Origin of the sequence: Duganella aquatilis (assembly GCF_009674565.1) — a bacterium.
Classification (GTDB): Bacteria; Pseudomonadota; Gammaproteobacteria; order Burkholderiales; family Burkholderiaceae_D; genus Rugamonas; species Rugamonas aquatilis.
On sequence record NZ_WKJL01000018.1, the window covers coordinates 1 to 57,671 of the forward strand.

The following is a 57,671-nucleotide window of genomic DNA, read 5'->3' on the forward strand; positions in this document are numbered from 1 at the left end:
GGCGCGCCCGGCAGCCCAGCGTCCCGCAGCCCCGGCGCCCGCGCCGCAGGCCCGCTCGTCCGCGCGCGCCGCTGCCGCAGACGACGTTGCCGCGCCCGATGCTGAATCGACCGCCTGGTTCGACGACGCCCCGGCGCCATCGCGCCCCGCACCAGTCAGCGACGAAGCCATCGCCGCCATGGACTGGACCGCCCTAAAGGCCGCCGTTTCCACCTGCACCCGTTGCACGCTCTGCGAAACCCGCCGCGCCGCCGTCAACGGCCGTGGCGCCGACAACGCAAGCTGGATCGCCATCGGCACCGCCCCATCGCGCCTGGATGAAAAGGAAGCGCAGGCCATCGCCGTCGAAGCCGGCCAGCTGCTGGACAACATGCTGAAAGCCATCGAGCTCAAGCCGGAAGCCGACGTCTACGTTACCAACCTGATCAAATGCCGCCCAGCCAATCCGGACGGCACCGACCGCGCCCCAACCGCCGAAGAATTCCTGGCCTGCCGTCCCTACCTGGACCGCGAGCTGGCGCTGACCGGCGCCCAAATGGCCATGACCTTCGGCCAGCTGGCCGCCAAAGGCTTGATGATGGGCCCGGCGGCGCGCGGCAAGGTCATGCGCTACGGCGCCGGCAACCTGCCGGTGGTGGCGACTTACCACCCGGACGATCTGCTGCGCAAGCCGGAAGACAAGGCCAAAGCCTGGGGCGACCTGTGCCTGGCGAAAGCCAGCCATGGCTGACCAGCTGCCCGGCGCGCCAGCCACGCTGCCGCCGGGCGCTCCCTACCAGGCCATCTTCGAAAGCCGCTGGCCGCACCTGAGCAATCCGCACGTGCGCGCGCTGGCATGGCTGCTGGACGCGCCAGACCTGCTCGATCCCGCCGCGCCGCACTGGCAGGGCCGCATCGCCACGCTGGGTGCACTGTCGCCGGCCACCATCGCCTGGCTGGCCGCGCTGGAGCTCGATCCGTCGCCGCTGGAAACCGCACTCGGCGGCAAGCACTATTCACGCCTCGGCCTCTACGCCGAGAAGCTGATGGCTTTTTACTTCGCGGAGCACGGCCAGCTGGTCGCCCATGGCCTGCAAGTGCGCGCCGACCGCACCGACACCATCGGCGAATTCGATTTCCTGCTGCGCGAAGGCGAAGACCTCGTCCACATCGAATTCGCCACCAAGTTCTACCTGCTCGATGCCGGCAGCACCGGCGGCGATTTCAACGGCCTGATCGGCCCCAACCTGGCCGACACGCTGGGCGTCAAGATGCGCAAGATTTTCGACAAGCAGCTGTCGCTGTCGCAGCATCCGGCCGCACAGGCCTTGCTGCCGCAGCCGGTCACGCGCGCGCAGGCGCTGGTCAAAGGCTGGCTGTTCTATCCGGACGGCGCGCCGCCGATGCCGGGCATCTCGCAGCAGCACTGCCACGGTTTCTGGATGACGCAGGCGCAGGCGCAAGACCTGCCGGCGCAGCGCTACGCCATCATGCCGCGCCTGCAATGGCTGGCGCCGCTGAAAACCGCCGACAGCATCGGCAAGGACGAACTGCTGGCTGCATTGCAGGACGCCGCCGCGCCGGTCATGGTCGCGGCGCTGCGGGAATCAGGGGAGTGGCTGGTGGAAGAACGCCGGGGATTCATCGTCCCCGACAGCTGGCGCGCGCAAGCCGCGCAGCGCCGCCAGGACGGCGTGCTGCCGCCTTAGTGCTTGGCTTCGCCGATCAGCGCGACCGAGTCGAACTCGCGCTGATTGCGTTGGTGACGGCGCAGGATATACAGCATGGTGCCGGCCAGGAACAGGCCGAACAGCAGAATGATGATGTCCAGATTCAGGTGTGCGCGCAGCATCAGCGAGTACACCGCCAGCATCGTCAGGATCGACAGATTCTCATTGAAATTCTGCACCGCGATCGAATGGCCGGCGCTCATCAGCACGTGGCCGCGGTGTTGCAGCAGCGCGTTCATCGGCACCAGGAAGAAGCCGCCCAGCAGCCCCACCAGCACCAGCAGCGGATAGGCCAGCTTGACCGACGTCACCATCGTCATGCTCATCACAATCACGCCCATGGCGATGCCGACCGGGATCACCGTCAGCGACTTGCGCAGCGAAATGAAGCGCGCCGAAATCACCGCGCCCAGGGCGACGCCGATGGCGACCACGCCAACCAGGCTGGTCGATTGCTCATAGGTCAGGTGCAGCGTGCGGTTGGCCCATTCCAGCACGATGAATTGCAGGGTCTGCGCGGCGCCCCAGAACAGGGTGGTAACGCCCAGCGAGATCTGGCCCAGCTTGTCCTTCCACAGCATGCCGAAGCAGTTGGCGAAATCGGTGATCAGCTTGACCGGATTGCGCTCCTGGTGGCCGTAGACGCAGCCGGTGTCGGGAATGCGCGTATTGAACAGCGCCGCCAGCATATAAATGCCGACCACCACGCACAGCGCGGCCTGGGTTGGCGTCTCGATACCGGTATCGATCAACGGCAGGTCAAAGCCCAGCAGCACCGACGACACGCGGTCACCCACCAGCGCGCCGCCCATGACGGTGCCGAAGATGATCGAAATAACCGTCAGGCCTTCGACCCAGCCATTGGCGGCCACCAGTTTTTCAGCCGGCAGCAATTCCGTCAGGATGCCGTACTTGGCCGGCGAATACACCGCCGCGCCGAAACCGACGATGGCGTAAGCCAGCAATGGATGGACGTGGGCGAAAATCAGCAGGCAGCCGCCAACCTTGATCAGGTTGGAGATGAACATAACCTTGCCCTTGGGCATCGAATCGGCAAAAGCGCCGACAAATGCAGCCAACAGCACGTAAAAAAGGGTGAACGACAGCTTCAGGAGTGGCGTGATCCACCCTGGAGATTTCATGCTGATTAACAGGTCGATCGCAACAAAGAGCAGCGCATTATCCGCCAGAGACGAAAAGAACTGCGCTGCCATGATGGTATAGAAACCACGATTCATTCTGGGATATGCCTGGAAAACTTATCTGGCTTGCTTTATACCATGCTTTGATCATAACCCCCAAGAATTGAGCAGTGCGCCTACGGCCGCAGGCGTTAAAATAGCGGCTTCGTTTATTCCGCAGAAAAAGTCGTATGCCGAGGCCGATCTTAGCAACTATTCACGTTGATTCCATGAAGCAAAATTTGGCGCTCGCCAAGGCCAAATCACCGGGCGCCAGGGCGTGGGGCGTGCTGAAGGCAAATGGCTACGGTCACGGTCTGGAACGCGCGATGCGCGGTTTCGCCGACGCCGACGGCCTGGCGCTGATCGAATTCGACAACGCCGTCAAGCTGCGCGACCTGGGCTGGAAGAAGCCGATCCTCTTATTGGAAGGTTTCTTCGGTCCTGCCGACCTGCACACCATGGCGGGCTACGACCTGCAGGCGGCGGTGCACTGCAACGAGCAACTGGAATGGCTGGAAGCGGCGGCGCCGCAACTGGCCGAACGTGGCATCCGCTTCGACCTGCACCTGAAAATGAATACCGGCATGAACCGCCTCGGCTTTACGCCGGACGCGTTCGCGGCCGCGCATGCGCGCCTGAGCGCGATTGCCTGCGTCGGCAGCATCACGCTGATGACGCACTTCGCCAATGCCGACGATATCGACCATCCGCTGCTGCCGATCGCCGAGCAGATCCGCCGCTTCGAGCAGGGCGCGGCCGGCCTGCCGGGCCTGCGCAGCCTGTCCAATTCGGCCGGCGTGCTGCTGCACCAGGATCTGAAGAGCGACTGGGTGCGTCCCGGCATCATGCTGTACGGCGGCTCGCCGGGCGGCGGCACGGCCGATGCGTTCGGCCTGCAGCCGACCATGACCCTGACCAGCGAGATCATCGGCGTCCAGGACATCGCCGCCGGCGAGGCGGTCGGCTACGGCAGCCGTTTCCAGGCCGAGGGGCCGATGCGCGTCGGCGTGGTGGCGTGCGGCTATGCCGACGGCTATCCGCGCGTGGCGCCGGCCGGCACGCCGGTGCTGGTCGATGGCGTGCGCACGCGCCTGGTGGGCCGCGTGTCGATGGACATGCTGACCGTGGACCTGACCGGCATGCCGGAAGCGCGCCTTGGCAGCAAGGTCACGCTGTGGGGCCGGGGCTTGCCGATCGACGAGGTGGCCATTTCCGCCGGCACCATCGGCTACGAGCTGATGTGCGCGCTGGCGCCGCGCGTGCCCGTGGTCGAGGGCTGAACGCATGGCCAAGGCTAAAACCAATTACACCTGCACCGAGTGCGGCGCCATCGCCAATAAATGGACCGGCCAGTGCACCTCCTGCCAGCAGTGGAACACGATGGTGGAGACGCTGGCGGAAACCGCCAGCAACAACCGCTATTCGCAGCCGGCGCATCTGTCGCTGGCGCAGACCGCGCCGGTGCTGTCGCTGTCCGATATCGACGCCATCGATGTGCCGCGCTTCGGCACCGGCATCGAGGAGTTCGACCGCGTGCTGGGCGGCGGCCTGGTGGCCGGCGGCGTGGTGCTGATCGGCGGCGATCCGGGCATCGGCAAGTCGACGCTGCTGTTGCAGGCGTTGGCCAATGTGTCGCACCTGAAGAAGGTGCTGTACGTGTCCGGCGAGGAATCCGGCGCGCAGATCGCCTTGCGCGCCAAGCGGTTGCAAGTCGACGCCCGCGACCTGAAGTTGCAGGCCGAAATCCAGCTGGAAAAGATCCTCGGCACGCTGGCCGACCTGAAGCCGGAAGTGGCGGTGATCGATTCGATCCAGACCGTGTATTCGGACGCCCTGAGCTCGGCGCCCGGCTCGGTGGCGCAGGTGCGCGAGTGCGCGGCGCAGCTGACACGCGTGGCCAAGCAGACCGGCATCACCATCATCCTGGTCGGCCACGTGACCAAGGAAGGCGCGCTGGCCGGTCCGCGCGTGCTGGAGCACATCGTCGATACCGTGCTGTATTTCGAGGGCGACAACCATTCCAGCTTCCGCCTGGTGCGGGCGATCAAGAACCGTTTTGGCGCGGTCAACGAGCTGGGCGTGTTTGCCATGACCGAGAAGGGCTTGAAAGGCGTGTCGAATCCGTCGGCCTTATTCCTTTCGCAACATGACAACCAGGTGCCTGGTTCCTGCGTGATGGTGACGCAGGAGGGCACGCGGCCGCTGCTGGTGGAAATCCAGGCGCTGGTCGACGCCAGCCATCAGCCCAATGCGCGCCGGCTGTCGGTGGGCCTGGAGCAGAACCGGCTGGCGATGCTGCTGGCGGTGCTGCACCGGCACGCGGGCATCGCGGCGTTCGACCAGGACGTGTTCATCAACGCGGTGGGCGGGGTGAAGATTACCGAGCCGGCCGCCGACCTGGCGGTTTTGTTGGCGATTAATTCATCGATGCGCAACAAGCCGCTGCCGCGCGGCTTCGTGGTGTTCGGCGAGGTGGGCCTGGCGGGCGAGATCCGGCCGGCTCCGCGCGGGCAGGAGCGGCTGCGGGAGGCCGCCAAGCTGGGCTTTTCGACGGCGATGATACCGACCTCGAACGCGCCCAAGCAGCCAATCGAGGGCATGACCATCATCGGTGTTGACCGAATCGATGACGCGTTCAATAAGCTGCGCGAAATCCAATAACGTTGTATTGTTACGTGTTGTAATCGGTAATAGTATAAATTGTGTAACTAGAAGGAAGAGAAAGTGTTAGTCGATCAAAGGTCAGGAGCGCGCAAGATCGTGCGTTCGAAGGCAGTCGTGGTGATGGATGGTATGCCGCCCATGCAGGGGCGCACGCTCGACATCAACGGTAGTGGCCTGTCGCTCACGTTTGACCACAAACTGGCAACCGGGGACGTCGGCATGGTGTCGTTCGAGCTGTTCGTCGAGGGCAAGGCGCAGGTGTTGAGTTGCCGTTCGCGGGTGAATTACTGCATTTTCAGCGGTGACCACTTCAAGATCGGATTCCAGTTCATGAATCCAGACATGGCCACCATGGCCACCATCAATAAATTCCTGCGTTAAAAACCAAACCGGGGTCAGAGCCGACATTCGGACACGAACACAACCGTAGCGGTCGCTACGGTTGTGTTCGTGTCCGAATGTCGGCTCTGACCCCGGTTGCGGGCCCGGTGTAGCGGGCGCGTGGCCGGATCAGGCGGTTGGCTTGCACTTGCTCCAGGGCGTGTGCCAGCCAGCCGACGCAGCGACCTGTGGCAAACAATACAAACGGTGCATCGAAGGGCAGGCCGCAGGCGGTGGTCAGGACGGCCAGCGCGTAATCGATGCTGGGCAGTTCGCCGGCCTGTTGTTCTGCTGCGACAGCCAGTTGTTCATGTGGTTGAACTTTCGGTAGCAGCTTGAGCAGGGCTTGCGCGCGCGGATCGCCGTCCGGGTAGAGCGGATGGCCGAAGGCGGGCAGCGGGCGCTGGCTGATCAGCCAGTGGCGGACGGCGTCGTCGGCGTTGCCGGCCTGCGCCTGGGCGACCAGTTCGGCGAAGGCGTTGGCGGCGCCGCCGTGCAGGGGGCCGGTCAGCGTGGTGAAGCCGGCTAGCACGCCGGCCGCCAGCGAGGCGCCGGTGGAGATGGCGACGCGGGTGGCGAAGGTGGAGGCGTTCAGTTCGTGGTCGGCCATCAGGACCAGCGTGCGGCGGATCAGGTCTTCGTGCGTTTCAGCGTGCCAGGCACGGGCCAGGCGAGCGCTGATGCGTGTGTCGCCGCCGCCTGATCGCTTGCCGACCATGGCGTCCACCAATGTGGCAAGAACGCCCGCCGCCTCCGCCCGCAGCACAGCCGCAGGCCGGCCCAGCGACGGCGCATCAACAGCGCTGCGACGAGCAAGCGCAAACAGCCCAGCCGCCAGCGCGCCACCAACCACCTCGTCGTCGCTCACGGTGGCCGTATCGCTGCTGACGGGCCAGATGTCGGCGGCTTCGGCTGGCGTGCATTCCCACAGCAGGGCGGCGATGTCTTCGAGGCTGGCGCTGTCGGCCAGCGCGGTGGCGTCGTGGCCGCGATAGTACAGGCGGCCGTCGGCGGCGGTGGAGATGGCGGACGGCAGCACCGGATCGCCATACTGCATCGCCTCGCTGGAGACAATCTCCACCTTGCGCCGCCCATTCGTCCGGCGCGCCATGCGCAGCACATCGTCCCGATGATAGAGACTGCGCCGTACATCCGCCTCATCCGGCTTGGCGCGGATCTTTCCCCGGCTGACGTTGGCATACAGCGTCTGCGGGCGGACGTTGAGCACATCCAAAGCCTCTGCGGCGGTCATCCAGACCATCTGCGTTTCCTATGTTGACACTTCAAGTCAAGATTGACGCTGCCGGACCGGCAGTCCTAAGCTGGCGCCAAGGATAACTTACCCGGAGCCGATATGCCTGATTCCCTGCTGAACACCGTGTGGTCCGCACTGGACCTGCCCGCCGCATCGCTGGCGGCCGTGCAACGGGTGGGCGAGGGCGACCTGCCATCGTATTTCCCGGTGACGGACCTGGCCGCCGCCGCGGTCGGCGCCGCCGGCCTGGCGCTGCGCGAACTGATGGCGGCGCAGGGCGCCCCAGCGGGGCCGGTCACCGTGGACCGCCGGCTGGCGTCCATGTGGTTTAGCTGGTCGATCCATCCGATCGGCTGGGAGCGCCCGCCATTGTGGGATGCCGTGGCCGGCGACTACGCCACTGCCGACGGCTGGATACGCCTGCACACCAACGCGCCGCATCACCGCGCCGCCGCGCTGGCGGTGCTCGGCTGCGCCGACGAGCGCGACGCCGTCGCCCGCGCGGTCGCCGGCTGGCACGGCCTGGCGCTGGAAGAGGCCGTCGTCGCCCAGGGCGGCTGCGCGGCGATGATGCGCTCGATGGCCGAATGGCAGGCGCATCCGCAAGGCATCACCGTTGCCAATGAACCGCTGATGGCGTTCGCGCAAGCGGAAACGGCTGGCCGCCGCGAGTGGGCCTGGACCAGCGGCCGCCCGCTGGCCGGCCTCAAAGTGCTGGATCTCACGCGCGTGCTGGCCGGTCCGGTGGCGACGCGCTTCCTGGCCGGCTACGGCGCCGACGTGCTGCGCATCGACCCGCCGACCTGGAACGAGCCGGGCGTGATTCCCGAAGTCACGCCCGGCAAGCGCTGCGCGCGCCTGGACTTGAAGCAAGCGGCGGACCGCGCCATTTTCGAAAATCTGCTGGCCGAAGCGGACGTGCTGGTTCACGGCTACCGTCCGGAAGCTTTGGAACGGCTGGGCTTGGGCGAAGCAGTCCGCCGCCAGCTGAATCCGGGCCTGATCGACGTGGCGCTGGACGCCTACGGCTGGAGCGGCCCGCTCGCCGGCCGGCGCGGCTTCGACAGCCTGGTGCAGATGAGCTGCGGCATCGCCCAACATGGCATGCAGATGCAGGGCGCCAGCAAGCCGGTGCCGCTGCCGGTACAGGCGCTCGACCACGCCACCGGCTACCTGCTGGCCGCCGCCGTGGTGCGCGCGCTGATCGCCCGTCTGACGGAAGGCCGCACGCTGCGCGCCAGGCTGTCGTTGGCCCGCACCGCAAGGCTGCTGACCGAGGCCCCGGCCGCCGGCCTGGCGCCGCGCGCACTGACGCCGCCCAGCGACCGCGACCTTGCGCCGCAGCTGGAGCATACCGAATGGGGACCGGCGCGCCGCTACCTGCCGCCGGTGGCCATCGATGGCGCCGCCATGGCCTGGGACCGGCCGGCCAGCAGCCTCGGCTCGTCGGCTGCGCACTGGCGCCGGGATTAGGGGTAAAATCCCCGCTTATTCACTGCTTTGGTGCAAGCGCTCATGTTGCATACTATGTAACCACCAACATGGCGGACCCAACATGACTACTATCAGCAATACGACCAGCTCAACCAGCACCGGCGTAACCACCGACGTCTACAACCGCGTCGCACAAACCATGGCCCCGGCAACCACCGCGGCCAACAAACTCAACGCGTCCATCACCAAGGACCAGACCAAGCTGTCCGCGCTGGGGCAACTGCAAAGCGCGCTGGCCAACTTCCAGCAGATCGCCGCCGGCCTGACCGGCGCCGGCCTCAGCACCACGGCCTCCAGCTCGGCCAAGAATGTGCTGACCGCCACCTCGACCGGCGCCGCCAAGGCCGGCACTTATGCGCTGGACGTCAAGCAGCTGGCCCAGGGCCAGTTCCTGACCAGCGAAGAATTCGCCACCGGCACCGACGGCAAGGTCGGCAGCGGCGCCCCCACCACCGTCAAGATCGACTTCGGCACCACCGGCGGCGACAAGGGCTTCGTCACCGGCGCCGCCAGCGCCAGCGTCACCATCGACAGCAGCAACAACACGCCGGAAGGCATCGCCGCCGCGTTCAAGGCGGCTGGCGTCGATGTCAGCGTGGTCAAGGGCGACAACGGCAAGTATTCGCTGTCGATCGACGGCAAGGACGGCGCCGCCAACAGCATGCGCATCAGCGTCAGCGGCGACGCCGCGCTGAAAAACCTGCTGACCTACGATCCGACCGGCACGCAGAAAATGAAGCAGACCACCGCCGCGCAGGACGCCATCCTGACCGTCGACGGCAAGCAGATCACCAGCGCGAGCAACACCATCAAGGACACCGCGATCGGCGGCGCCACGCTGAACCTGGTGGGGGCGGGCAAGAGCGACGTCACCATCGCCGCCGGCGCCAGCCAGATCGGCGACAACCTGAAATCCTTCGTCGCCGCCTACAACGACCTCAACGCCAAGATGCTGAAGCTGCAAAAGGGCGACCTGAAGTCCGACACCGCGATGAACCAGGCCATCAGCCAGATGAGCATGCTGCTGAAGACCGGCGGCGGCACCGTTTCGGTGACCAAGCTGGCCGCAGCCGGCATCAGCCAGGACAAAGACGGCAACATGGTGCTGGACGACAAAAAGCTGCAAGCCGCGCTGACCACCGATTCCTCGGCCGTGGCCAGCCTGTTCACCACCACCGACGGCCGCGGCATTGCCGACCTGCTGTCGGCCAAGGCCAGCGCGCTGACCTCGTCGAGCAGCGTGCTGACCCGCGAAACCTCGCTGACCACCAACGAAATCACCAACCTGAACACCAAGAAGGCCAGCATGACCAAGGCCCTGACCGCCCAGGCCAACGCCCTGGCGGCGCTGTACACCGCCCAGGCCCAGACCGGCGCCGGCAGCGCCTTCAACGGCACCGGCAGCGGCACCCTGTTCGACATGCTGGGCTGATTTCTAACGAACTCCTTGCATCCGGACGGGCTATGCCCGATCATCACGGCTTGTGTATGAATCCCATTCGGAGGTGTTATGGCAGGGAAGTTCGTTGGTGCGGTGCTGGTCGCGGCTGGCTTGATGGCTGGCGCAGGGCAGGTGGCCGCGCAGGAGGAAAAAGTTCTCAATATTTATAACTGGTCGGATTACATCGCCGACGACACGGTAAAGAATTTTGAGAAAGAGACCGGCATCAAGGTCCGCTATGATCTTTTTGATAACAACGAAATCCTGAACTCCAAGCTCGTCGCCGGCAAGTCCGGCTACGACATCGTGGTGCCGACCGCGCAATGGGCGCGCCTGCAAATCGACGGCAAGCTGCTGCGCAAGCTGGACAAGTCCAAGCTGACCAACCTGAAAAACCTCGATCCGGCGATCCAGGCCAAGCTGGCCAACATCGATCCGGGCAACGATTACCTGGTCGACTGGCTGTGGGGCTATACCACCGTCGGCATCAACGTCAACAAGGTCAAGGCCGCGCTGGGCGGCATGCCGATGCCGGACAACGCCTGGGAACTGATCTTCAATCCGAAGTACGCAGCCAAGCTGAAATCGTGCGGCGTCTCCTTCCTTGATTCGCCATCCGAAGTGCTGCCGGCCGCGCTGATGTACGCCGGCAAGCCGGCCTACTCGAAAAACGCCGCCGACTACGCCGAAGCAGGCAAGGTGCTGCAGGCGATCCGTCCTTACGTTACGCTGTTCAGCTCATCCGGCTACATCAACGACATGGCCAACGGCGCCGTCTGCGTGGCGCTGGGCTGGTCGGGCGACATCAACATCGCCCGTCAGCGTGCGATCGACGCCAAGAACGGCAATGTGATCGAAGTGCTGGTGCCGAAGACCTCGGCCGCGCTGGTGTTCGACACCATGGCGATTCCGGCCGACGCGCCGCACCCGAACAACGCGCACCTGTGGATCAACTACATCATGCGCCCGGAAGTGCACGCCAGCCTGACCAACAAGGTGTTCTACGCCAACCCGAATGCGGCCAGCGTCAAGTTCGTGCGCAAGGATATTGCCGGCAACAAGACGGTGTTCCTGTCGGACGACGACAAGAAGCGCATGGCGGCGCCTGAAGCGGTGCCGGCGGACATCCGCCGCAACATCACCCGCATCTACACCAAGTTCAAAACCGGCGTGTAAACGATGAACGGCGCGAGGGGCGGTGTCCGGGTAGGGCACGCCGCTGGCGCCGTCGGCTTCCGTGAAGCGGATTGCTATTCGTGATAGCGGTCGATCAACCTGTCTTTGCTGCCGCGCATTTCCTGTACCAGTTCGTATACCACCAGGGCAATCATGCCCCCGAACATCCCCATGGTGAGCAAGGTGAACATCATGATGGCCTCCCCCGAGAGTTGATGCAATTAAACTTTAGCAGATGCCGGGGGCTTTGCAAGGCTATTTCACCACCAGGTCGGCCGCCATCACGGCCTTCAGATACACACTCATCGGGTCGCCCGGATCGCGTTGCGCGAACCACCAGGCGCTGGCCTTGCGGATGTCCCATTCCAGGTCATCGCCGGTCAGCAGCATCGAGGCCACCTGGCCCAAGGTCGGCTGATGGCCGACCACCAGCACCGAATCCTTGTTGCCCGGCCAGTTGACCGCCTTCAGGATGTCGGCCGGGTCGGCGCCCGGCGCCAGGTCGGTGTGGATCTTGAATTTGCGGCCCAGCGCTTCGACCGTCTGCAGCGTGCGTACTGCCGGGCTGGACAGGATGCGGCAGCTGTCCGGCAGCTGCGAGTTGAGCCACTGGCCCATGCGCCGCGCCTGCTTCTGGCCCTTGGCGGTCAATGCCCGTTCCAGATCGGTCATGCCCGGCCCCGCATCTTCGGCCTCGGCGTGCCGCCATAAAATGAGATCCATGCTTTTCTCCTGAGTCACATTTGAAAACACATTTGAAAACAGATCCCGGCCGCGCACCTCCCGGCGCGCGTAATGGTCATTCTCCCAGATGCGCGTTGGGCGTGCCCAGCGTCTCCATCAAATGCTGCTGGGCGCTGAAGCTGGTCTGCTTGCCGCGCGCCTTGCGGCGCTGGTAGTGGCCGTCCGGCTCCAGTTCCCAGGCGTTCATATTGTCCTTCAAGTACGGGTTCAGGCCTTCGGCCAGCACCCGGCGCTTGAGCGCCTTGTCCAGGATCGGGAAGGCGACTTCGATGCGGCGGAACAGATTGCGGCTCATCCAGTCGGCGCTGGCCAGATAGGTGTCATGCGCCAGGTCGTTGCGGAAGTAATAGATACGGCTGTGTTCAAGGAAGCGGCCGATGATCGACCGCACCTTGATGTTTTCCGACAGTCCCGGCACGCCCGGCTTCAGGGTGCAGGCGCCGCGCACGATCAGGTCGATCTTGACGCCGTCCTTGGAGGCCGCGTACAAGGCGCGGATCACCGATTCGTCCACCAGCGCATTGATTTTAACAATAATCCGGCCCGGTCGTCCGGCGCGCGCGATGCGTGCCTCGTTGCGAATGGCCTTGATGATTTCGTTCTGCAGCGCGAACGGCGCCAGCCACAAATGGTTGAGGCGGTGCGGCTTGGTCAGGCTGGTCAGGTGGATGAATACCTCGTTGACTTCCTGCGCCAGGCCGGCGTGGCAGGTCAGCAGGCCGAAATCGGTGTAGAACTTGGTGGTGGTCGGATGGTAGTTGCCGGTGCCGAGGTGGGCGTAGTAGCGCAGCTTGCCCTCTTCGCGGCGGATCACCAGCGCCACCTTGGCGTGGGTCTTCAGGCCGACCACGCCGTACACCACCTGCGCGCCGGCCTGTTCCAGCTTGTCGGCCCAGTTGATGTTGGCTTCCTCGTCGAAGCGCGCCTTCAGCTCGACGATGACGGTGACTTCCTTGCCGGCGCGGGCGGCGACGATCAGCGCTTCCATCAGGTCCGAGTTCATGCCGGTGCGGTAAATCGTCTGCTTGATGGCGACCACCGCCGGATCGAGCGCGGCGCTGCGGATGAAATCGATCACCGTCTGGAACGACTGGAACGGGTGGTGCAGCAGGATGTCGTTCTTGCGCAGCGCGCTGAAGATGTCCTGGCTGCCCGGTTTCTGCGCGAAGCCGGGGAAGAAGGGCGTGAAGCGCAGCGCCGGATTGTCGACGTGGTCCATGATCTCGTTCAGGCGCACCAGGTTGACCGGGCCGTTGACCGCGTACAGCCGGCTCTGGTGCAGGCCGAACTGGTCGAGCAGGAACTGCGACAGCTCCGGCGGGCAGTTCATCGCCACTTCCAGCCGCACCGAGGCGCCGAACTGGCGGCCCAGCAGTTCGCCCTTCAGGGCCTGGCGCAGGTTCTTGACCTCGTCCTCGTCGACCCACAGGTCGCTGTCGCGGGTGACGCGGAACTGCGAATAGCCGATCACTTCGCGGCCGGCAAACAGGTCCGAGATGTGCGCGTGGATCACCGACGACAGCAGGCAGAACGAAATGCCGCCGTTCTTCGACAGATGGTCCGGCAGCCGGATCACGCGCGGCAGCACGCGCGGCGCCTTGACGATGGCGATCGCCGTGCCGCGGCCGAAGGCGTCCTTGCCGGTCAGCGACACAATAAAATTGAGGCTCTTGTTAACCACCTGCGGGAACGGGTGGGCCGGATCGAGGCCGATCGGCGTCAGCAGCGGCCGCACTTCGTTGTCGAAGTATTCCTTGACCCAGGCGCGCTGCGCCTCGTTGCGCTCGTTGTGGCGCACCAGGTGGACGCCGTTGGCGGCCAGCTCGGGCAGGACTTCGTTGTTCAGGATTTCATATTGATGCGCGACCAACAGGTGGCATTCATTGCTGATGCGCGACAGCGTGGCCACCAGGGCAGGGTGGGCGGCCAGCGAGCCGTCGGCGGCGCCGGCCGCCAGCAGGCTGGCCACGCGCACCTCGAAGAACTCGTCCAGGTTGCTGCTGGCGATGCACAGGTAGCGCAGCCGCTCCAGCAGGGGAATGCTTTTGTTTTCCGCCTGCGCCAATACGCGGCGGTTGAACATCAGTTGCGACAGTTCCCTGTCGAGGAACGCCGAGTTCTTATTTACTTCCGCATGCAAGTCAGGCTTCATGTCTTTTTGATCACTTTGCAGGTTACCCCATTCTATCCTGTTTAAGGGGAGAATGATTGCAACAGTGTAAAGAAGAAATATGACAGGCCCGTGACAAATCATGTCATAAATGGCGGCCAATTATGACAAGCGGGCGTAACATAGAGCGTCAACATGGCCTGTTTACAGAGGGAAGCGGGGTCTGCGCGAATATTTTTGAAATATTTTGGACATGTCATAAACATGTCATATTCGACCGTTAGACTGCGCAGCATCCTAACCTGTCATAACAAAGGACTTGAAATGCGACTGAAACAATTGATCTCTTCCCTGGTGGTTGGCGCAGCAGCTGTAATGGCTTTCTCGTCGGCTGCTCACGCCGCCGATATGACCGGCGCCGGCGCTACCTTCCCATACCCAATCTACGCCAAGTGGGCCGAGTCGTACAAAGCCGCTACCGGCAATGGCCTGAACTACCAGTCCGTCGGTTCGGGCGCTGGCATCAAGCAGATCAAAGCCAAGACCGTCGATTTCGGCGCGTCCGACATGCCGCTGACCGCTGCTGAACTGGACGCCGAAGGCCTGATGCAGTTCCCGGCCATCATGGGCGGCGTTGTGACCGTGGTTAACCTGGACGGCGTCACCCCAGGCCAACTGAAACTGACCGGCCCGGTTGTGGCGGACATCTACCTGGGCAAGATCACCAAGTGGAACGATGCAGCGATCGCCGCACTGAACCCAGGCGTGAAACTGGCTGCCGAAGACATCACCGTGGTGCACCGCGCCGACGGTTCGGGCACCTCGTTCCTGTTCACCGACTTCCTGTCGAAAACCAGCCCTGAATTCAAAACCAAGATCGGCGCTTCGACCGCTGTGAAATGGATCGTCGGCGTGGGCGGCAAGGGCAACGAAGGCGTCGCCGCCAACGTGCAGCGCATCAAGGGTTCGATCGGCTACGTCGAGTGGGCCTATGCCAAGAAAAACAAAATGTCGCACACCCAGCTGAAAAACAAGGACGGCAACTTCCTGCAGCCTGACGACGAGTTCTTCAAAGCCGCTGCCGCTTCGGCCGAATGGACCAAGACCCCAGGCTTCGGCGTGGTGCTGACCGACCAGGCTGGCAAAAACTCGTGGCCGATCACCGGCGTGTCGTTCATCCTGATGCACAAAGCACAGGCTGACGCAGCCAAAGGCAAGGAAGTCGTCAAGTTCTTCGACTGGGCCTTCAAAAACGGCGGCGCCGCTGCTACCGAACTGGACTACGTTCCACTGCCGGCATCGGTGGTCAAGCTGGTCCAGGATTCCTGGAAAGCTAACCTGAAAGACGCTTCGGGCAAGGCAATCTACTAATCCCGACTGTCCCTTCGCCTCCCGCAGCAACGAGGCGAGGGGGTTAGCCTGCGCCGCCCAACCGGGCGCCGCAGGCTAGCTACCATCCACCGAGACAACAATATGAGCGCAGATATCACTTCCACGCCACTACCTAAACCGGAGCCGGCCATGCACATCAGCACCGCACAAGCGACTGCTGCCGAACAGGCCGCCATGCAAGCCATGCTGCGTACCATGCGCAAGCAGCGCATCCAGGATTTCTTCTTCCACAAGACCACCATGGTGTTCGCACTGTCCGTGCTGGCGGTGCTGCTGGGGATTATCATTTCGCTGATGGTCGGCGCCTGGCCGGCCTTCAAGGAGTTCGGTCCGGCCTTCATCACCACCGTCGAGTGGGATCCGGTCAATGACCAGTACGGCGCGGCGATCGCCATCGTCGGCACCCTGGCCACCTCCGGCATCGCGCTGCTGATCGCCTTCCCGGTGTCGTTCGGCATCGCGCTGTTCCTGACCGAGATCTGCCCGGCCTCGCTGCGCCGCCCGCTGGGCACGGCGGTCGAGCTGCTGGCCGGCATCCCGTCCATCATCTACGGCATGTGGGGCCTGTTCGTGTTCGCGCCGCTGTTCGGCGACTACGTGCAGCCGTTCCTGAAAAACACCATCGGCCACCTGCCGCTGATCGGCCAGTTCTTCAGCGGCCCGACCATGGGCATCGGCGTGCTGACCGCGGCGCTGATCCTGGCCGTGATGATCATCCCGTTCATCTCGTCGGTGATGCGCGACGTGTTCGAGATCGTGCCGGCCGTGCTGAAGGAATCCGCTTACGGCCTGGGCTGCACCCGCTGGGAAGTGGTGCGCAAGATCGTGCTGCCATACACCAAGACCGGCGTGGTCGGCGGCGTCATGCTGGGCCTCGGCCGCGCGCTGGGCGAAACCATGGCCGTGACCTTCGTCATCGGCAACGCCAACAAGCTGTCGTGGTCGCTGTTCGCGGCGGGTAACTCGATCGCCTCGACGCTGGCCAATGAATTCGCCGAATCGGATACGCCGCTGCACACCTCGTCGCTGTTCGCGCTGGCGCTGATCCTGTTCGTGATCACCTTTATCGTTCTGTCCGCCGCCAAGCTGATGCTGGCCGGCATGTCTCGCAAGGAAGGCGTCAAATAATGAGCGCAACTCTGGAAAAAGCCGCGATGAACCCGGTGTACCGCAAGCGGCTGCTGATGCACCGCGTCGGCATCGCCCTGTCGGTGGCGGCGATGTCGGTCGGCCTGCTGGTGCTGGCCTGGATTCTGATCACCCTGATCATCAAGGGCTTCGGCGCCTTGAGCATCAACCTGTTCACGCAGACCACGCCGGCGCCGGGCAGCGAAGGCGGCGGCCTGCTGAATGCGATCTTCGGCAGCGTGATGATCGTCGGCCTGTCGACCCTGATCTCGACCCCGATCGGCATCCTGGCCGGCATGTACCTGGCCGAATACGGCGAAGACAACAAGATCGCCAGCATCACCCGCTTCGTCACCGACATCATGCTGTCGGCGCCATCGATCGTGATCGGCATGTTCGTCTGGGCCATGTACGTGGCCACCGCCAAGCACTATTCGGGCTACGCCGGTTCCGTGGCGCTGGCGCTGATCGCCGTGCCGGTGGTGGTGCGCACCACCGACAACATGCTGCGCCTGGTGCCGAACAGCCTGCTGGAAGCCGCGTTCGCCCTCGGTGCGCCGCGCTGGAAAGTGGCGATGATGGTGCGCCTGCGCGCCGTCAAGGCCGGCGTCATCACCGGCGTGCTGCTGGCCGTGGCCCGCGTCTCCGGCGAAACCGCGCCGCTGCTGTTCACCGCGCTGAACAACCAGTTCTTCAGCTCCGACATGAACGCGCCGATGGCCAACCTGCCGGTGGTGATCTACGGCTACGCCATGAGCCCGTACGACAACTGGCGTGAACTGGCCTGGGGTGGCGCGCTGCTGGTCACCTTCAGCGTGCTGGCGCTGAACGTTGTCTCGCGCACCCTGTTTGCCCAAAAAGCCCCGAACTAATTAAATAAAGCGAATCCATACAATGAATACGCAACTGAACCAGGAAAACGTCATCGCCATGAACGGCAAACGCAAAACCATCGAGATTTCGGGCCTGAATTTCTTCTACGGTAAAACCCAGAGCCTGCACAACGTCAGCCTGGACATCCACGAGAAACAGGTGACGGCCTTCATCGGCCCGTCGGGCTGCGGCAAATCGACGCTGCTGCGCACGCTGAACCGCATGTACGACCTGTACCCGGGCCAGCGCGCCGAAGGCTCGATCATGTACCGCGGCCGCAACATCCTCGAAGGCGGCCAGGATCTGAACATGCTGCGCGCCAAGGTCGGCATGGTGTTCCAGAAGCCGACGCCGTTCCCGATGTCGATCTACGACAACATCGCCTTCGGCGTGCGCCTGTACGAAGACCTGTCGAAAGGCGAGATGGACGAGCGCGTCGAATGGGCGCTGAAAAAGGCCGCGCTGTGGACTGAAGTGAAGGACAAGCTGAGCAAGAGTGGCCTGTCGCTGTCGGGCGGCCAGCAACAGCGTCTGTGCATCGCGCGCGGCGTCGCCGTGAAACCGGACGTGCTGCTGCTGGATGAGCCGACCTCGGCGCTGGACCCGATCTCGACCTCGAAAGTGGAAGAACTGATCTCCGAGCTGAAGCAGGACTACACCATCGCCATCGTGACCCACAACATGCAGCAGGCCGCGCGTTGCTCGGACTACACCGCCTATATGTACCTGGGCGAGCTGGTGGAATTCGGCGAGACCGACCAGATCTTCATGAATCCGGCCCGCAAGGAAACCCAGGATTACATCACCGGCCGCTTCGGCTGATCACCTTTATAATATTAGAATTGAATTGGAGAGCAGCATGATCGGTGAGCATTCATCCAAACAGTACGACAACGAACTCGAAGCCATCCGCAGCAAGGTGCTGCTGATGGGCGGCATCGTCGAGACCCAGTTCCTCGACGCCATGACCTGCTTCCGCATCGGTAACTCCGAGCGCGCCGACCGCGTGATGCGCGAGGACGACGCCGTCAACCAGCTGGAAGTGTCGCTGGACGACGCTTGCAGCCACCTGATCGTGCGCCGCCAGCCGGCCGCCAACGACCTGCGCACCATCATGGCGACCATCAAGGTCATCACCGACCTCGAGCGCATCGGCGACGAAGCGACCAAGATCGCCCGCGTGGCCAAGGCGCTGCACGGCCGCGGCGCGGTCACCGTCAACCATTACGAAATGGTGCGCGGCATCGCCAACAACACCAGCGACATGCTGCACGACGCGCTGGACGCGTTTGCCCGCAACGACGGCAAGCAGGCGCTGCAGCTGATCGCTCAGGACGCCGTGATCGACCACGAATTCCGTTCGATCATGCGCAACCTGATCACCTTCATGATGGAAGATCCGCGCACCATCTCGGCTGCGCTGGACACGCTGTGGGTGGCCAAGGCCATCGAGCGCATCGGCGACCACGCCAAGAACATCGCCGAATACGTGATCTACGTGGTGGAAGGCAAGGACATCCGCCACACCAAAACCACCGCGCCGGTGCTGGAAGACGAGCCTGAGCAAGCAAAGTAACGATAAATTTACATGGCATCTGATAAAACGACTGTACTGATTGTTGAAGACGAACCGGCGATTGTCGAACTGGTGACGTTTTCGCTGCGCGAAGCGGGCTGGAACTGCTGCGCGGTGCAAAGCGCCGGCGAGGCCTGGGACTTCATCCAGACCAAGACCCCGCAGCTGATCCTGCTGGACTGGATGTTGCCGGATTCGACCGGCCTGCGCCTGCTGGCGCGCATCCGCTCCGACCGCCAGTTCAACGAAATCCCGGTCATCATGCTGACCGCGAAGAGCATGGAAGAAGACAAGCTGGCGGGCCTGAACAGCGGCGCCGACGACTATGTCACCAAGCCGTTCTCGCCGCGCGAACTGCTGGCCCGCGCCAAGGCGCTGCTGCGCCGCAAAGCGCCGGAGCACGCGCAGTCGACCATGCGCGCCGCCAACATCATGCTGGACCCGGTCAGCTGCACCGTCTCCATGGACGACCAGAAGATCGACATCGGCCATGCCGAATACAAGCTGTTGAAGTTCCTGCTGGCGCATCCGGAACGCGTGTTCTCGCGCAGCCAGCTGCTGGACAAGGTGTGGGGCGACCACGTGGTGATCGAAGAACGTACCGTCGACGTCCACGTCCTGCGCCTGCGCAAGGCCTTGAAAGAGGCCGAACACCTGATCAAAACCGTCCGTAGTGTAGGCTACATGCTGTCGGAAAAAAACTGAGTTTCAAATGAATCCAAAACTGGTGTTCTGGGTGCCTGCCGCGCTGCGCACCGCCATTATCCTGGCGGCCTGCGCGCTGGCCGGCTGGATGTTCGGCTGGAAGACCGGCCTGGTGCTGGCGCTGCTGGCGATGATCGCGCTGGTGTTCACGCAGCTGTCCTATCTGTACCAGTTGAGCAACTGGATGGACGATCCTCAGAGCGCCAAGCTGCCCGACGGCTGGGGCGAGTGGACCAACATCTTCGCGCGCCTGTACCGCATGCGCCGCGACGACGAAAAAAACCAGACCGAGCTGACCGAATGGCTGGCGCGCTTCCGCCAGGCCATGCACCTGCTGCCGGACGGCGTGGTGATCATGGACGACGTGCTGTTCCTGGAGTGGTGCAATCCGGCCGCCGAGCAGCATCTGGGCCTGAGTAACGACCGTGACAAGGGCATGCGCGTGACCAACCTGGTGCGCAACCCGGACTTCATGGATTACATCATCCTCGGCCGCTACGAGCAGCCGCTGACGATCAGCTTCCGCGAGCGCAAGCTGATCGTGCATATCATCCCGTTTGAAAACCGCCGCCAGATTCTGGTGACGCACGATGCGACCGAAACCGAGCGCATCGAGGAAATGCGCCGCGACTTCATCGCCAACGCCTCGCACGAGCTGCGCACGCCGCTGACGGTGATTGTCGGCTTCCTGGAAATCGCCGCGCAAGAGGGCCTGGATGCGGCCACCCGCGCATCGCACCTGAAGCTGATGACCGAGCAGGGGCACCGCATGCAGCACCTGATCGAGGACATGCTGACCCTGTCGCGCCTGGAATCGGTGGATTATCCGATGCGGCCGGAAGAGGTCGATGTGCACAAGCTGCTGGAGCAGGTGCAGCGCGACGCGCGCGCGCTGTCGGCCGGCAAGCATGAGGTCACCATGTCGGTGGATGGCCCGAATGTGCTGGGTTCGTATGAAGAACTGCACAGCGCGTTCGGCAACCTGGCATCGAATGCGGTGCGCTACACGCCGGCCGGTGGCAAGATCCACCTGGTGTGGAAAGAGTACGAGGGCGGCGTCAAGTTCGTGGTGGAAGATACCGGCATCGGCATCAGCCCGGAGCACATCTCGCGCCTGACCGAGCGCTTCTACCGCGTCGACAAGAGTCGCTCGCGCGAAACCCAGGGCACGGGCCTGGGCCTGGCCATCGTCAAGCACGTGCTGCTGCGCCATAGCAGCACGCTGCAGATCAAGTCGGAAGCGGGCAAGGGCAGCAGCTTCATCGTCTGCATTCCAAAAACCGCCGTCGTGGCGCAGCAGCCGGAGCTGCTGCCAGGTTAAGCGCGGGCCAATTCCGCGTTAAAAAACGCGGTGACCTTCTCGACCACGCCGGGCGTATGCTGCTCGGCGGTCGCAGCAATTTCTTCCATCTGCGCCGGGGTGATTTTTTCCGTTTGCTCGGGCGTGACGCGCGGATGCTGGTCGTCGCCAAAGTCGCCGATGCTGGCGGCCAGCGACGTCACCATGTCGTGGCTGACATTGCTGAGCAGGCGGTTGACGATGTCGGCCCGCTGCACGGCATTGCTGAGCAAGAACAGCTGGCTGATGGTGTGGTCGGCGGTGATGGTCATGTTGGCTCCTTGGATTCTATACAAGGAAATTAACTGTCGCGGCGGCATTGGTCTGTTCGCGGCCTAACGCAGGCCCATCATGGTAAATTAGCCATCCATCGTCCCGGAGCGCCAACCATGCCTGTTTTTACTCCTGATCAACTAGTCACCGAGGTCAGCCCGGTCCAGGGTTCCGCCGAACCGAACCAGACGCTGTGGATCAGCGAGGCTGGGGAGCTGACGCAGTTTGGCGCGTTCATTGAAGTGCTTCAGCCTGGTTGCAGATCGTCCATCAAGCACTGGCACAGTGCGGAGGACGAGATGGTCTATGTCCTGGCCGGCGAAATCACGGCAATCGAAGGCATGTCCGAGACCGTCATGCGCGCTGGTGACGCCGCAACCTTCCGCGCTGGCGTGCAGGTCGGGCACTACCTGGAGAATCGGAGCGCGGCGCCAACGCGTTGCCTGGTGGTGGGCACCCGCGCGCCGGTCGACCGCATTACCTATCCGGATCACGACCGCGTTTGCCTGCGCGACCGCTCGCTGCCGGACGACATCTGGACCGACCAGGCTGGCCAGCCGGCATCCAGCCCGTATTAGCAAGGAGGCGCACCATGAGCAAATACCTGATCTCCTTCCCCAGCGCGGCGATGGATGTTCCGGAAGGCGAGTTGGAAGCGGTGGGGCGCGCGGCGCATGCCGTGGTCGAGGAAGCCAAGGCAGCCGGCGTCTACGTGTTTGCCGGCGGCATCAACGAAAGCGTGCCGCCGATGCTGGTGGCGGCCGATGGTACGGTCACCGAAGGCGGCTATCCATGGGCGCCGGCGCTCAACGGCGGCTTCACCGTGCTGGAACTGCCATCGCGCGAGGATGCGGTCGCCTGGGCGGCGCGCATGGCGCGGGCTTGCCGCTGCGCGCAGGAACTGCGCGTCTTCCAGTTCGATCCGCAATCCTGACCGCGGCCGCGCCGATCAAGCGGTCGGCAGAATGCTGAAGGAGTCGGCGCTGGCCGCCGTGTTCTCGACGGCGACGCCATCCACGCGCGAAGCCGGCGGCCCCTTGCGCGCCCAGACAACGATCGCCTCGACCGCCGCCGCATCGCCGTCCACTTCGGCCTCCACCGAACCATCACGCCGATTGCGCACCCAGCCGCGCAAGCCCAACGCCACCGCCTGCCGCTCAAACGCAGCGCGATAGCCCACGCCTTGTACCAATCCAGTAATCACCAATCGTTTAGCCATGCAATCCAGTCCTTTATAAAGTACTGCGCCCCTTCATCGCCAACTGGCAGCTGTGCAAGACATCGTCATAGGAGCGGGAGACGTGGTCGGCGGCCGGGAAGACGCAGGTTTTCAGGTCGGGGTTCTCGAATGGGCTGGGCAGCAGCAGGGCGAACTGCTTGGCATGCGGCAGGCGCTCGTGCAGCGCCGCCAGCATGGTGGTCATCTGCTCGCAGTCGTTGAGCGGATCGACGCTGACCAGCACGACGATCGACACCAGTTCCGGCGAGGCGCCCGGCGGTGCCGGCTGGTTCAGTTCGTCAAGATTGCGGCTGCGGGCGTCGATCTTTTGCTCGCGCAGGATGCGCACCAGGATCTCGGTCGCCAGCTCGGCATACGAGGAACCCAGGCCGATGCTCAACACCACGCTGCCGGCCGGCACGTCGAACGATCCCTGCCACTCGCCGCTGTCGGAAATCCGCTGTTCGCGCAGTTCGCGGCCGATGCCGCCGCGCTTCAGCACGGTGTTGCGCTTGCGCTTCTTCCACCACTTGACGCTGCCGCTCAACGCTTCGATCACGGCAATGACCGAGTTGGACACTTTTTCCTCTTCCTGCGGCGTGATCGAACCATCCTTGAAATCGAAACTGGCCAGGTGCAGCGCCGGCAGCAGCACGCCGTCGCAATATTCGGCCAGCGATTTGTGCTGCATGTAGCGCTTGGCGCTGGTGACGATTTCATGCGCGTCGCCCGACAGCGCGCGCTGGTAGAAATTCTGCGGCATGGTCAGCGCCGGCAGTTCGCCGAACATGATTTCCAGCACCTTCAGCGCGCGGATGTAGCGGCCCGCCACCACCAGGCACAAGGTCAGCGGCGTCGACAACACCAGGCCGACCGGGCCCCAGATCCAGCTCCAGAAAATCGCCGACACCACCACCGACAGCGGCGACAGGCCGGTGGTGTGGCCATACAGCTTGGGCTCGATGGTCTGGGCGACGATGATTTCCACCGCCAGGAACAGGCCCAGCGTCATCAGCGCGGTGGACCAGCCCGGATCGATGGCGGCCGCCAGCAGCGTGGCGCAGAAAGCCGCCATCCACACGCCGACGTAAGGGATGAAGCGCAGCACGGCCGTCATGGTGCCCCACAGCAGCGCCTGGCCCAGGCCCAGCAGGCTCAGGCCCAGCCAGATCGCCAGCCCGGTCGCCAGGTTCACCAGGAATTGCGAGATGAAGAAGCGCGACAGGCGTTCGCCGGCGTCGTTGACGGCAATCGTGGTGGCGCGCAGGTCGCCGCCGCCGGCCAGGCGGATGAAGCGGTCGCGCAGCGATTCATGTTCCAGCAGCACGAAAATCAGCACCACGAACACGATGCCGGCGGTCTCCAGCGGCGGCCACACCGAGGCCGCCACCTTGCCCAGCAACTGGAACGGCTTCAGCGCCGGCTCGTGGATTTCCACCAGCACCGGCGTCTTGGCGCTGCCGTCCGCTTGCAGCACCGGCGCCGGGCCTTCGGCGTTCTCGCCGGTGAGATGGTCGATCAACTGGCCGGCCGGACCGCCCAGGCTGCCCAGCGTGCCGCGCGTCAGCTCGTCCAGCGTTTCGATCTTGCTGGCGATGGTGTCCTGGTACTGCGGCAGGCTGGCGCCCATCACGCCCACTTGCTGCACGATCACCGCGCCGATCGCCAGCAGCGTCACCGTCACCACCAGCACGCCGGTGCAGACCGACATGGTCTGGCCCAGTCCCAGGTGGCGCAGCGCCCGCACGAACGGCGCGATCAGGAAACTGAAGATGAAGGCCAGCGTGATGGGAATCAGCACGTCGCGGCCGAAATAGAGCAGGGCCAGCACTGTGGCGGTGCCGACCAGGCCGGCCACGGCGTTCGGTAAACTGCGGGAGGTAAGGGAATCAGACACCGTCAATCCTAGCCGGATAAGTAAAGCAGATAAAGTGCACCACGTTGAGCGTGATGTGGACCAGTATGGCAGCCTCGATGCGTTGCGTGCGCTGGTAAGCCCAGGCGTAGCCGAGACCTGCGATGGCAGCGAGTATGCCATATCGCAAGCCGCCGCCGAGGTGAACCGCACCGAACAGCAGCGCCGACACCGCCATCGCCAGCCACGGTCCCCAGCGGAAGCGGTTCAGCGCGTCCGCAAGGCAGGCCTGTAGCAGGCCGCGGAAGAAGGCTTCTTCGGCAATCACGGTGAACAGCAGGTTGACCGCGACAAAGGTCGGCGTTGGCCGGGGCAGCTTGACGTCGATGCCGACCACGCCGGCCGCCAGCGCGAAGCCCAGCGTGGCCGCCACCGTCAGCGCCAGGATCGGCAAGGTGCGGCGCAGCACCGCGCCCAGCTCGCTCCAGGACGTCACGCGCCGGCACAGCAGGGCCAGCAGGATCAGCCCGACCGCGCCCTTGTCGAAATTGGCGTACAGCGTGAACGGCAAGGCGCCGGCCGACAGCACCACGTGGTCCAGCAGCATCGGATTGTTAAAGCCGGGCAGCTTGTGCATGGCCAGCGCCAAGGCCAGCACGACCGCCAGCACGCCATAGGCCAGCCGCAGCCAGCCGCGCGGTGCGGCGCTGCTGCCCCAGGCGGCGCCCGTCAGCACCAGCAGCGCGCTGATCGCCACCGGGTCCAGCACGCCGCCGACCAGGCCCCAGGCCATGGCCATGACAAAAAACAGCAGCCACAGCGGAGCAGGGCGCCGGCCGATCGACAACGACGGCGCCCAGACCGAAGCCAGGGCCAGCGCCAACAGGAGAAATGCGGGGAATTGGAGTGTCATTGATTCAACGATTCGTTTTCAGCAATGATACTCCATGGCAGCTTAGAACTTGTAGATCAGCGCCGTCATTACCATCGGCGTCACGGTGCGCCTGGTCAGCGGGCTGTCGGCCGCGTCCGAGGTCAGACGGGTGGCGCCGACGCCGCTGCGCACCGACCAGTTGGCGTCCAGCACGTGGTTCCAGTGGAAGCCGGCGGTGATGCTCTCGACGCCGCCCTTGGCCGTGTATTCCCGGTAGCCGGAAGCGGCGCTTTGCTTGGCGGTGACGCCGAAGTACGTCTGCATGTGCTTGTTATCGCCGTAGACCACCGACGCGCCAAATCCAACCTGGTCGGTGGTGCTGGTGTACAGCGGCGCGTTGGCGCCCAGGATGTAGGTGGCGCCGTATTCGCGGTGGTTGATGTTCTGCTTGGTCGTCAGGCTCAGGCCGATCGTGCCGGCCTGGTAGCCGACGCTGAACACCGCCTGGGCCGAGCCGTTGATGTCGCCCATGCCCTTGAGCGCGTCCGAACCGGAGAAGTAATTCTTCTTGTGATCGTCGCGGCCGCCATCGTAGCCCAGCGCCGCGCTCAGCATGAAGTCGCCGACCTTGGCCTGGTAGCCGATGCCGCGCTGGGTGCTGAGGAACACGCCGTTGCTGTAGGTGCGTTCGAGGAAGGGCAAGGGGACGACACGGTGCTTGTCGCCGCCGGCGTATTCCGGCACGTAGGCCAGGCCGACGCCGGCCGAGAAGCTGTCGCCGGCGGCCGCGGGTGGAGCGTCTTCGGCAAAGCTTTTGCTGCTGAAGGCGCATAAGGCAAGGAGGGATAAGGCAAGGGCGTGGCGCATGAGGATTCCCGTTCAGTGGTCCGCCGGTGCAAGGGGCCGGCGCAGACGGGCGAAAGTTTCCCAGTAAATACGTCCCGCCGCTATCGGCGTAGCTGAAGTATCATCTGCTGGAATCTTTGGTATCGCGAGACGCACTTTGGAGCCGATTATGTCCCTGACCCTGTACTACCACCCGCTGGCCTCGTTCTGCCAGAAGGTGCTGATTGCGCTGTATGAAAACGGCACCGATTTTGAAAAGCGCATCATCAACCTCGGTGAGGAGGCCGACCGCGCCGAACTGGAAGCGATCTGGCCGCTGTGCAAATTCCCCGTGCTGCGCGACAACGCCCAGCACCGCGACGTGCCGGAAACCTCGATCATCATCGAATACCTGGACCGCCACTATCCCGGCGCGCAGCTGATGATACCGGCCGACTGGGACGATGCGCTGGACGTGCGCCTGTGGGACCGCTTCTTCGACAATTATGTGCAGGGGCCGGTGCAGACCATCGTCAGCGCCCACCTGACCGGCCTGAGCTGCGATCAGACCAAGGAGCGCACCAAGCTCAAGACGGCCTACAAGATGATCGAGAAGCGCATGGCCACCCGCAGCTGGCTGTGCGGCGAAGCCTTCAGCATGGCCGATTGCGCGGCGGCGCCGGCGCTGTTTTACGCTTGCACGCTGCTGCCGTTCCCGGAGGAATACTACAACCTGCAAAGCTATTTCGAGCGGCTGGTGGCGCGGCCGTCGGTCAAGCAGGTGCTGGACGAGTCCAAGCCGTATTTCTCGCTGTACCCGTTCGCCCAGGAAATACCCGAGCGCTTCCTGTAAGCGCAGTGCCGCACGGTAGCGTGCGGCGAATCCGTGAATCATGTCCTTTCGCCATCAAGAAAGGACATGCCATGGATAATCCCAATTCCTCGCGCCGGGCGCTGGTCGGCGCAGCCGCCACCGGCTTCCTTGGCGCTGCCGTGGGTCCGGCCAGTGCGCAGGGCAGCGCAGCCGCCGGCGCCGACATGCCGCCCAGGAATCCGCTCGACGCCTATCCGGCGCCGCCGTTCCCCAAGCAGCAGCAACCCTGGCCGGGCCTGGCCAGCAAGATGAGTCCGCGCCCGGACCATGGCGAAACCAGCTACAAGGGTTCCGGCCGCCTGAAGGGCCGCAAGGCGCTGCTGACCGGCGGCGACTCCGGCATCGGCCGCGCCGCCGCCATCGCCTTTGCGCGCGAGGGCGCCGATGTGGCGATCAACTATCTGCCGGCCGAAGAGGCCGATGCGCGCGAAGTGGTGGCGCTGATCCGTGCCGAGGGCCGCAAGGCGGTGGCGATTCCGGGCGATATCAAGGACGAGGCATTCTGCAAGCAACTGGTGGCGGATGCCGCGCGCCAGCTGGGCGGGCTGGATATTCTGGTCAACAACGCCGCGCGCCAGTTTTCGCGCGATTCGATTCTGGACATGAGCACGGCCGATTTCGACGAGACCTTCAAGACCAATGTGTATGCGATGTTCTGGATCACCAAGGCGGCTGTGCCGCTGCTCAAACCGGGATCCACCATCATCAATACCGCGTCGGTGAATGCCTACGATCCGGGCGAGAATATCATCGACTATGCCGCCACCAAGGGTGCGATCATGATTTTTACCAAGGGACTGGCCAAGCAACTGGCGTCCAAGGGGATACGCGTGAATGCGGTGGCTCCCGGGCCATTCTGGACGCCGTTGCAGGTGACCGGCGGGCAGCCGGCGGACAAGCTGCCGCAGTTCGGCGCGGATACGCCGTTGAAGCGGCCGGGGCAGCCGGCCGAGCTGGCCGGCGTGTATGTACTGCTGGCATCGAACGAATCCAGCTACGCCACCGGCCAGGTGTATGCCGCCGTCGGCGGCCACGGCGGACCGTAAGGCGCGCCGTCATTCCCGCGCAGGCGGGAACGACGGGCGGGCTTAGTTCTTGTTGCCCTCGTTAGCGCTCTGCACCGAGGCGGCTTGCGGGAAGGCCTGGTTTTGCGCCGCGACGTTGGCGAAGCGGCTGGCTTCGTCGACCTGCTTGCGTGCCGCCTGGCGGCCGGCGTCGGCCAGCTCGCTGGCGGTGCGCGCGGCCTCCGGCACATGCTGCTCGGCCACGCTTTTCAGCTCGGCCTGGAATTCGGTCGCCACCTGCGCCAGCTGCTGGTGGTAGCTCTGCAGTTTCTGCAGCAGCGCGCCGGCCTGCAGCGGCGGATTGTCCGCGCTGCGTTCGTTCAGCGGCGTCTGCACCGCGCGTTGCAGTGCTGCCGACGACTCCGCCAGCCATTCGCGGCCAAACTGCACGTTCACGTCGGACAGCTGGCGCAGCGAGCGCAGCACCGCCTGGTTCAGGTCGGCGTAATAATCGATACGGGCTTCCGCATGCTTGCGGGCTGCCGGGGTCAGCGTTTCAACAAACGAGTTCATGGGATTGCTCCTGGAGAGAGGGTGGCCAAAGCGGGGGAAGCGGACGTTTTGGCCTGGCGTCCGCTGCAATATGATCGCAAATGTCGCCGCTTTATGGCACTCCAGAGCTTGCTGGAACTATTTGTGTTCCCTATTCAACAGATAACGCGCGCCGTGGCAGGAGCAGCAGCTGGCGTTGCCGTCCATTGATGTAACGGACGCCGCTTGCATCGAAATAGGCATCCTCCTCCAGCATGATGCGCACCGGCTCGCGCCAGCCCGGCAAGTCGCTGGCCGCGTTGAGTTCGATCGAATAGGCGGTGCGCGGGCGCAGCACGTCGTCGCCGCTGCCCGGCACGCCGCCTTGCGCATCCCACATGCCGATCGCCGGACCGGCCGCGTGGCCGTGGTAGCCGATCGGATGGGTGTAGATGGTCGGTTGCAAGCCTTCGGCCCTGGCCAGCTGCAGCGACGCCGCCAGCACCGCATTGCCGCTGCGGCCTTCCTTGAAGTGGGACAGCAGGATGTCCTGCACGCGGTTGGCGCGGGCGAAGGCCTGGTTCAATGCGGCCGGCGCGGCGGTCTCGCCGGGCTTCAGCACATAGGCGTGCTGCTGGATGTCGGTGTTCAGGCGCAGGTAGGTGATGCCGATGTCGACGTGCAGCAGGTCGCCGGGCGTGATCACGTCCGGATTGGCGCGCTCCGCGTCTTGGCGCTGGATCTCCACCGACGGATGGAACCAGGTGTCGTAGCCCAGGTCGCGGATCTTCTGGCGAAACCACCACACTACATCCTCGCTGGTGGTGATGCCGGGCGTGATCACGCGTTCGGAAAAGCCTTCCTCGATAATCTTGTGCGTGGCGCTGATCAGTTGCGGATAGATCTGCATTTCGCGCCCGGTGCGCGTTTCCAGCCAGCGCACCGCCAGCGGCTCGGCCGACACCACGCGCGCTTTGAACGCCGCCGGCAGCGCCGCCAGCAGCTCGCTGTATTCGGTATGGTCGATGCCGTCGGCATGGCCGAAGTAGGCCGAGGTGTTCAGGCCGATCTTGTTCGGATTGCGGGTCTTGATGATGTCGATCAGCGCATCCCACTGGTTGGGGAACTTCTTCATGTCCCAGGCGGCCTTGATGCTGTTGCCGACGTTGTAGCGCGCCACCGCCAGCCGTTCCACCTTGCCGGTGGCGGCATCGCGGTAGAACACCAGGATGGTGCGGCGGCGGGCGTTCAGCCATTCGGCCGGCAGCATGGTTTTCAGCACCGGATCTTCGTTATACTCGCGCGACACCACCACCCACATATCGATGCCGGTTTGCGCCATGGCGGCCGGCAGCACCGTCTCGAAACGCTCGGCCAGCAGCTCGTTGACGACGCTGGCCTGCGCGCGCAGCGGCAGCACCTCGGCCTGGGCGGCTGCGGCCAGCAGCAGGGAGAAGGCAAGCAGGAATTTTTTCATTGGTCGATGGTGATACGGCTTTTTACCAATGTCAATCAACAATATTTATAATGCTCGTTGCATACGCAAAGGAGAGAACATGGCAGCACCTTCGGTTTTTTATCTGCACGGCGGTCCGGCGCTCGGCCCGGTGTTCGAGCGCGCCCGCTTCCCGGACGCGACGCACGTCCACTGGTGGCACCAGCCGCTGGCCAAGCCGTGCGCGGCGCGTCCCTACCTGGACCTGCTGGAAGCCACATTGACGGAATTCCGCCGCGTGGCGGCCGAAGCCGGCCAGCCGCTGACGGTGATGGCCAGTTCCTTCGGCGCCCACCTGGCGGTGCACCTGGCGCGCCAGGCGCCGGAGCTGATCAAGGACATCGTGCTGCTGGGCCCCACCTTCAATCCCGAGCAGGCCGCGCTGCGCCTGGCGCGCCGCGCCTTCCGCGTGCACACCGATCACCAGCACGCCGGCAAGCTGGCCACCGCGCTGGCGATGTATGAGGATGATCCGGGCCGGCCGCGTTTCTGGGACGTGTTCGGCGCGCTGTCGCTGCTGCCGGATGTGACGGAGCTGTACTTCGGCCCGAACGCCGGTCCGGACGCGGCGCGCTCGTTCTCGGAACTGATCCAGCAGCCGGGCGCCTTCGACGGCCCGACCTCGGTCGCCACCTCGGACGATTTCTCGGCGCTGGACCACACGCCGGTGCAAAGCCCGTTCACCGGTCCGGTGTCGGTGCTGTTCGGCGCCTACGATCCGATGATCGACGCCGAACAGGATCGCACCGTGTGGGAAGCGATCTTCCCGCAGGCCGCCTTCTTCAAGGTGGAGACGGGCCACTTCCCGCTGCTGGAACTGACCCTGGAGCAGTGCCTCTCGCCGGCCTAACGGGAGAAGTGCGCTTCGATTTCTTCCAGCGTCTTGCCCTTGGTTTCGGGCAGCAGGAAGGCGGCGGTCAGGAAGTACAGCAGCGTGCAGCCGGCGCCGTAGAAGAACATGGTCGCATAGCCGTACTGTCCCACGGTGGGCAGGAACACGGCGGCGATCATGGTCGACACGAACTGGTTGATCAGCAGCGCGATGCTCATGCCGTTGGAACGGATGCGGGTCGGCATCAGCTCGGACAGCGCCAGCCACACGCACACGCCGGGACCGACGGCGAAGCTGGCCACGAACACGCACATCGCCAGCATCACCTGCCAGCCGTGGGCGGATGACGGCACCGCCGCCATGTCGGCGCGCTCGATGTGCAGCGGCGCGTTCATGCCTTCGGCCGGATCGGCGAAGGGATTCAGATGCAGCTTGCGGAAGAACACGCCGATCACGCTGTCCGCCTGCACCGTGTCTTCGCGGTTCATGCGCAGCACCGGCAGGGCCGGATCGTCGCTGCGGCGGCTTTGCACGTTGGTGAACGGGCCGTAGGAGTAGGCCACCGTCAGCTGCACCGGCGCGCCGCCAGGGATGGCCGTCGCGCCGAATGATTGCAGCGTTTCGGCGTCGAGGCGCAGCGCCAGGCTGTCGGACTGCATGCGTGCTTGCAGCATCGGCCGCACGTCGCGCTGTTCGCCTTCGGCGCTGCGGAACAGCAGGCCGGCGGCCAGCAGGGCGATGACGATGCCGGCGGTGCCCAGCATCAGCAGGAACTTGCGGCCCTTGCGGTCCACCAGCACCACGGCGACGATGGTCATCAGCGCGTTCAGTACCTTCAGGGCGACGTCGGCGCTGTTGGCGGTGGCGCCGGACAGGCCGGCCTGGTTCAGGATATTCACCACGTAGGCCAGCACGGAATTGATGCCGGTGGCCTGGTTCAGCGCCAGGATCAGGCAGGCCAGCAGGAAGGGCAGCACATAGCGGCGGCTCAACAGCGGGCCGTCGGCAGCGCGGCCGGCGGCGGGCGCTACGCCGGTGGACGCCGCAGCGGCGGGCGACGGCGCGGCCAGCGCCTGCCGGATCTCCTGCAGCTCGGCCTCCGCCTCATCGGCAGGGCGGGTGCGCAGCAGCGCGGTGCGCGCTTCCTCGATGCGTCCCCGGCGCGCCAGCCAGCGTGGCGACTCGGCCAGCAGCAGCGCGCCCGCGCTGAAGACGATCCCCGGCGTCAAGCACCACCAGAAGATGCTGCGCCACGCATGATCCTTGGCCGCAAACACCGCCGCCGCGCGCGCCGTTTCATCCAGATGCTGCGCGGCCGCCGTGGCGCCTTCCACCGAATTCGCCTGCATCAAGCCAATCCCTGCGGCCGCCACCAGCCCGACCGTCAGCAGCAGCTGAAACAGCGCCGCGCCACGTCCACGCTGGCGCGCATGCAGGCACTCCGCCAGATACAGCGGCACCACCACGCCAATCAAACCGCCGCTGACGCCTTGCAGCAAACGCCCGAGCAGCAGCGGCACATAACCATCCGCCAGCGCAATCAGCGGAATACTCAGCGTGAACAGCACGCCGGACAGCACCATCGCCCAGCGCCGGCCGATCCAGTCCGCCAACGCGCCCGCAAACAGCGACGACAGCACGGACCCCAGCAACACCGCCGCCACGATAAAACTCAGCTGCTGCGCGCTCAATCGCCACGCCACCGACGCCGTGGATTCCAGGTACGGCAAGGCGCCGGCAATGATGCCGACATCGATCCCGTACAGCAGCCCACCCATCCCTGCAATGAACAACAAAAATCCCATGGCGCGAGCTTGCATCGAGTCTCCGGCTAGTTGGTGGATAGATCGATGGCTTCGCCTTCAACGAAGACGGCCACCGGTTGTAATTCTGCGTTCAGCACGACGATATCCGCCCAGCCGCCCGGCGCCAGGCGACCGCGTTCGGTCTCGCCCAGATAGTCGGCAGGGTAGAGCGACAGGCGATGCGAGGCGTCGGCCAGCTCCAGCCCGAGGCCGACGAAATTGCGCAGGGCCTGATCCATGGTCAGCACGCTGCCGGCCAGCGAACCGGTCGCCAGCCGCACGCAGCCCAGGCATTTGTACACGCGCTGGCTGCCGAGGCCATACTCGCCGTCCGGCATGCCGGTGGCCGAGGTGGCGTCGGTCACGCCATACAGGCGCGGAATGGCCCGCAGCGCGGCGCGGATCGCCCCCGGCGCCACGTGCTGAAGGTCGGGAATAATCTCCGCGTATTCGGCATGCGCCAGCGCCGCGCCGACGATGCCGGGCTTGTAGTGGTTCAGTCCCGTCATGCCGTTGAACAGGTGCGTAAAGCCCGCCGCGCCGGCTTCCAGCGCGGCCACGCCATCTTCGTAAGTGCCGTTGCTATGGCCGATCTGCACGCGGATGCCCAACTCATTCAGTTGCGGGATCAAGGCCAGATGGTCGGCCACTTCGGTGGCCAGCGTCATCGCGCGGATTGGCGCCAGTTGGTGATAGCTGCGCACCAGGTCCATGCTGCCGACCGCGATCGCATCCGCAGGCTGCGCGCCGAGGCGGTGAATGCTGAGGAACGGGCCTTCCAGGTGCACGCCCAGCATGCGCGCGCCGCCTGCCGGCCGCTCGGCGATCACCGGCCCCAGGCCGCGCAGCGCGCGGCGGATGGAGTTGTCGGTGGCGGTCATGGTGGTGCCCAGCATGGCGGTGGTGCCGTGCTTCGCATGCGCGCGCGCCACCGTGGCGCCGGCGTCGCCGCCCTGCATGATGTCGACGCCGGCCGCGCCATGCACGTGCAGGTCGATAAAGCCGGGCAGGATGGTCAGCGTCGCGTCCACGCCGTGGTCTTCGCGGATGTGCAGGATGCGGCCGCTGTCGGGATCGAAAGCGATGCTGCCGGTGATCCAGCCTTCAGGGGTAAGAATACGTCCACTCAGCACGGCGTCACTCCGCAATCACCAGCTCGATGCCCGCTTGCAGCAGGCCTTCGCGGTATTCGTCACTGATGGCGGCGTCGGTAATCACCGTATGCACGCGGTCCAGCTGCACGATGCGGTGCAGGCTCACGCGGCCGAACTTGGAGGCGTCGGCCAGCACGATGATCTTCTTGGCCCGCTCCACCATCTTGTGATTCAGGCTGGCTTCCGCCTCGTGGTGGGTGGTGACGCCGAACTGCAGGTCGAAACCGTCGACGCCGAGGAACAGCTTGTCGAAGCTGTAGGCCTGCAGGCAGGCTTCGGCCTGCGTGCCCTGGATCGACAGCGACTGCTTGCGCAGCAGGCCGCCGGTGAGGATCAGGTCCACGCCCGGCGCATCGGCCAGCTCCCAGGCGATATTCAGGCCGTTGGTCATCACCGTGATGTTCTGCGCCTCGCGCAGGTGGCGCGCCAGCGAGATGGTGGTGGTGCCGGAATCGATGATGATGTTGTCGCCGGCCTGCACCATGCGGGCCGCATAGGCGCCGATGCGGACCTTCTGTTCGTGGTTGATGGCGTCCTTCTGCGGCACCGTGTGTTCGGTGGGCGGCGTGCGCGCCAGCGTGGCGCCGCCGTGGCTGCGAGTCGCCAGGCCCTGGGTTTCCAGTGCACTGAGGTCGCTGCGGATCGTGACTGCGGAAACGCCCATCTGCTCCACCAGTTCGGTGACCTGCACCGAACCGCGTTGGGTGAGCGCCTGCAAAATCGCGGCGCGGCGTTGACTGGTATGTCGCATGTTTGTGCTGTTAATCTGTCAAAAATATCAGCTTAACAGATCGCGACCGTCGTGCCAGCAGGGGCCGTGGCGGCGTTGCGGTTGCAGGCGCGCGCATACTGCGCCAGCAGGCGGCCGATCTTATGCTCCAGCAGGGCCGGAGCGCTGGCCGGCAACTGGCCTTGCAGCACTTCCAGGTACTGCTCTGGCAGGTGTTGGCTCAGCAGCGACAGCGGAATCTCCAGCGGCGCCAGGTTGGCGAACAGCTGCTCGACCGCAGCCACCACCGGCGCCTCGCCCCAGTAATAGCGGCAACGGTCGCTCAGGCCATAGCGGCGCAGCAGGCGCTGTTCGGCGCTGCTGCCGGGATAGTGCTTGGCCCAGTGCTTGGGCTGCGCCAGCATGGTGTCGTCCAGCACCTGCATCAGGCGCGAGGTCTGGCCGGCCGGCACCAGTTCGTCCTCGATCTGGCACAGCGCGGCCAGGCCTTCGCGCAGCGCGAAGGTTGCGGCCGGACCGACCTTGAGGATGGCAAAGTGGTCGCGCACCATCTGGTGCAGCGCGGTCTCGCGCTGGTAGTCGGTGGAGTGGGCTTCGAACACGATGCCCGGCTGGTTGGCCACGAAGTCGGACAGCGCACTGGCCTGCGCCGCATCGTAGTGCTGGATGCGGCTATGGTCGAAGTCCACGCCCGGCTGCACCACCATGGCGATCACGCGGCGCCAGGCGCCGTGCAGGTTTTGCTCCAGGAAGGCTTTGCAATGGACATCCAGCGTGCGGCGCGCGGCCGCCGGTGCGGTCACCGCGCCGGCCTGCGCCAGATTGGCCTCGCCGCCCGGAATCGGCACTTCGGTGCCGATCACGTACACCGGCGGTGGCAGGCCGGCGCCGGCGGCGGCTTCCTCGGCCACCATGCACAGGCGCGCCGAGCGCGCGGCGATCACCTCGTCGCTCAGGTATTCGGGATCGTCGGCGCAGCGCATGCTGCAATCGAGATGGATCTTGTGGAAGCCGGCCGCCGCGTAGGCGGCGATCAGCACTTCCGCGTTGGCCATGGCGGTGGCGGCGTCCAGTCCCTGCCAGGCGTTGGGCCCGAGGTGGTCGCCGCCCAGTACCAGCTTCTCCAGGGGGAAACCCTGCTGGCGCGCCAGCTCGTGCACATAGGCGACGAACTGGATCGGCGTCATGCCGGTGTAGCCGCCGAACTGGTCGACCTGATTCGATGTCGCTTCCACCAGCAGCACGGTGTCGTAGCTGGCAGCCACCTTCATGGCGGCGCGCAGCACGCTCGGATGGCTGCAGCACACGCTGTACAAGCCGGTGGGCACGCCACGGCGGTGCGCGGCAATGATCTGCTGGACGGGGGACAGGGAATCGGTAGTGTTCATATTCAGTCGGTCAGTTGTTGACGGGCGAGGAGGGCGGCGCCGCGCGCGCCGCCGGCGTCGCCAAAGGCTGGCGGCAGCACGGGCGGCGTGCGCACGCCGGAAAACAGGTGGCGGCCTATGGCGGCCGGCAGTTTCTGATACAGGTGCGCCAGTTGCGACAGGCCGCCGCCCAGCACGATCGCGTGCGGATCGACGGTGATCACCAGCGTGGCCAGCGCGTGGCCGAGCAGGTCGAGGTGCACATCCAGCGCATGCTGGGCGGCGCCGGAGCCGTTCTGCGCGCGCGCCACGATGGACAGCGGCGTTTCGTCGGCCTGGTTGTAATGACGGTAGATCCGGCTCATGCCGGGACCGGAGACGTAGCGCTCCAGGCAGCCGCGCCGGCCGCACGGGCAGTCGTACATCGGCAACTGGTGCTGCGCCAGCAGCGAAGCGGCCAGCGGCCAGTGGCCCCATTCGCCGGCCACGCCGTTGGAGCCGCGCATCAGGCGGCCCTCGACACAGAAGCCGCCGCCGGCGCCGGTGCCGATGATGGCGCCGAACATGGTCGGCAAGCCATCGGCCGCGCCGCCCTGCGCTTCGGACAGGGCAAAGCACTGGCAGTCGTTGCCGATGGCGAGCGGGCGTTGCAGCGCTTCCTGCAGCGACTGCGCCACCAGCCGTCCGTTCAGGGCCGGCACGTTGGAACTGAGCTGGCGGCCGGTGTCGCTGTCGATCACGCCCGGCAGGCCGATGCCGACCGCCGCCCGCAGGCCCGACGCGGCGTCGCCGCGCGCGATCAAACCCTGCATGGCGGCGATGAATTCGGCGAAATCGGTGCCCGGCGTGGCGATGCGTTCGCGGTACACCTCGCGCAGCTCCGCATCATGCTGGACAAAGGTCACCAGCTCGATCTTGGTGCCGCCGATGTCGATGCCGTGATAGCCGTTTTTAGAATTCGTCATGGCGGTAAATGGTGACGCCTTGTACCACGCGGTTCACGATGCCGCCGGTGAACGGGTTATCGGGACGCAGCTGCAGCAGCGCCGACTGGTGCAGCGCGTACTGCTGCGCCATCAGCAGCCACAAAGGCGCCAGCCAGGCGTCCGGCCAGGCCGGCGTGTCGGCGCTGAAGTCGCCGCCGGCGCCCACCGTCAGTACATTGGCGGCCACGCCGTCGCGGCGCAATTCGTCCAGCAGGTCCTGCTCGTAGCGGCGCGCCAGCGGATCGGCGCTGCGGAACAGCAGCACCAGCGTTTCCTTGTTCACCGCCGCCTTCGGTCCGTGGCGGAAACCCAGCGCGCTGTTCGCCATCGTCATCACACTGCCGGCGGTGAGTTCCATGATCTTCAGCGCCGCTTCCTTGGCCAGCGCTTCCAGCGGACCGCTGCCCAGGTAGATCACGCGCGACACCCGTTGCGCCGCCAGCGCGGCGACCGGCGTCGCCCACTGCAGCTGCGCCTGGTCGGCCAGCGCCGCCAGCGTATGCAGACGCTCCGGCTGGAAATCGGGATCGAGCACCGCCAGCGCCGCCAGCAGCATGCAGGTGAAGCTGCTGGTCATGGCGAAGCCGCGGTCGCAACTGGCCGCCGGCATCAGCAGGTTGAAGCTGTTGTGGTCCGACTTGCTCTGCTGCGCCAGCGCGCCATCCGCATTACAGGTGATGTTGAGGAAGCGCGCGCCCGGCACCAGGTCGCGCACCAACTGCACCGCCGCCATGCTTTCCGGGCTGTTGCCGCTGCGGGCGAACGACACCAGCAGCGTTGGCGCGGCGGTTTCCAGATACAGCGCCGGGTGGGTCAGCAGGGTGGTGGTGGAAATGGCGCGCACCTGGCATGGCCAGGCGGCATTGATCTCGTCCGCGATGATCTCGCCGACATAGGCCGAGCTGCCGGCGCCGGTGAGGATCACGCGCAGCTGCGGATCGCCCAGGCTGTCGCCGAGGAAGGCGGCGAGGCGGCTTTGCTCGGCACCCAGATGCGCCGCCAGGGCGCGCCACATGGCGGGCTGGTGGGCGATTTCTTCTGCGGTATCGAGGCCGCCGATATCGCGCCAGTCGTTGGTGGCGCGCTGGAATAAGGTAGTCATTGAAAACTTTTTCGGTTGGAGGTCAGGGAAAGAGTAAGGTTTTATTTTCGATATGTCAAATACGAAAGCAAAAAGAAAGATATTTCACTGGGGTATCGTGAGACTTTGTGACCGTTTTGCTACGAAATCGAAAGTTATGCATGCTGGCGATGGCTTATTCGAAAGATTATTTCGATTATTTTTCGAATTGCTCTTTCTTTTTGTTGACCGGGTTTGCTTTTATTTCTAGAGTAAATGCAGAGTCTTTCGAAAGTAAAACCAAAATACGCCAACCGAGGGAGAGTTCAGCATGCAGCACAGCCGTTTTAAACCACGCAACAGCGCCATCCGCCAGGCGACGGCGATCTTGATCAGCCTGACCATGGCCGCAGCCGCCAATCAGGCGATGGCTCAGTCTAACGCCACCACCACCATCTATGGCGAAGTGGCGTCGCCGGCCGGCGCCACCGTGGTGCTGGAGAACCTGGACACCGGCGCGCAGCGCACGCTGACGCCGGATGCGTCGGGCCGCTACGTCGCCAACTCGATGCCGCCGGGCCGCTACGCGCTGCGCATGCTGCGTGGCGGCGCGGTGCAGGACACGCGTGAAATCGAAGCCGTGATCGGCAGCGGCGCGGAAGTGAACTTTGGCGTGAAGCAGGGCGACGGCCAGACCGTGGTGGTGCGCGCCGCGCGTACCTATATCGACGTCTCCAACACCAACAACGGCGTGGTGTTCACCGCCAAGGAGCTGAACAAACTGCCGGTGGCGAACGACGTCGCCTCGGTGGTGCAGCTGACGCCCGGCGTGGCGCGCGGCACCAACAGCCAGTATGGCAATGCGCCGTCGATCGGCGGCTCGGGCCAGTCGGAGAACGCCTTCTATATCAACGGCTTCCCGGTGACGAACATCCTGACCCAGGTTGGCGCGTCCGAACTGCCGTTCGGCGCCATCTCCAACATGCAGGTGCTGACCGGCGGCTACGGCTCGGAGTTCGGCCGCTCCACCGGCGGCGTGGTCAACATCACCACCAAAAGCGGCGGCAACGACTTCCACATCGGCGGCAAGCTGTCGACGATTCCGTCCGGCCTGCGCGGCAGCCAGCAGAATACCTACTACCCGAACACCGGCGCCAATCCGGACACCGACGGCAAACTGCTGTACTGGAACAAGGATAACAACAGCACCAGCAAGGTGGCCGGCGTGTACGCCAGCGGCCCCATCATCCAGAACAAGCTGTTCGCCTTTATCGGCCTGGAACGCACCCGGACCAATGGCGAGGGCATCGCCGCCACCAGCGACGCCTCGGCCGCCAGCCTGAAAGGCGGCTGGAGCACCAGCCAGTCCACCGTGGACCGCGGCTTGTTCAAGCTCGATTACAACCTGACCGCGGACCATCACTTCGAATACACCAAGCTGTATGACCGCACCAAGGTATTCAGCCAGGCCTTTGGCTTCGACTACGCCACGCTCAGCCACAACAACGTGGCCGCCAGCGCCGGCGAAACCACCGTCAACTGCTGCGGTTCGTCGTCGGCGCCCGGCTCCAACGTCGACATCTACAAATACACCGGCTACCTGACCGACAACCTGACGGTGACCGCCCTGTATGGCAAATCGCGCACCAGCCATAGCCGCACGCCGGTGGGCTACGATCCGTCGCTGCCGCAGATTTCGACCGGCGCCACCGTGCAGGTGCCCGGCATCAGCTATCCGGTGCCGCAGACCGTGACCGGCAATCTGGTCGACACGGCCTCGCGCGACAGCCAGAAGGCCAAGCGCCTGGATCTGGAATACCGTCTCGGCGACCACTCGCTGCGCGGCGGTATCGACCGCATCGATGTGGACTCGATGGTCGGCTTCTCGCTGGCCGGCGGCTACCGCTGGACCTACCGCAAGGCCGCCGATCCGACCCGCACCATCAACGGGGCGAATGAAACGCCGGCGCAGGGCGGCGGCTACGGCACCCAGGGCTACTACGTCAGCCGCGATGTGTACAGCAACCTGGCCAATCCAACCAGCGAGCAGTCGGCGCAGTACATCCAGGATCACTGGCAGGTCACGCCGCGCGTGCTGCTGGACCTGGGCCTGCGCCGCGAGCAGTTCACCAACTACACCAGCACCGGCGAGGCGTTCATCTCGCAACGGAACATGATCGCGCCGCGCCTGGGCGCGACCTGGGACTACAACGGCGACGGCTCGCTGAAGCTGTTCGCCAACGCCGGCCGCTATCACTTGCCGGTGCCGTCCAACCTGTCCAGCAATATGGCGGCGCCGTTCACCTCCACCAGCCAGTTCTTCACCTACACCGGTGTCGATCCGACGACCGGCGCGCCGACCGGCCTGCACGCCATCGGCAATCCCTACTCGGCCAACAACGCCTATGGCCAGAGCCGCGATGCGCGAGAAGTCACGGCCATCGGCCTCAAGCCGCTATCGCAGGACGAGCTGTCGCTGGGCTTTGAAAAAGCCTTCAATAAAAACCTGGTGGCAGGCGCCAGCCTGCTGTATCGCCGTATGAACGACACCAACGACGATACCTGCGACCAGCGTCCGATCGACGCCTGGGCTGCGCGCAACAATGTCGATACCAGCAAGTGGGGCGGCTTCCAGTGCGCCATCATCAATCCGGGCCGCGACAATTCGCTGTGGATCAATTTTGCCGACGGCGCTGGCCTGCGCCGTGTCGACATCACGGCGGCGGAATGGGGCGATCCGAAACCAGAGCGTACCTACAAGGCGCTGAACTTCTTCGTCGAGCACCCGTTCAGCAACGGCTGGTACGGCAAGGTCACCTACACGCTGTCCGCATTGAAGGGCAATATGGAAGGCCAGACCGATACCATCGGCGGCGGCGACGTCGGCCTGACCGTCAGCGACGACCACAAGGAGTTGATGTACAACGCCTATGGCTACCTGCCGGGCGACCATCGCCACGCCATCAAGGCCTACGGCTACATGCAGATTACGCCGGAGTGGATGGTGGGCGGCAACCTGGCCCTGACCTCCGGCGCGCCGCGCAACTGCATTGGCGAACTGCCGGCGGACCTGAAGTTCGACAACGACTACGGTGCGGCCTACTTCTATTGCAACGGCGTGGCCACGCCGCGCGGCAGCCAGGGGCGTTTGCCGTGGCAGGCGCAGGTTGACCTGAACATGGCGTATCTGCCGCGCTTCGCCAAGGGCCTGAGCCTGAAGGTGGACGTGTTCAATCTGCTGAACCGCACCACCATCCAGCGCTACAACGAAACGCGTGAAGATGGCGGCGCCATCTCGCGCACCTATCTGCAGGTGACCAGCCGCACCGCGCCGCGCTCCGTGCGCCTGACCGCCGAATACGAATTCTAAGAGGAGGGTAATGATGAAACAACAACGCATGTTCTTGTATTCAGCAGCACTGTTCCTGGCCGGTTGCGGCGGCGACAGCACCAGCAATGCGACCGCGCCGGCGGCGCAATCGCTGGCCGCCGCGCCGGTGGTCAGCACGCCCAGCGCCACCGCGGCCACGTCGACCGTGGCGCTGGCCGGTAACGCCTTTGTCACCACCTTGCCGTCCGGCGCCGAAGAGATCATCACCGACAGCGGCCTGGCCAACTGGAGCAACGCCGGCGTCGTCACCAGCGCCTACTTCCGCGTTGCCGCCGCCGGTCCGGTCACGGTGGCGATGGACGCGCGCCTTGCCGGCAGCAATGCCAGCACGGTGAAGGTGACGGTCAACGGCACGCCGTTCACGGTGGCGCTGGCCGGCACCGCCAGCAAGACCTATGCGGTCGGCACGGTCAACGTGGCGGCGGCGGGCTATGTGAAGGTCGATCTGCAAGGCGTGAGCAAGGACGGCGGCTACTTCGGCGACGTGTCGGCGCTGAAGGTCACGGCCGACGCCACCGTAAACTATGCCAACGACGCCGCCAATTACTACTGGTCGCGCCGCGGCCCATCGGTCCACATGGGCTACACCACGCCGGCTAACACCGAGTACTTCTACAACGAGGTGACCATTCCGGCCGGGCAGGACCCGGTGGGTTCCTACTTCATGGCCAACGGCTTTGGCCAGGGTTACTTCGGCATCCAGGTCAAGTCCGATACCGAACGCTGGATTCTGTTCTCGGTGTGGGACGCCGACAGCGGCGCCAAGACCACGCTGGTGAGCAAGGGCGCGGGCGTGGTGGATAACGGCTTCGGCGGCGAAGGCACCGGCGGCCAGAGCTACCTGGTGTACAACTGGAAGGCGGGGAACACCTACCGCTTCATCACCCGCGCGACGCCGGACGGCGCCGGCGCCACCAGGTACTCGGCCTGGTTTTACGCGCCCGAGACCGGGGCGTGGCGCTACATCGCGACCTGGAAGCGGCCGGAAACCACGACTTACCTGACCGGCAGCTACTCGTTCGTGGAAAACTTCGTCGATACCAACGGCTATACTGGCCGCCGCGCCCTGTACGGCAATCAGTGGGCGCGCAATGCCAGCGGAACGTGGTCTGAAGTCACCACCGCGCGCTTCACCGGCGACGCCACCGTAACCAATGCGCAGCGCATGGATTACGCGGGCGGGCTGGATGGCGGCCGGTTCTATCTGCGTAACGGCGGCTTCTTTGCCGATTACGTGCCAGTGAATCAAAACTTTACCCGGCCGGCTACCGGCCAGCAACCGGCGGTGGACGTCAGCAGTCTGCCGCAGTAATCGCAGTAAAAGGAGCAACATGAAATCAGTATCAGCCATAGTCGCCATGCTTGCCAGCGCCCCGGTGCTGGCGGCGCCGATAGGCAATGTCAGCACGATGACCGCCACTGCCGGACAGCAGTGGGATCTGGTCACCGACACCGGTGCGCATGTGCAGGTCAGCCTGCCGCGCGCCGATGTGCTGCACATCTGGGCCGGTCCGAAATCCGGCCTGACCGGCCCTGGCGACAAAGCCGCGCCTATCGTGGTGGCCACGCCGGCCGCCACGGTGGAGCACAGCGTCAGCGAGCAGGCGGATCATATTCTGATCCGCACGCCGGCTTTAAGTCTGCGCATCGATCGCAAGCCGCTGCGGTTTACGCTGTTCCGCGCCGGCGATGCGCAGCCCTTGTGGCGCGAGGTGCAGCCACTGGAACTGGGCGACAAGCAAAGCGTGCAGACGCTGTCCAGCGACAAGGCGGAGCGCTTCTTCGGCGGCGGCCAGCAGAATGGCCGTTATGAGTTCAAGGGCAAGCAGTTGCCGATCTCGTATTCGGGCGGCTGGGAGGAGGGCGACCGTCCGAGTCCTGCGCCGTTCCTGATGAGTTCTCGCGGCTGGGGCATGTTGCGCAATACCTGGTCCAACGGCGAATACGATCTGCGCCAGGGCGATCAGATCTCGCTGGAGCATGACGAGGCGCGCTTCGATGCCTATTATTTCGTCGGCAAGGACGTGCGCGATGTGCTGGCGCGTTACACCGAGTGGACCGGCCGCGCGCGCATGCTGCCACGCTGGGCGCTGGAATATGGCGATGCCGATTGCTACAACGATGGCGACAATGTGAAGAAGCCGGGGACGGTGCCGAAAGGCTGGACCGATGGCCCCACCGGCAAGACGCCCGATGTGGTGGAGTCGGTGGCGCGCCAGTACCGCGAGCACGATATGCCGGGCGGCTGGATTCTGCCGAATGACGGTTATGGCTGCGGCTATGCGTCGCTGCCGGAGACGGTGCAGGGGCTGGCGAAGTATGGCTTCCGTACCGGCCTGTGGACCGAGAACGGCGTCGAGAAGATGGCGTGGGAAGTCGGCACCGCCGGCACCCGCGTGCAGAAGCTGGACGTGGCGTGGACCGGCAAGGGCTACCAGTTTTCGCTGGACGCCAACAAGTCGGCTTACGACGGCATCCTGAATAATTCCGATGGCCGGCCGTTTATCTGGACGGTAATGGGCTGGGCGGGCACGCAGCGCTATGCGGTGGCCTGGACCGGCGATCAGAGCGCGAGCTGGGATTACATCCGCTGGCATGTGCCGACGCTGATCGGCTCGGGTCTGTCGGGCCAGGCCTATGCTGCCGGCGACGTGGATGCGATCTTTGGCGGCAGTCCGGAGACCTACACCCGCGATCTGCAATGGAAGGCCTTCACGCCGGTGTTGATGGGGATGTCCGGCTGGTCGGCGGCGGAGCGCAAGCATCCGTGGTGGTTTGCGGAGCCGTATGTCAGCATCAACCGTCGCTATCTGAAGTTGAAGATGCGGTTGACGCCCTATATGTACACGCTGGCGCGCGAGGCGGAACAAAGCGGCGCGCCGCTGGTGCGCGGCTTGATGTGGGATTATCCGAACGATCCGGCCGCTAACAGCGAAGCCTATAAATACCAGTATCTGCTGGGCCGCGATCTGCTGGTGGCGCCGGTGTATCGCAGCCAGGCGGTGAGCCAGGGCTGGCGCCGGGCAATTCATTTGCCGGAAGGCCGCTGGTTCGATTACTGGGATGGCCGGCAGGCCACGGCTGGCAAGGATGGGCGGGATATCGATCTGGCGGTGACGCTGGACAAGCTGCCTGTCTTCGTGCGCGCCGGCGCGATTCTGCCGATGTATCCGGAGATGCTGTACGACGGTCAGAAGCCGAAGGATGTACTGACGCTGGACCTGTATCCGCAAGGCGCTTCCGAGTACACGCTGTACGAGGATGACGGCAACACGCGCCGCTACCAGGATGGCGCGTTCAGCCAGCAGACGATCCGCATGAACGCCGGCGCGGACGGCGTGCAGGTTGAGGTGGCGCCGGTGGCCGGCAAGTATGACGGCCAACTGGCCCGCCGCGCCTACGCCCTGCGCGTGCTGCTGCGCCAACGTCCCGCAGCGGTCAGCACCGGCGCCGCCGTGCTGCCCCCGTTGGCGGATCGCGCGGCGTTTGACGCTGCCGCCGAGGGCTGGTACTTCGACGCCGACGACCGCCATGGCACGCTGCACGTCAAGACCGCCGCGCAGGACATCCGCCAGCCGCTGCGTTTCACCTTGCAGACCGCCGCCACGCTGGCCGTCGCTGATGACGCCTTCCCGACCGCGCCAGTGCTCGGCCGCGCCATCCCTGCGGACAGCATGGTGGTCATCAACCGTCCGGGCGAGGAAAGCGGCTCGCCGCTGGAAAACGCCTTCGACAACGATCCGGCCACCTGGTTCCGCACACCGCGCACGCCGGCCGTGCAGGGCGGGCCGCACGAATGGGTTGTCGCCTTCACCGAGCGTCGCCTGATCGACGGTATCGAAATCGCACCGCGCAACGACCAGCACTGGAAGAACGGTCAAATCCGCGACTACGAAATCTACGTGGGCGACAACAACGGCGACTGGGGCATGCCGGTCAAACGTGGACGACTGACGCTGCAGCAAGGCCTGCAAGCCATCAGCTTCGCGCCGACCGCCGGCCGGCTGCTGCGCTTCCGCGTCCTCAGCACACAGAACCCGGAAGGCGATGGCGCATCCGCCACCGATCCAATGGTGACCGCCGCCAGCGCCTCCACCGCGCGCGCCTTCAACGCCGCCGTGGCCAGCGACGTCGGCCCGATCACGCTGTCGACCTTCCATGTGATGGCGCATGAAAGCAAGGAAGGCCGGGAACAGCAGCAATACCTGTCCGACCTGGCCTTGCCGAAGAACGTCAGCCGCGACAAGCCGCCGCACGGCAGCGAGATGCGCATGAACGGCCTGAAGTTCCGCAAGGGGCTGGGCGTGGGCGCATCCAGCCGCATCGACCTGCAACTGGCCGGCGAGTGGAATCTGCTGCGCGCCGACCTGGGCGTGGACGACAGCTGCCGCGATGCGGGCGGCTTGCAGTTCCAGGTCTGGAGCGGCGAGCGCCTGCTGTACGACAGCGGCTTGATTAGCGCACCGGCGGTGGTCAAGCCGGAAATCGACGTGCGCGGACTGAGTCAGATCAGCCTGCGCACGCTGGGTGCGCGTGGCAGCAAGCCGGCGCAGGTATGCGGCAACTGGGCCAATGCGGCCTTGATCGGCACGGAGGGCAGCAAAGTCACTCCTATTGGTAACAACAAATAATAAATAAACGAGGCAAACGAATGAGCAATCAAATGAATCGACGTGACTTTATGGCGGCAGGCGCCGCGCTTGCTGGCAGCATGGTGCTGCCATCGGCTTTCGGCGCCGTGCGCCAGAAGGTCCGCATCGGCATGATCGGCACCGGCATGCGCGGCCAGGTGCTGTTGCAGGAGCTGCTGCGGCGCGACGACGTGGAAGTGGCGGCGCTGTGCGACATCGAACCGATCATGCTGGGCCGCGCGCTGGCCAATGTGGACAAGCATAAAAAGCCGAAGCCCAGGACCTACGGTGAGGACCGCGATCCGCAAGCCTACAAGCGCATGCTGGATGCCGGCGGCCTGGATGGCGTGATCATCGCCACGCCGTGGGAATGGCATGCGCCGATGGCCATCGCCGCCATGCAGGCCAACATCCCGGTCGGCTGCGAAGTGGTGGCCGGCATCACGCTGGAGGACCATTGGAATGTGCTGAACACCCAGCTGAAAACCAAGACACCCTACATGCTGCTGGAGAACGTATGCTTCCGCCGCGATGTGATGGCGGTGCTGCAGATGGTGCGCGGCGGCGTATTTGGTGAGCTGGTGCACCTGCAGGGCGGCTACCAGCACGATCTGCGCGCGGTGAAATTCAATAGCGGCAATCCGGAGCAGCCGTATGGCGGCGGCGTGGAATACGGCGCCAAGGGCTGGTCGGAAGCGCATTGGCGCACCGAGCATTCGGTGCGGCGCAACGGCGAGCTGTATCCGAGCCACGGCATCGGTCCGTGCGCGATGTACACCAACATCAATCGCGGCAATCGCTTCACGCGGATTAATGCGTTCGCCACCAAGGCGCGCGGGCTGCATGACTATGTGCTCAAGCAGGGCGGGGCCAATCATCCGAGCGCCAAAACCACCTTCAAGCTGGGCGACGTGGTGACCACCACGCTGGCCTGCGAAAACGGCGAAACCATCATCCTGCAGCACGACACCTCGCTGCCGCGTCCTTATTCGCTCGGCTTCCGGGTGCAGGGCACCGATGGACTGTGGATGGACGTGAACCATTCCATCCACATCGAAGGCAAGAGCAAACCGCACCAGTGGGACGACTTCCAGCCGTGGCAGGACAAGTACGACCATCCGCTGTGGAAGAAGTACGGCAAGACGGCCGAAGGCGCAGGCCACGGCGGCATGGACTTCTTCGTCATCCACGCCTTTGTGGAAGCGCTGAAGGCGGAGGCGCCGATGCCGATCGATATCTACGATGCGGTGACGTGGAGCGCGATTACGCCGCTGTCCGAGCAGTCGATTGCGCAGAACTTCCAGACGCTGGACTTCCCGGACTTCACCGCCGGTGCATGGAAAACCCGCAAGCCGATTTTCGCCTTCGACGACCGTTACTAATGTAGCAGGGCGAGGCGGTGTACAATCTGGTCGCATCAATCCGCCAGATCACACCACATGACATCACGCCGTCTCGCTCTTGCCGCTTTAGCCATTCTGTCCGCCGCCACGATCGCTGGCTGCAAAAACGCCCCGGTGATTGAAACGCCTGCCGTGCAGCCGCCGGTGGAGCCGCTGCCTCCCAAGAAGATCAAGATCGGCCTGGCCCTGGGCGGCGGCGCCGCGCGCGGTTTCGCCCACATCGGCGTGATCAAGGCGCTGGAGGCGCAGGGCATCTATCCGGACATCGTGGTCGGCACCAGCGCCGGCAGCGTGGTCGGCGCGCTGTACGCGGCCGGCAATACCGGCTTCCAGCTGCAAAAGCTGGCGCTGGAGATGGACGAAGCGTCGATCTCCGACTGGGCCGTGCCGCTGTTCCGCAAGAATACCGGCGTGCTGAAAGGCGAGGCGTTGCAGGCCTATGTCAACAAGTCGGTCAACAATCTGCCGATGGAAAAGCTGAAGATTCCGTTCGGCGCCGTGGCCACCGATCTGAAGGACGGCAAGCCTATCCTGTTCCAGCGCGGGAATACCGGCATGGCGGTGCGCGCGTCGTCGGCGGTGCCGGGCGTGTTCCAGCCGGTAACGATCAACGGTCACACCTATGTCGATGGCGGCCTGGTGGCGCCGGTGCCGGTACGCTTTGCGCGCGACATGGGGGCGGACTTCGTCATCGCCGTCAACATCTCGACCCAGGCCGATGTGCAGGCCACCGTCAGTTCGCTGGACGTGATCATGCAGACCTTCAGCATCATGGGCCAGCGCATCAACGACTATGAGCTGCGCGACGCCGACATCGTCATCACGCCGCCGCTGGGCAAGATGGCCAGCAATGACTTCAACGGCCGCAACCAGGCCGTGCTGGCGGGCGAACAGGCCGCCGCGCAGGTGATGGCGCAAATCAAACAAAAACTCGAAGCAAAACGCAAACCGTAAAGAGGGACGACTCATGCAAACCAAACCTTACCTGTCGCTTGCCGACGTCAAGAAAATCGCCGCTGCCGCTGAGGCGGAAGCCCTGGCCAACAACTGGGCGGTGGTGATCGCCATCGTCGACGACGGCGGCCATCTGCTGTGGCTGCAGCGCAATGACGGCGCCAATCCGCTGTCGTCGCACATCGCGCCGGCCAAGGCGCGGGTGGCGGCGCTGGGCCGTCGCGAGTCGAAAATCTATGAAGACATGATCAACAACGGCCGCGTGTCGTTCCTGAGCGCGCCGGCGCCGCACACCGACGGCATGCTGGAAGGCGGCGTGCCGGTCATCGTTGACGGCCACGTCATCGGCGCCGTCGGCGTCTCGGGCGTCAAATCGGCCGAAGATGCGCAAATCGCCAAAGCCGGCATCGCCGCGCTGAATTAAGCAACAGGCGCAAAAATACCGTCCGGCGCAACGCCGGACGGCCTTGCCAAGCAGGGCGGATTTGGTTATAATTCAAAGGTTTAGCCAAATCACATCTCTACCGTAGCGACTACCACTCAATCCATCATCAATCTGACCCTCACCCCCGGCGCGGCTTTGGCCTGGGTTGCTTGACGGTCGTCTGACGTGGCGCAGCTACGGTAACTTTATCAGGAGTTGCCCTTGCCGCCATTTTTTTCTGGCCCCGCCGTTCCAGCCATACTGGCCCTCGCTGACGGAACCATTTTCAAAGGTTTTTCGATCGGCGCCGCCGGCCATACCACCGGCGAAGTGGTGTTTAACACTTCCATGACCGGCTATCAGGAAATCCTCACCGATCCTTCCTACAGCCGCCAGATCGTCACGCTGACGTATCCCCACATCGGCAACTACGGCATCAACGCCGAAGACGTCGAAGCTTCCAAAGTGCATGCAGCCGGTCTAATCATCCGTGACCTGCCGCTGATCGCTTCCAATTTCCGCTCCACCCAATCGCTGGGCGACTACCTGAAGGCCGAGAACATCGTCGCCATCGCCGGTATCGACACGCGCAAGCTGACCCGCATTCTGCGCGAGAAGGGCGCCCAGTCCGGCGCCATCCTGGTCGGCACCCAGGGCAACGAACCGTCGGCGTCGCAGGCGCTGGATCTGGCGCGCTCCTTCCCTGGCCTGTCCGGCATGGACCTGGCCAAGGTGGTGACCGTCAAGTCGACCTACGAATACACCGAAACCGAGTGGACGCTCGGCGAAGGCTACGGCAAGCTGGCTGCGGAAGACACCAAGTTCCACGTGGTGGCCTACGACTTCGGCGTCAAGCGCAACATCCTGCGCATGCTGACCGCGCGCGGCTGCAAAGTCACCGTCGTTCCTGCGCAGACCAGCGCGGAAGACGTGCTGGCGCTGAACCCGGACGGCGTATTCCTGTCGAACGGTCCTGGCGACCCTGAGCCGTGCGATTACGCGATCGCCGCCGCCAAGGTCTTCATGGACAAGAAGCTGCCGCTGTTCGGCATCTGCCTCGGCCACCAGATCATGGGCCTGGCGTCCGGCGCCAAGACCCTGAAGATGAAATTCGGCCACCACGGCGCCAACCACCCGGTGCAGGACCTGGACAGCAAGAAGGTCATGATCACCTCGCAGAACCACGGTTTTGCGGTGGACCCGAACACGCTGCCGGCCAACTGCCGCGTAACCCACGTGTCGCTGTTCGACGGTTCGCTGCAAGGCTTCGCCCGCACCGATACGCCGGCCTTCTGCTTCCAGGGCCACCCTGAAGCATCGCCTGGCCCGACTGACGTCGCTTACCTGTTTGACCGCTTCATCGGCCTGATGGAAGCTACGGAGAAAAAATAAATGCCAAAACGTTCTGATATTAAAAGCATCCTGATTATTGGCGCTGGCCCGATCATCATCGGCCAGGCCTGCGAATTCGACTACTCCGGCGCCCAGGCCTGCAAGGCCCTGCGCGAAGAAGGCTACAAAGTCATCCTGGTCAACAGCAACCCTGCGACCATCATGACCGACCCGGAAATGGCCGACGTCACCTACATCGAGCCGATCACCTGGCAGATCGTCGAAAAGATCATCGCCAAGGAAAAGCCGGACGCGATCCTGCCGACCATGGGCGGCCAGACCGCGCTGAACTGCGCGCTGGACCTGCACCGTCACGGTGTGCTGGACAAATACAAGGTTGAACTGATCGGCGCGACGCCGGAAGCCATCGACAAGGCCGAAGACCGCTCCAAGTTCAAGGACGCGATGACCAAGATCGGCCTGGGTTCGGCGCGCTCCGGCGTGGCGCACTCGCTGGACGAGGCGTGGGCGGTGCAGAAGGAAGTCGGCTTCCCGACCATCATCCGTCCATCGTTCACCATGGGCGGCAGCGGCGGCGGCATCGCCTACAACGAGGAAGAATTCGAAGCGATCTGCAAGCGCGGCCTGGAAGCTTCGCCAACCAACGAGCTGCTGATCGAAGAATCGCTGCTGGGCTGGAAAGAGTACGAGATGGAAGTGGTGCGCGACAAGGCGGACAACTGCATCATCATCTGCTCGATCGAAAACCTGGACCCGATGGGCGTGCACACCGGCGACTCGATCACCGTCGCGCCGGCGCAGACGCTGACCGACAAGGAATACCAGATCATGCGTAACGCCTCGCTGGCGGTGCTGCGTGAAATCGGTGTCGACACCGGCGGCTCCAACGTGCAGTTCTCGATCAACCCGGCCGACGGCCGCATGATCGTCATCGAAATGAATCCGCGCGTGTCGCGTTCGTCGGCGCTGGCGTCGAAAGCCACCGGCTTCCCGATCGCCAAGGTGGCGGCCAAGCTGGCCGTCGGCTTCACGCTGGACGAGCTGCGCAACGAGATCACCGGCGGCGCCACCCCGGCCTCGTTCGAACCGTCGATCGACTACGTCGTCACCAAGATCCCGCGCTTCACGTTCGAGAAATTCCCGACCGCCGACCACCACCTGACCACCCAGATGAAATCCGTCGGTGAAGTGATGGCGATCGGCCGCACCTTCCAGGAATCGTTCCAGAAAGCGCTGCGCGGCCTGGAAGTGGGCGTCGATGGCCTGAACGAGAAAACCAAGGACCGCGAGAAGATCGAAGAGGAACTGGGCGAGCCAGGTCCGGAGCGCATCTGGTACGTGGGCGACGCCTTCGCGCAAGGCTTCACCATGGAAGAAGTGCAGCAGCTGACCAAGATCGACCCATGGTTCCTGATCCAGATTAAAGAGATCGTCGACTTGGAACTGTGGATGGACACGCAGAAGCTGGAACAGCTGGACAAGAACACGCTGTACAAGCTGAAACAGAAGGGCTTCTCGGACCGCCGCCTGGCCTTCCTGCTGCAAACCACGCCGGCCGAAGTACGCAAGTACCGCCATGGCCTGGGCATTCGTCCGGTCTACAAGCGCGTCGACACCTGCGCCGCGGAATTCGCGACCAACACCGCGTACATGTACTCGACCTACGATGAAGAGTGCGAGTCGAATCCGACCGACAAGAAGAAGATCATGGTGCTGGGCGGTGGCCCGAACCGTATCGGCCAGGGTATCGAATTCGACTACTGCTGCGTGCACGCGGCACTGGCGATGCGCGAAGACGGCTACGAGACCATCATGGTCAACTGCAATCCGGAGACCGTGTCGACCGACTACGATACCTCGGACCGCCTGTACTTCGAGTCGCTGACGCTGGAAGACGTGCTGGAAATCGTCGAACTGGAAAAACCGGTCGGCGTGATCGTGCAGTACGGCGGCCAGACCCCGTTGAAACTGGCGCTGGACCTGGAAGCCAACGGCGTGCCGATCATCGGCACCTCGCCGGACATGATCGACGCCGCCGAAGACCGCGAGCGTTTCCAGAAGCTGCTGCAGGACCTGGGTCTGCGTCAGCCGCCTAACCGCACCGCGCGCACCGAAGCCGACGCCCTGGCGCTGGCGCAGGAAATCGGCTACCCGCTGGTGGTGCGTCCCTCCTACGTGCTGGGCGGCCGCGCGATGGAAATCGTCCACGAGCAGCGCGACCTGGAGCGCTACATGCGCGAAGCGGTCAAGGTGTCGAACGATTCGCCGGTGCTGCTGGACCGCTTCCTGAACGACGCCATCGAGTGCGACGTCGACTGCATCTCGGACGGCGAAACCACCTTCATCGGCGGCGTGATGGAACACATCGAACAGGCCGGCGTCCACTCGGGCGACTCGGCATGCTCGCTGCCGCCGTACTCGCTGTCGCAGGAAACCATCGATGAACTGAAGCGCCAGACCTCGCTGATGGCCAAGGGCCTGAACGTGGTCGGCCTGATGAACGTGCAGTTCGCGATCCAGAAGCAGGACCAGGATGGGCAACTGCGGGACGTGGTCTACGTGCTGGAAGTGAACCCGCGCGCCTCGCGCACCGTGCCGTACGTGTCGAAGGCCACCGGCCTGCAGCTGGCGAAGATCGCCGCGCGCTGCATGGTCGGCCAGAAGCTGGCGGAGCAGGGCATCACCAAGGAAGTCGTGCCGCCGTACTACAGCGTCAAGGAAGCCGTGTTCCCGTTCGTGAAGTTCCCGGGCGTGGACACCATCCTCGGCCCTGAGATGAAATCGACCGGTGAGGTGATGGGCGTCGGCAAGACCTTCGGCGAAGCCTTCGTCAAGTCGCAGATGGGCGCCGGCGTCAAGCTGCCGAAGTCGGGCAAGGTGTTCCTGTCGGTGAAATCGTCGGACAAGCCGCGCGCCGTGAAAGTGGCGCGCGACCTGGTCGACATGGGCTTCACGCTGGCTGCCACCAAGGGTACTGCTGCAGTGATCGCGGCGGCCGGCATTCCGGTCACCGCGGTGAACAAGGTGGTCGAAGGCCGTCCGCACATCGTCGACATGATCAAGAACCATGAAATTGTCCTGGTCATCAACACGGTGGAAGAGAAGCGCAACGCCATCATCGACTCGCGCGCCATCCGCACCTCGTCGCTGGCGTCGCGCGTGACCACGTACACCACCATCGCCGGCGCCGAAGCGGCGGTCGAAGGCATTCGCCATCTGGACGATTTGCGTGTGTACGATTTACAAGGGCTGCATAAAACCTTACACTAAGGCTTAGAGGTTTAGGTAGTACCCATTAACCACAGAGCTCGCGCTGCAGGTTGGCGTGGCCTCTGTGGTTTTCCATTGTAAAAACAGAGTAAATAAACAACATGACTTCAGTTCCACTTACCAAGTTCGGCGCAGAACTCCTGAAAGATGAGTTGCACCAGTTGAAGACCAAAGAACGCCGTATCGTGATCGACGCGATTGCCGAAGCACGCTCGCATGGCGACCTGTCGGAAAACGCCGAGTACGATGCCGCCAAGGAGCGCCAGGCGTTCGTGGAAGGCCGCATCGCGGAACTGGAAGGCAAGTTGAGCGCAGCGCAAATCATCGACCCGGCCACGCTGGACGCCGAAGGCCGCGTGGTGTTCGCTTCGACGGTGGACCTGGAAGACCTGGAATCGGGCGCCAAAGTGACCTACCAGATCGTCGGCATCGATGAAGCCGACCTGAAACTGAGCAAAGTGTCGGTGACCTCGCCGATCGCCCGCGCGCTGATCGGCAAGTCGGCCGGCGACGTGGTGGAAGTGCAGGCCCCATCGGGTCCGCGTGAATACGAGATTCTGGAAGTGCGCTACATCTGATGCTACTCGCCCGCACACGTTTGCTGGTCGCGACCCTGTGGGCCGGCAGTTTATGGGCGGTGGGCTATCTGGCCGCGCCGACCCTGTTCGCCACGCTGAGTGACCGCGTGCTTGCCGGCACCCTGGCCGGCCAATTGTTCACCAACCAGGCCTGGCTGTCGATCGCCTGCGCGCTGGTGATGCTGGTGCTGCTGTGGGCGACCCAGACCAGCACCGGCGGCATCTTTGCCGGACCGGCCGCCAATATGGCGGCCAAGTCGCGCCGGACCTTGCTGATTATCGTGCTGGTGATGTTGGCGTGCACGCTGGTGTCGCACTTCGGCCTGCAGCCGATGATGGCGACGCTGCGCGCGGCGGCAGGGCCGGGCGGCGTGATGGAAGGCGCCGCAAAGAACGAATTCGGCATCCTGCACGGCATTTCCAGCGTCATCTACCTGGTGCAAAGCCTGCTGGCCGCGTGGCTGGTGGTAAAACAGTAATACAAAACCGGGGTCAGTTCTGCCAATCGGACACGGGCTCAGCTATTTCATTGCTGAGCCCGTGTCCGATTGGCAGAACTGACCCCGGCTTTGAAGCGCTTACTTCGAGCCGAGTGCGCTTTTCTTGGCAGACTTCTGCAGTGGCTTGGCGCGCTTGATGTTGCCGCCTTGGGTCACGCGTTCATTCCCCTTGAGCAGGACCTTGGTCACCGACGGGCGCTTGGTGCCGCTGGCGCTGGCCTTGACGATGGTCACTTCGCGCAGGCCCTTGCCGGACGAGCTGCGGGCTTTTTCGGTTTCCACTTTCGGGCGGTACAGAACGAACAGCTTGCCGATGTGCTGCACCGGCGCCGCTTTCAGCTGCTCGGTGATGCTCTCGTACATGGCCACACGGGCTTCGCGGTCGTCACCGAACACGCGCACCTTGATCAGGCCATGGGAATCGAGTCCCAGCGAGATTTCCTTGAGGACGTTGGCGGTCAGGCCGTCAGCGCCGATCAGGACGATAGGTTTCAGGCCATGGGCCTCGGCGCGCAGCGCGCTGCGCTCAGCGGGTGTAAGTTTGATCATAAAATTTCTTTTTGTAGGTTCCTTAAAGGCAGTATTCTACGCGAATGGCTAAGAACAAAATAAACAAAAACTGGATTCACGATCATATTAACGATCCTTACGTGAAATTGGCCCAGAAAGAGGGCTATCGCGCCCGTGCGGCTTTCAAATTGAAAGAGATAGACGAAGAGGAGAAGCTGATCAAACCCGGCCAGGTCATTGTCGACCTGGGCTGCACGCCGGGCAGCTGGGGCCAGTACACCCGGCGCAAGCTGGCCGGCAAGGAGGGCGGCGGCATCAACGGCACCCTGATCGGCCTCGACATGCTGCCGATGGAGCCGATCGCCGATTTCCACTTCATCCAGGGCGATTTCCGCGAAGCCGACGTGCTGCAGCAGCTGGAAGCCGTGGTGCAGGGGCAGAAAGTTGACCTGGTGTTATCGGATATGGCGCCCAACCTGTCCGGCATCCACGATTCCGACGCCGCTCGCATGGAGCATCTGATCGATCTGGCGATCGAGTTTTCGCAGGCCCATTTGAAACCGGGCGGCGCCTTGCTGGTCAAATGTTTTAAAGACATGGGCTTCAACGATATCGTGCTCAAATTCCGTGCCGAATTTAAAACAGTGACGCAAAAGAAACCCAAAGCCAGCCGCGACAAATCGTCCGAGATATTCCTGCTGGGCCGCGGCCTGAAAAACCCCACCGATGGGATGGCCTCGGCACAACCGCTGGATTCCGAGGGCTGGCACCCTTGATATTTGACGAACAAGCCGCACATCGACCCTGGGAAAGCGGTTTTTGACTTGATAACAGCGTTAATGTGGTCAAATAATGTGATTTTCCGCCGGTTTTTGACCGGCGCACGGCAGGGTTCTGGCACCGCCTGCCTATTGCGAGTAAAATCGAATATCAGCCAGGTTTATCGATGCGTCTCGCATCCAAGGAGTTTTCGTGAATAACATGTTTTCCAAATCAGCCATCTGGGTAGTCGTGGTACTGCTCCTGCTTATGCTGTACAAGCAGTTTGATAGCCATGGCGTAACCGGTGGAGCCAAAACCATCGCTTATTCCGACTTGCTGGATGACGTGAAAGCCAAACGCATCAAGGACGTCGTGATCGAAGGCGGCAGCATCACCGCCACCCGCAGCGACGACACCAAGGTCCGCAGCACCGTCACCGTGCTCGATCGCGGCCTGATCGGCGACCTGCGCGACAACGGCGTCCACTTCGACGTCAAACCGCCGGAGGAGCCATCGTTCCTGCAGCAGGTGTTCGTCTCCTGGTTCCCGATGCTGCTGCTGATCGGCGTGTGGATCTTCTTCATGCGCCAGATGCAGGGCGGCGGCAAGGGCGGCGCGTTCTCCTTCGGCAAGTCGAAGGCGCGCATGATGGATGAAACCAACAACACCGTCACCCTGTCCGACGTGGCCGGCTGCGACGAAGCCAAGGAAGAAGTCGGCGAGATCGTCGACTTCCTGAAAGACCCGAGCAAATTCCAGAAACTCGGCGGCCGCATTCCACGCGGCGTGCTGATGGTCGGTCCGCCAGGCACGGGTAAAACCCTGCTGGCGCGCGCCATCGCCGGCGAAGCCAAGGTGCCGTTCTTCTCGATCTCCGGTTCGGACTTCGTTGAAATGTTCGTCGGCGTCGGCGCTTCCCGCGTACGCGACATGTTCGAGAACGCCAAGAAGCATTCGCCGTGCATCATCTTCATCGACGAGATCGACGCGGTCGGCCGTCACCGTGGCGCCGGCATGGGCGGCGGCAACGACGAACGCGAACAGACGCTGAATCAGCTGCTGGTGGAAATGGACGGCTTCGAAGCGCAGTCCGGCGTGATCGTCATCGCCGCCACCAACCGCGCCGACGTGCTGGACAAGGCGCTGCTGCGTCCGGGCCGTTTCGACCGCCAGGTCAACGTCGGCCTGCCGGACATCCGCGGCCGCGAACAGATCCTGAACGTGCACATGCGCAAAGTGCCGATCGGCACCGACGTCAAGGCCGACATCCTGGCCCGCGGCACCCCTGGTTTCTCGGGCGCCGATCTGGCCAACCTGGTCAACGAGGCCGCGCTGTTTGCCGCCCGTCGTTCCAAGCGCCTGGTCGACATGGCCGACTTCGAAGATGCCAAGGACAAGATCTACATGGGTCCCGAGCGTAAATCGATGGTCATCCGCGAAGATGAACGCCGCAACACCGCCTACCACGAGTCGGGCCACGCGGTGGTCGCCAAGCTGCTGCCGAAGGCTGATCCGGTGCACAAAGTGACCATCATGCCGCGCGGCTGGGCACTGGGCCTGACCTGGCAGCTGCCGGAGCACGACAATATCTCGGGCTACAAGGACAAGATGCTGGAAGAGATTTCCATCCTGTTCGGCGGCCGTATCGCCGAAGAGATCTTCGTCGGCCAGATGTCGACCGGCGCCTCGAACGACTTCTCGCGCGCCACCAAGCTGGCCCGCTCGATGGTCACCAAGTTCGGCATGTCGGATGCGCTGGGCGTGATGGTGTACGAGGATACGCAGAACGACGGCTTCATGGGCGGTTCGAATAAAACCATCTCGGAAGCCACGCAGCAGA

The 57,671-nt window shown here is 64.2% G+C and carries 50 protein-coding genes (1 of these 50 running past the window's edge); 32 read left to right on the plus strand and 18 right to left on the minus strand.

All coding sequences use genetic code 11. From position 1 onward, the window contains the following. On the plus strand, positions 1-730 hold a 730-nt coding region (locus tag GJ698_RS21175), incomplete at its 5' end, for a uracil-DNA glycosylase (RefSeq protein ID WP_154359853.1). Beyond that, a complete protein-coding gene (locus tag GJ698_RS21180) occupies positions 723-1,688 on the plus strand; it encodes a DUF1853 family protein (RefSeq protein WP_154359854.1) in 966 nt (321 codons plus the stop codon). The genes GJ698_RS21175 and GJ698_RS21180, both read left to right, overlap by 8 nt. Here the strand turns inward: GJ698_RS21180 and lplT are convergent. Next, positions 1,685-2,947, minus strand: a complete 1,263-nt coding sequence (gene lplT, locus GJ698_RS21185) for a lysophospholipid transporter LplT (protein ID WP_154359855.1) — start codon at positions 2,945-2,947, stop codon at positions 1,685-1,687. The genes GJ698_RS21180 and lplT overlap by 4 nt on opposite strands. 134 nt (positions 2,948-3,081) lie before the next feature. On the opposite strand from lplT, the gene alr reads away from it, so the two are divergent. The 3 genes from alr (at position 3,082) to GJ698_RS21200 (ending at position 5,938) form a co-directional block, all read left to right on the plus strand. Further along, positions 3,082-4,173, plus strand: coding sequence for an alanine racemase (gene alr / locus GJ698_RS21190; protein ID WP_154359856.1), 1,092 nt, complete (start codon positions 3,082-3,084; stop codon positions 4,171-4,173). Positions 4,174-4,177: 4 nt separating this feature from the next. Next, on the plus strand, positions 4,178-5,554 hold the full coding sequence (radA, locus tag GJ698_RS21195) for a DNA repair protein RadA (protein ID WP_154359857.1): 1,377 nt from the start codon (positions 4,178-4,180) through the stop codon (positions 5,552-5,554). Positions 5,555-5,617: 63 nt separating this feature from the next. After that, entirely contained in the window at positions 5,618-5,938 is a 321-nt protein-coding gene (locus GJ698_RS21200; protein ID WP_371865402.1) for a PilZ domain-containing protein, read from the plus strand. A 55-nt stretch (positions 5,939-5,993) separates the two neighbouring features. On the opposite strand, the gene GJ698_RS21205 is transcribed toward GJ698_RS21200, so the two are convergent. Beyond that, complete coding sequence (locus GJ698_RS21205; protein ID WP_229260103.1) at positions 5,994-7,190, minus strand: citrate synthase; 1,197 nt, start codon at positions 7,188-7,190, stop codon at positions 5,994-5,996. A 102-nt stretch (positions 7,191-7,292) separates the two neighbouring features. Between GJ698_RS21205 and GJ698_RS21210 the strand changes: the two genes are divergently transcribed. The 3 genes from GJ698_RS21210 (at position 7,293) to GJ698_RS21220 (ending at position 11,304) form a co-directional block, all read left to right on the plus strand. Beyond that, positions 7,293-8,666, plus strand: coding sequence for a CoA transferase (locus GJ698_RS21210; protein ID WP_154359859.1), 1,374 nt, complete (start codon positions 7,293-7,295; stop codon positions 8,664-8,666). Between the two features lie 82 nt (positions 8,667-8,748). After that, complete coding sequence (gene fliD, locus GJ698_RS21215) at positions 8,749-10,119, plus strand: flagellar filament capping protein FliD (RefSeq protein ID WP_154359860.1); 1,371 nt, start codon at positions 8,749-8,751, stop codon at positions 10,117-10,119. 78 nt (positions 10,120-10,197) lie between these two features. Next, positions 10,198-11,304 (plus strand): polyamine ABC transporter substrate-binding protein, encoded by a 1,107-nt coding sequence (locus GJ698_RS21220; protein WP_154359861.1) that lies wholly within the window; start codon positions 10,198-10,200, stop codon positions 11,302-11,304. A 255-nt stretch (positions 11,305-11,559) separates the two neighbouring features. On the opposite strand, the gene sixA is transcribed toward GJ698_RS21220, so the two are convergent. Together sixA and ppk1 are read right to left on the minus strand one after the other, a co-directional pair. Next, a complete protein-coding gene (sixA, locus tag GJ698_RS21225) occupies positions 11,560-12,027 on the minus strand; it encodes a phosphohistidine phosphatase SixA (RefSeq protein WP_154359862.1) in 468 nt (155 codons plus the stop codon). Positions 12,028-12,103: 76 nt separating this feature from the next. Continuing rightward, positions 12,104-14,200, minus strand: coding sequence for a polyphosphate kinase 1 (ppk1, locus tag GJ698_RS21230; RefSeq protein ID WP_154359863.1), 2,097 nt, complete (start codon positions 14,198-14,200; stop codon positions 12,104-12,106). A 282-nt stretch (positions 14,201-14,482) separates the two neighbouring features. Here ppk1 and pstS point away from each other — a divergent pair, with 282 nt between their 5' ends. From pstS to phoR, 7 genes are all read left to right on the plus strand, one after another. Then, positions 14,483-15,529 (plus strand): phosphate ABC transporter substrate-binding protein PstS, encoded by a 1,047-nt coding sequence (pstS, locus tag GJ698_RS21235; RefSeq protein ID WP_154359864.1) that lies wholly within the window; start codon positions 14,483-14,485, stop codon positions 15,527-15,529. Positions 15,530-15,679: 150 nt separating this feature from the next. Next, entirely contained in the window at positions 15,680-16,678 is a 999-nt protein-coding gene (gene pstC / locus GJ698_RS21240; RefSeq protein ID WP_154359956.1) for a phosphate ABC transporter permease subunit PstC, read from the plus strand. Next, positions 16,678-17,550 (plus strand): phosphate ABC transporter permease PstA, encoded by an 873-nt coding sequence (pstA, locus tag GJ698_RS21245; RefSeq protein ID WP_154359865.1) that lies wholly within the window; start codon positions 16,678-16,680, stop codon positions 17,548-17,550. The genes pstC and pstA overlap by 1 nt, the downstream gene beginning before the upstream one ends. A 22-nt stretch (positions 17,551-17,572) precedes the next feature. Then, on the plus strand, positions 17,573-18,373 hold the full coding sequence (gene pstB, locus GJ698_RS21250; RefSeq protein ID WP_154359866.1) for a phosphate ABC transporter ATP-binding protein PstB: 801 nt from the start codon (positions 17,573-17,575) through the stop codon (positions 18,371-18,373). A gap of 37 nt (positions 18,374-18,410) precedes the next feature. Beyond that, the gene (gene phoU / locus GJ698_RS21255; protein WP_154359867.1) at positions 18,411-19,127 is read left to right on the plus strand and encodes a phosphate signaling complex protein PhoU; all 717 of its coding nucleotides are present in this window, start codon (positions 18,411-18,413) and stop codon (positions 19,125-19,127) included. Between the two features lie 12 nt (positions 19,128-19,139). Beyond that, entirely contained in the window at positions 19,140-19,832 is a 693-nt protein-coding gene (locus GJ698_RS21260) for a response regulator (RefSeq protein ID WP_154359868.1), read from the plus strand. Between the two features lie 7 nt (positions 19,833-19,839). Then, positions 19,840-21,153 (plus strand): phosphate regulon sensor histidine kinase PhoR, encoded by a 1,314-nt coding sequence (gene phoR, locus GJ698_RS21265; protein WP_154359869.1) that lies wholly within the window; start codon positions 19,840-19,842, stop codon positions 21,151-21,153. On the opposite strand, the gene GJ698_RS21270 is transcribed toward phoR, so the two are convergent. Then, entirely contained in the window at positions 21,150-21,443 is a 294-nt protein-coding gene (locus GJ698_RS21270; protein WP_154359870.1) for a hypothetical protein, read from the minus strand. The genes phoR and GJ698_RS21270 overlap by 4 nt on opposite strands. Before the next feature lie 117 nt (positions 21,444-21,560). On the opposite strand from GJ698_RS21270, the gene GJ698_RS21275 reads away from it, so the two are divergent. Then, on the plus strand, positions 21,561-22,022 hold the full coding sequence (locus GJ698_RS21275) for a cupin domain-containing protein (RefSeq protein WP_154359871.1): 462 nt from the start codon (positions 21,561-21,563) through the stop codon (positions 22,020-22,022). Between the two features lie 14 nt (positions 22,023-22,036). After that, positions 22,037-22,378: a YciI family protein gene (locus GJ698_RS21280; protein WP_154359872.1), complete on the plus strand. Its 342-nt coding sequence runs from the start codon at positions 22,037-22,039 to the stop codon at positions 22,376-22,378. 15 nt (positions 22,379-22,393) lie between these two features. Here GJ698_RS21280 and GJ698_RS21285 read toward each other — a convergent pair whose 3' ends face one another. Genes GJ698_RS21285 through GJ698_RS21300 form a run of 4 tightly spaced genes read right to left on the minus strand, consistent with a single transcriptional unit; the run spans position 22,394 to position 26,259 of the window. After that, entirely contained in the window at positions 22,394-22,663 is a 270-nt protein-coding gene (locus tag GJ698_RS21285; RefSeq protein ID WP_154359873.1) for an acylphosphatase, read from the minus strand. 13 nt (positions 22,664-22,676) lie between these two features. Continuing rightward, positions 22,677-24,560 (minus strand): AI-2E family transporter, encoded by a 1,884-nt coding sequence (locus GJ698_RS21290; RefSeq protein ID WP_371865403.1) that lies wholly within the window; start codon positions 24,558-24,560, stop codon positions 22,677-22,679. Then, positions 24,553-25,431, minus strand: a complete 879-nt coding sequence (locus tag GJ698_RS21295) for a CPBP family intramembrane glutamic endopeptidase (RefSeq protein ID WP_154359874.1) — start codon at positions 25,429-25,431, stop codon at positions 24,553-24,555. The genes GJ698_RS21290 and GJ698_RS21295 overlap by 8 nt, the downstream gene beginning before the upstream one ends. A gap of 42 nt (positions 25,432-25,473) precedes the next feature. Then, positions 25,474-26,259 (minus strand): MipA/OmpV family protein, encoded by a 786-nt coding sequence (locus GJ698_RS21300; RefSeq protein WP_154359875.1) that lies wholly within the window; start codon positions 26,257-26,259, stop codon positions 25,474-25,476. A gap of 148 nt (positions 26,260-26,407) precedes the next feature. On the opposite strand from GJ698_RS21300, the gene GJ698_RS21305 reads away from it, so the two are divergent. Beyond that, positions 26,408-27,070: a glutathione S-transferase family protein gene (locus GJ698_RS21305; RefSeq protein WP_154359876.1), complete on the plus strand. Its 663-nt coding sequence runs from the start codon at positions 26,408-26,410 to the stop codon at positions 27,068-27,070. Positions 27,071-27,141: 71 nt separating this feature from the next. After that, the gene (locus GJ698_RS21310; protein WP_154359877.1) at positions 27,142-28,137 is read left to right on the plus strand and encodes an SDR family oxidoreductase; all 996 of its coding nucleotides are present in this window, start codon (positions 27,142-27,144) and stop codon (positions 28,135-28,137) included. A 42-nt stretch (positions 28,138-28,179) separates the two neighbouring features. On the opposite strand, the gene GJ698_RS21315 is transcribed toward GJ698_RS21310, so the two are convergent. Next, positions 28,180-28,668, minus strand: coding sequence for a phasin family protein (locus tag GJ698_RS21315; protein WP_154359878.1), 489 nt, complete (start codon positions 28,666-28,668; stop codon positions 28,180-28,182). Between the two features lie 130 nt (positions 28,669-28,798). After that, on the minus strand, positions 28,799-30,103 hold the full coding sequence (locus GJ698_RS21320) for a M24 family metallopeptidase (RefSeq protein WP_154359879.1): 1,305 nt from the start codon (positions 30,101-30,103) through the stop codon (positions 28,799-28,801). A 79-nt stretch (positions 30,104-30,182) separates the two neighbouring features. Between GJ698_RS21320 and GJ698_RS21325 the strand changes: the two genes are divergently transcribed. After that, complete coding sequence (locus GJ698_RS21325) at positions 30,183-30,971, plus strand: alpha/beta fold hydrolase (protein ID WP_229260104.1); 789 nt, start codon at positions 30,183-30,185, stop codon at positions 30,969-30,971. On the opposite strand, the gene GJ698_RS21330 is transcribed toward GJ698_RS21325, so the two are convergent. Genes GJ698_RS21330 through GJ698_RS21355 form a run of 6 tightly spaced genes read right to left on the minus strand, consistent with a single transcriptional unit; the run spans position 30,968 to position 38,097 of the window. Beyond that, entirely contained in the window at positions 30,968-32,773 is a 1,806-nt protein-coding gene (locus GJ698_RS21330; protein ID WP_229260105.1) for an MFS transporter, read from the minus strand. The two genes, GJ698_RS21325 and GJ698_RS21330, sit on opposite strands and share 4 nt — an antisense overlap. Positions 32,774-32,784: 11 nt before the next feature. Then, a complete protein-coding gene (locus GJ698_RS21335) occupies positions 32,785-33,891 on the minus strand; it encodes an N-acetylglucosamine-6-phosphate deacetylase (RefSeq protein ID WP_371865404.1) in 1,107 nt (368 codons plus the stop codon). Positions 33,892-33,895: 4 nt separating this feature from the next. Continuing rightward, the gene (locus GJ698_RS21340) at positions 33,896-34,663 is read right to left on the minus strand and encodes a DeoR family transcriptional regulator (protein ID WP_154359881.1); all 768 of its coding nucleotides are present in this window, start codon (positions 34,661-34,663) and stop codon (positions 33,896-33,898) included. A 32-nt stretch (positions 34,664-34,695) separates the two neighbouring features. Then, positions 34,696-36,030, minus strand: coding sequence for a D-tagatose-bisphosphate aldolase, class II, non-catalytic subunit (locus GJ698_RS21345; protein WP_208023859.1), 1,335 nt, complete (start codon positions 36,028-36,030; stop codon positions 34,696-34,698). Between the two features lie 2 nt (positions 36,031-36,032). After that, complete coding sequence (locus GJ698_RS21350) at positions 36,033-36,974, minus strand: ROK family protein (RefSeq protein ID WP_154359882.1); 942 nt, start codon at positions 36,972-36,974, stop codon at positions 36,033-36,035. Next, the gene (locus GJ698_RS21355) at positions 36,961-38,097 is read right to left on the minus strand and encodes an SIS domain-containing protein (RefSeq protein ID WP_154359883.1); all 1,137 of its coding nucleotides are present in this window, start codon (positions 38,095-38,097) and stop codon (positions 36,961-36,963) included. The genes GJ698_RS21350 and GJ698_RS21355 overlap by 14 nt, the downstream gene beginning before the upstream one ends. Positions 38,098-38,386: 289 nt before the next feature. Here GJ698_RS21355 and GJ698_RS21360 point away from each other — a divergent pair, with 289 nt between their 5' ends. The 10 genes from GJ698_RS21360 (at position 38,387) to GJ698_RS21405 (ending at position 54,538) form a co-directional block, all read left to right on the plus strand. Beyond that, positions 38,387-41,425: a TonB-dependent receptor gene (locus tag GJ698_RS21360; RefSeq protein WP_154359884.1), complete on the plus strand. Its 3,039-nt coding sequence runs from the start codon at positions 38,387-38,389 to the stop codon at positions 41,423-41,425. A 10-nt stretch (positions 41,426-41,435) separates the two neighbouring features. Continuing rightward, positions 41,436-42,758, plus strand: a complete 1,323-nt coding sequence (locus tag GJ698_RS21365) for a DUF3472 domain-containing protein (RefSeq protein ID WP_229260106.1) — start codon at positions 41,436-41,438, stop codon at positions 42,756-42,758. Between the two features lie 19 nt (positions 42,759-42,777). Further along, complete coding sequence (locus GJ698_RS21370; RefSeq protein ID WP_154359885.1) at positions 42,778-46,077, plus strand: TIM-barrel domain-containing protein; 3,300 nt, start codon at positions 42,778-42,780, stop codon at positions 46,075-46,077. Between the two features lie 32 nt (positions 46,078-46,109). Next, positions 46,110-47,459: a Gfo/Idh/MocA family oxidoreductase gene (locus GJ698_RS21375; protein ID WP_154359886.1), complete on the plus strand. Its 1,350-nt coding sequence runs from the start codon at positions 46,110-46,112 to the stop codon at positions 47,457-47,459. Between the two features lie 57 nt (positions 47,460-47,516). Next, positions 47,517-48,434: a patatin-like phospholipase family protein gene (locus GJ698_RS21380; protein WP_154359887.1), complete on the plus strand. Its 918-nt coding sequence runs from the start codon at positions 47,517-47,519 to the stop codon at positions 48,432-48,434. Between the two features lie 13 nt (positions 48,435-48,447). Beyond that, positions 48,448-48,858, plus strand: coding sequence for a GlcG/HbpS family heme-binding protein (locus GJ698_RS21385; protein ID WP_154359888.1), 411 nt, complete (start codon positions 48,448-48,450; stop codon positions 48,856-48,858). Between the two features lie 222 nt (positions 48,859-49,080). Further along, entirely contained in the window at positions 49,081-50,250 is a 1,170-nt protein-coding gene (carA, locus tag GJ698_RS21390) for a glutamine-hydrolyzing carbamoyl-phosphate synthase small subunit (RefSeq protein WP_154359889.1), read from the plus strand. Then, positions 50,251-53,481, plus strand: a complete 3,231-nt coding sequence (gene carB / locus GJ698_RS21395) for a carbamoyl-phosphate synthase large subunit (protein WP_154359890.1) — start codon at positions 50,251-50,253, stop codon at positions 53,479-53,481. Between the two features lie 101 nt (positions 53,482-53,582). Next, the gene (greA, locus tag GJ698_RS21400; RefSeq protein ID WP_154359891.1) at positions 53,583-54,059 is read left to right on the plus strand and encodes a transcription elongation factor GreA; all 477 of its coding nucleotides are present in this window, start codon (positions 53,583-53,585) and stop codon (positions 54,057-54,059) included. Then, on the plus strand, positions 54,059-54,538 hold the full coding sequence (locus GJ698_RS21405) for a DUF4149 domain-containing protein (RefSeq protein ID WP_154359892.1): 480 nt from the start codon (positions 54,059-54,061) through the stop codon (positions 54,536-54,538). The genes greA and GJ698_RS21405 overlap by 1 nt, the downstream gene beginning before the upstream one ends. A 99-nt stretch (positions 54,539-54,637) precedes the next feature. Here GJ698_RS21405 and GJ698_RS21410 read toward each other — a convergent pair whose 3' ends face one another. Then, entirely contained in the window at positions 54,638-55,108 is a 471-nt protein-coding gene (locus GJ698_RS21410; protein WP_154359893.1) for a YhbY family RNA-binding protein, read from the minus strand. Between the two features lie 44 nt (positions 55,109-55,152). On the opposite strand from GJ698_RS21410, the gene GJ698_RS21415 reads away from it, so the two are divergent. Continuing rightward, positions 55,153-55,845: an RlmE family RNA methyltransferase gene (locus GJ698_RS21415; RefSeq protein WP_154359894.1), complete on the plus strand. Its 693-nt coding sequence runs from the start codon at positions 55,153-55,155 to the stop codon at positions 55,843-55,845. Positions 55,846-56,041: 196 nt separating this feature from the next. Beyond that, positions 56,042-57,671 carry the 5' portion of an ATP-dependent zinc metalloprotease FtsH gene (gene ftsH / locus GJ698_RS21420; RefSeq protein WP_371865405.1) on the plus strand. 254 nt of this gene lie beyond the right edge of the window, so 1,630 of the gene's 1,884 nt are visible here — the first part of the coding sequence; its start codon is at positions 56,042-56,044; the stop codon falls past the right edge of the window.

Excerpts from the sequence above, each read along its gene's own strand:
- sixA (WP_154359862.1), bottom strand. The coding sequence starts at position 12,027 with ATGGATCTCATTTTATGGCGGCACGCCGAGGCCGAAGATGCGGGGCCG.
- alr (WP_154359856.1), top strand. The coding sequence starts at position 3,082 with ATGCCGAGGCCGATCTTAGCAACTATTCACGTTGATTCCATGAAGCAA.
- GJ698_RS21315 (WP_154359878.1), bottom strand. The coding sequence starts at position 28,668 with ATGAACTCGTTTGTTGAAACGCTGACCCCGGCAGCCCGCAAGCATGCG.
- GJ698_RS21275 (WP_154359871.1), top strand. The coding sequence starts at position 21,561 with ATGCCTGTTTTTACTCCTGATCAACTAGTCACCGAGGTCAGCCCGGTC.
- GJ698_RS21260 (WP_154359868.1), top strand. The coding sequence starts at position 19,140 with ATGGCATCTGATAAAACGACTGTACTGATTGTTGAAGACGAACCGGCG.
- pstC (WP_154359956.1), top strand. The coding sequence starts at position 15,680 with ATGCACATCAGCACCGCACAAGCGACTGCTGCCGAACAGGCCGCCATG.
- phoU (WP_154359867.1), top strand. The coding sequence starts at position 18,411 with ATGATCGGTGAGCATTCATCCAAACAGTACGACAACGAACTCGAAGCC.
- GJ698_RS21305 (WP_154359876.1), top strand. The coding sequence starts at position 26,408 with ATGTCCCTGACCCTGTACTACCACCCGCTGGCCTCGTTCTGCCAGAAG.
- greA (WP_154359891.1), top strand. The coding sequence starts at position 53,583 with ATGACTTCAGTTCCACTTACCAAGTTCGGCGCAGAACTCCTGAAAGAT.
- GJ698_RS21380 (WP_154359887.1), top strand. The coding sequence starts at position 47,517 with ATGACATCACGCCGTCTCGCTCTTGCCGCTTTAGCCATTCTGTCCGCC.
- GJ698_RS21410 (WP_154359893.1), bottom strand. The coding sequence starts at position 55,108 with ATGATCAAACTTACACCCGCTGAGCGCAGCGCGCTGCGCGCCGAGGCC.
- GJ698_RS21340 (WP_154359881.1), bottom strand. The coding sequence starts at position 34,663 with ATGCGACATACCAGTCAACGCCGCGCCGCGATTTTGCAGGCGCTCACC.
- GJ698_RS21285 (WP_154359873.1), bottom strand. The coding sequence starts at position 22,663 with ATGGCTAAACGATTGGTGATTACTGGATTGGTACAAGGCGTGGGCTAT.
- GJ698_RS21355 (WP_154359883.1), bottom strand. The coding sequence starts at position 38,097 with ATGACTACCTTATTCCAGCGCGCCACCAACGACTGGCGCGATATCGGC.
- ppk1 (WP_154359863.1), bottom strand. The coding sequence starts at position 14,200 with ATGAAGCCTGACTTGCATGCGGAAGTAAATAAGAACTCGGCGTTCCTC.
- GJ698_RS21370 (WP_154359885.1), top strand. The coding sequence starts at position 42,778 with ATGAAATCAGTATCAGCCATAGTCGCCATGCTTGCCAGCGCCCCGGTG.
- GJ698_RS21350 (WP_154359882.1), bottom strand. The coding sequence starts at position 36,974 with ATGACGAATTCTAAAAACGGCTATCACGGCATCGACATCGGCGGCACC.
- GJ698_RS21415 (WP_154359894.1), top strand. The coding sequence starts at position 55,153 with ATGGCTAAGAACAAAATAAACAAAAACTGGATTCACGATCATATTAAC.
- GJ698_RS21365 (WP_229260106.1), top strand. The coding sequence starts at position 41,436 with ATGATGAAACAACAACGCATGTTCTTGTATTCAGCAGCACTGTTCCTG.
- GJ698_RS21180 (WP_154359854.1), top strand. The coding sequence starts at position 723 with ATGGCTGACCAGCTGCCCGGCGCGCCAGCCACGCTGCCGCCGGGCGCT.
- GJ698_RS21210 (WP_154359859.1), top strand. The coding sequence starts at position 7,293 with ATGCCTGATTCCCTGCTGAACACCGTGTGGTCCGCACTGGACCTGCCC.
- GJ698_RS21325 (WP_229260104.1), top strand. The coding sequence starts at position 30,183 with ATGGCAGCACCTTCGGTTTTTTATCTGCACGGCGGTCCGGCGCTCGGC.
- GJ698_RS21280 (WP_154359872.1), top strand. The coding sequence starts at position 22,037 with ATGAGCAAATACCTGATCTCCTTCCCCAGCGCGGCGATGGATGTTCCG.
- GJ698_RS21270 (WP_154359870.1), bottom strand. The coding sequence starts at position 21,443 with ATGACCATCACCGCCGACCACACCATCAGCCAGCTGTTCTTGCTCAGC.
- GJ698_RS21360 (WP_154359884.1), top strand. The coding sequence starts at position 38,387 with ATGCAGCACAGCCGTTTTAAACCACGCAACAGCGCCATCCGCCAGGCG.
- GJ698_RS21385 (WP_154359888.1), top strand. The coding sequence starts at position 48,448 with ATGCAAACCAAACCTTACCTGTCGCTTGCCGACGTCAAGAAAATCGCC.
- GJ698_RS21345 (WP_208023859.1), bottom strand. The coding sequence starts at position 36,030 with ATGAACACTACCGATTCCCTGTCCCCCGTCCAGCAGATCATTGCCGCG.
- fliD (WP_154359860.1), top strand. The coding sequence starts at position 8,749 with ATGACTACTATCAGCAATACGACCAGCTCAACCAGCACCGGCGTAACC.
- GJ698_RS21320 (WP_154359879.1), bottom strand. The coding sequence starts at position 30,103 with ATGAAAAAATTCCTGCTTGCCTTCTCCCTGCTGCTGGCCGCAGCCGCC.
- GJ698_RS21220 (WP_154359861.1), top strand. The coding sequence starts at position 10,198 with ATGGCAGGGAAGTTCGTTGGTGCGGTGCTGGTCGCGGCTGGCTTGATG.
- pstB (WP_154359866.1), top strand. The coding sequence starts at position 17,573 with ATGAATACGCAACTGAACCAGGAAAACGTCATCGCCATGAACGGCAAA.
- phoR (WP_154359869.1), top strand. The coding sequence starts at position 19,840 with ATGAATCCAAAACTGGTGTTCTGGGTGCCTGCCGCGCTGCGCACCGCC.
- GJ698_RS21330 (WP_229260105.1), bottom strand. The coding sequence starts at position 32,773 with ATGCAAGCTCGCGCCATGGGATTTTTGTTGTTCATTGCAGGGATGGGT.
- GJ698_RS21300 (WP_154359875.1), bottom strand. The coding sequence starts at position 26,259 with ATGCGCCACGCCCTTGCCTTATCCCTCCTTGCCTTATGCGCCTTCAGC.
- GJ698_RS21310 (WP_154359877.1), top strand. The coding sequence starts at position 27,142 with ATGGATAATCCCAATTCCTCGCGCCGGGCGCTGGTCGGCGCAGCCGCC.
- GJ698_RS21405 (WP_154359892.1), top strand. The coding sequence starts at position 54,059 with ATGCTACTCGCCCGCACACGTTTGCTGGTCGCGACCCTGTGGGCCGGC.
- GJ698_RS21295 (WP_154359874.1), bottom strand. The coding sequence starts at position 25,431 with ATGACACTCCAATTCCCCGCATTTCTCCTGTTGGCGCTGGCCCTGGCT.
- carB (WP_154359890.1), top strand. The coding sequence starts at position 50,251 with ATGCCAAAACGTTCTGATATTAAAAGCATCCTGATTATTGGCGCTGGC.
- GJ698_RS21375 (WP_154359886.1), top strand. The coding sequence starts at position 46,110 with ATGAATCGACGTGACTTTATGGCGGCAGGCGCCGCGCTTGCTGGCAGC.
- radA (WP_154359857.1), top strand. The coding sequence starts at position 4,178 with ATGGCCAAGGCTAAAACCAATTACACCTGCACCGAGTGCGGCGCCATC.
- GJ698_RS21205 (WP_229260103.1), bottom strand. The coding sequence starts at position 7,190 with ATGACCGCCGCAGAGGCTTTGGATGTGCTCAACGTCCGCCCGCAGACG.
- pstA (WP_154359865.1), top strand. The coding sequence starts at position 16,678 with ATGAGCGCAACTCTGGAAAAAGCCGCGATGAACCCGGTGTACCGCAAG.
- lplT (WP_154359855.1), bottom strand. The coding sequence starts at position 2,947 with ATGAATCGTGGTTTCTATACCATCATGGCAGCGCAGTTCTTTTCGTCT.
- pstS (WP_154359864.1), top strand. The coding sequence starts at position 14,483 with ATGCGACTGAAACAATTGATCTCTTCCCTGGTGGTTGGCGCAGCAGCT.